Source organism: Marinicauda sp. Alg238-R41 (assembly GCF_947331485.1).
In the GTDB taxonomy this organism is placed as follows: Bacteria; Pseudomonadota; Alphaproteobacteria; order Caulobacterales; family Maricaulaceae; genus Marinicauda; species Marinicauda pacifica.
In genome coordinates, this window is sequence record NZ_CAMZOJ010000003.1 from 168,974 (window position 1) to 226,644 (window position 57,671).

Below are 57,671 nucleotides of genomic sequence, written 5' to 3' on the forward strand. Positions count from 1 at the left end.
GGACCATGAAGATCGAGATGACGTTGACGGCTCCCGGTTGTCCCGTCGCAGGCGAGATGCCGGGCTGGGTTCAGGACGCGGCCCACACAGTAAAAGGTGTCGATAAAGTCGAGGTGACCTTGACCTTCGATCCGCCGTGGTCGCCTGAACAGATGAGCGATGAAGCCCGTTTGCAATTGAACATGCTGTAGGAGGCGATCATGAGCCGTCCAAGACCCAAGGCCGTGCAACTGACCGATGCCGCTGCTGAGCGGGTCAAGGCCCTGATGGAACGCTCGGGCAAGGGGTATTTGCGCGTCGGCGTGAAGAACGGTGGCTGCGCTGGTATGGAATACGTGATGGATTACGTGGAAGCACCGGAACCGCTTGATGAGCGGGTGCAGGACAAAGGCGTAGAAATTGTGATTGAATCCAAAGCCCTGCTTTTCCTCCTCGGATCACAAATTGACTACGAAAAGACGCCGCTTCACGCGAAGTTCGTCTTCCGCAATCCTAACGAAACCGACGCCTGTGGCTGCGGTGAAAGCGTGACACTCGTTCCGGCCGAGCTTGAGGATTAGTCACGGCTCGCAATGAGCCGCCCCTGTAAGACATAATCAAGCACAGGCAATGGGATAGCCAATGCGGCTCTATTACTCTTCAACGTCTCCCTACGCCCGCAAATGCCGGGCGTTGATCATCGAGAAGGGCCTTGAAGGCAAGATAGAGTGCGTGGAAGCGAGCCCGCTCGACAATCCTGCGGAGCTGTACGCAGCCAATCCTCTCGGAAAGGTCCCGACACTCTCGCGTGAGAAGGCTCCGGCGATCATTGGCTCGGCCCATATCTGCGAATTCCTGGACACGCTGAACGACGAATTATGGATTCCGTCCCGCGGGGAAAGCCGCGTACTGGTGATGCGCCAGCAGGCTATTGCCGATGGTTTGCTCGATCTGACAATGGGGCGGCGGATCGAAGTTCAACGTGACGAGGGTTTGCGGTGGGGTTTCTGGCAAGCGCGCTGGGAGGCAGCGATTGCGCGGACCATTGAGACGCTTGAGGCCGAGCGCGGACAGTTCGACCGTTCTGTCGATCTTGGAGCGCTGGCGATAGCGATATCGCTCGGCTATCTGGACCTTCGCTATAGCGAGTTCGATTGGCGCGCACGTGCGCCGGGACTGGCTAAGTTCGCGCAGACTTGGTTTACGCGAGAGAGCTTCGCTGCCACAGCGCCGCCGGCAGGGTGATCACCCGCTCGGCGCCGTGATCCAGGACGCGTTTGCGTGACCCAGTTCGGCTGATTAGCGTCTATCGATCTAGTTTGGCTGGCGACAGCCCTCAAGGGGCGATTTGCCGCTCACCGTTGGGCTCCCCGTCCCGGCAAATGCAAGGGAAGGGATCTGCGGGTCAGGCCGCCGCAGCGCCGTTCCGGGTTTGCGGTTCGGTCTCGATGTCCACGGTGATCCGATTTCGACCAGATTGCTTGGACTTGTAGAGATTGGTGTCACACCGTTCGATGAGGGATTCGATCGACTCGCCCTTGTGATATGCGGCAACGCCGAGCGAGACGGTGATATGACCGAGATCCTCGTTGGTCGATTTGCGCAAGAGGCGCTTGCTTTCGACAGTGGAACGAATCTTCTCGGCAATAGTGCGCGCTTCCTTGATGCTGGTGCGGGGCAGGACGAAGCCGAATTCCTCGCCGCCATAGCGCGCCACCACGTGATAATCTTTCGAGTACCGGCACAAGCATGCGGCAACAAAACGGATGATCTGGTCGCCGGTCTGATGGCCCCAAGTGTCGTTGAAGCGTTTGAAATGGTCGATATCGCAGAGAATGAGCGAGAAGTCCTCGCCCTGCAGTTCGGCGCCGCGGCGGGCCTTGCGCATGGCTTCATCAAACCGCTTGCGGTTCGCCACGCCGGTTAGCGCGTCGGTCATCGCTTCCTCGCGCACCTTTTCAAGGTTATGGCGAAGTTGATCGACTTCCTGAGAGGTTTCCTGGAGGCGCTTCTCCAAGTCTCGCGAACGGCGTTGCATGCGCGCGGTTGCTTGGACCAGGCCTTCAACCATCTGTTTGAATGTGGCTTCGTCGGTCGGCTTGTTTAGCTGGCCGCTCGCGCCGGCGAGGGCCTCCCCGTAGGCGGCGGTATCGCGTTCGGCTGCCTCAAGGGTCTTTACGACTGCTCCAAGCTCGCGGCTCATCGCGCCGCCCGTGTCCAGAACCGCGTCCTGCATGCGCCGGAACGTGAAAAAACGGTCGTAAAGCTCTTCGCTGACGGTTTCATCGATCGGGGCGCCCCGATCAAGATGCGACTTTATGTTCTCGCAAAGCTCTGGAATTGAGTCAGATGCATAAGCGATCCACACCGAGTAATTCTGAGGTGTCGGAGCAATCTTGTGTTCAGACATCATCTCCAGCGCGCGCTGGGCAAGAGTGATGCCTTCCTCGGTGTGCAGCCGTCCGTTCACAAGCCTATCCCCGTTAACTGGCCTCAGACGCTTCTGCCGAGGCGGGTATCTTTCGCTGACACTACGCGGAGATATGGAAAGATGAGGTAAACAGGCTTCGAATTATGTCCCCGGCTAGCGGATTGCAGGGCGTAGCAAGAACTCCGGCACGTGGTCACCAAATCCGACGGCGGCATCCACCGGTTCTGTTTCGTCCCGCCGTGCGGATCGCGCTGGTCGCGGATTGGTCTCGGAACTCGTGCCTTCGTCTCGGCGCGCGGGGCGCGACTGTGTCTCCGATTTGCGGCGGCGGCCACTCGTGCGCTTGCGAGGCTCTCTGGGAGGAGCGGCTTCGGCTTCTTTCGCTCCGCTCTCCTGCTTGGCAGCAGTCTGGGCGTCCTGCTCCTCTGCGGCTTTCTTCGCCGGCTCAGAGGGTTTCTTTTCGGTCTGGGCGGAGCCAGCTCCAAGCTTCAATTCCTCAGGCACGAAGCCGATAAGCTTCGTTACAGCATCAATGGCTTTGCTATCCTCTGGCGTCACGATGGTAATCGCTTCGCCGCTCATTCCTGCACGTCCGGTTCGTCCGATCCGGTGCACATAGTCGTCGGCGCTACGCGGAACGTCGAAATTGAACACATGGCTCACGGCTGGAATGTCCAACCCTCGGGCAGCCACGTCTGATGCCACCAGAAGGCGAACCTTGTCTGACTTGAAATCTGCCAGAGTCTGGGTCCGTTGTGATTGTTCGAGATCGCCATGAATCGGCGCAGCTGAGAATCCGTGCCGCTGGAGCGACCGGGCCACCGTATCCACGTCGCGCTTGCGATTACAGAAGACGATCCCGTTCTTCACGCCCTCGCGCTCGATTGCCTTGCGCAGCGCGTCGCGCTTGGCGGCGGGCGTCTTGTCGCGAATGCGCACGAATAGCTGGTTGATGTTATCGGCCGTCTGGGCCTGACGGGTCACTTCGATGCGGACGGGGTCGTTCAGGAAGGTGTTGACCAGGCGCGTGATTTCGTCAGCCATGGTCGCAGAGAAGAAGAGGGTCTGGCGCCGGGGCGGAACGAGTTTGAAAATCCGCTCGATATCGGGAATGAAGCCCATGTCCAGCATGCGGTCGGCTTCATCGACCACCATAATCTGGACCCCGGTCAGCAGCAGCTTGCCGCGCTCGAACTGGTCTAGCAGGCGTCCGGGCGTTGCGATCAGAACGTCAGCGCCCTGATCCAGAATCTTGTCCTGGGGACCGAAGGCCACGCCGCCGATCAGCAGGGCCATCGTGAGCTTGTGGTTCTTAGCGTAGGTCTCGAAATTCTCCGCCACCTGCGCGGCGAGTTCGCGCGTCGGGCAGATGATGAGAGAGCGCGGCATACGCGCCCGGGCACGGCCACGCGACAGACGCTCGATCAGCGGCAAAGTGAAGGAGGCGGTTTTACCGGTTCCGGTCTGGGCGATGCCCAGCACATCTCTCCCGGTCAGGGCGACCGGGATCGCCTGTTCCTGGATCGGGGTCGGAGTTTCGTAGCCGGCATCCTTGATGGCGGACAACAGTGTGGGGCCGAGCCCCAGTTCTTCGAAGGTCATGCGCCTCGCTTGTACTTGCCCTTGATTTTTCATTGTGGGGCGGAAGAGACCTGATGAATCGGCGACTCTTGAAGCAGGTCCTCGTGCGACGCGAAAATATAGGCCCGGCGCGCGCTGTCAACGCGGCCGGGCCGTAATTAGATGTACTCTCGAGCGAAGCGTTGCCTACTGGTGATAGGCGTATTCGGCGTCGCTCCGGATTTCGGCGTAACGCTGGGCCAACCGGGTCTGGCGCGTTTCCATACTCTGCGCTTCGCCCTCGATGAAGACATGAGTGGGCGCACTCATGACTTCGAGCGGATCTCCATCCCAGACCACGAGGTCGCCCGCATAGCCCGGCGCCAGAGCGCCGAACCGGTCTCCGTAGCCGTAGATCTCAGCCGGGGTCAGCGTGACGGCCCGGAAGGCGTCGGCCCAGTCGGCACCGTGAGCGACCGAGATCGCTGCGTGCTGCGTGAGAAGACGCGTGTTGAAGTAGCTATCCGATGCCGCTGTGGAGAAGGCGACGTCGACACCCGCGTCGAACAGAAGTCCGGCCGCTTCCATGGAAGAGGACAGGACGTCGAAGGAGTCGGGCAGATTGCGCATAGGGTCGAGAACGACCGGAATATCGGCATTCGCCAGTTCCTGCGCCACTGTATGTGCTTCGGCGCCACCCATGATCACGACGCGCAGGCCCGGATTTTCCTCCTTGAACGCAATGAGGCGAAGGATGTCGGCATTGTCGTCCATTGCGAAAATGATGGGCATCTCGCCACGGGCCGCCGCTTCAAACGCCTGTGCATCCGCGCGATTGAGAACAATCCCGGTCTGGCTCGACATGTAGCGCCCCGGATAGGTGCGCGCGTCGTTCAGGGCCGCCCTGAGATAGGCCCATGCCGCGGGTTTGGAGCCGCCGGCGGTGCGTGCGCCTGAGCGCGACAGGTCAACCAGCATGAACTGGTCGTCAGCAAACAGGCTCCCTGCCTCCCCGGAGGAGTCGGCCAGCGCGCCGCGGCCCGCCAGAATGGAGGAGCCAGTGGACGGATAGAGCGCGAAGCGGGTGATCCCGTCGATACGCGACTCGTCGATGTGGCTGCCCTCGTAATTGAAGCCGTCCGAGACGCGGAGCGTGGCATTGAACACGCTCTCGTCTGCCGCGGTATCACGAGTGGAGGATTCCGCTCCTACCTCGATCAGGCCGAGCTGGGTCGCGGGATGGAAAAGACCGGGTGTGATCCAGCCGCCATTCGCGTCGATGACTTCGGCGCCTTGGGGTAGGTCGAGTCCCGTACCGACGGCGACGATATCTCCGTCGCGGATGATGACCGTACCGTTGTTCAGTACGCCTCCATCGGTGTTGGTCACGACGCGGCCATTGGTGACGGCCACGGTCTGAGCGAGCGCGGGCAGGGAAGTGATCGCTGCAACGGCGATCGCGGTGAGAAGACGTTTCATTCTAGTTGTCTCCTTCGCCTGGCTGGCCAAGCATGAAGTCGCGTACCGTCCGACGGGTCTCGTCCTCGGCATCATACATCAACGCGCCATCGATAAAGACCTGATCGGCCGTGGCGTAGCTGGAGAAGGGGTGGTCGGACCACAGCACGATATCGGCGCGCTTGCCGGTCTCGATAGACCCTGTCTCTTCAAATATTCCGAGTGCTTGCGCGGGACGGGAGGTGAACCAGGCAATCGCATCCGCATCGCTGATGTCGAGCCCCATACGGCGACCGTCGGCCAGTGCCTTGGCAACTTCCTGGTTGAGACGTTGAATTCCGAGTTCGCTGTCCGAGTGGATCATCGCACAGGCGCCGCCAGCGTGGGTGAGGGCCAGGTTTTCGCGGATGGAGTCGTAAGCCTCCATCTTGAAACCGCCCCAATCGGCCCACACAGCCGCACACGTGCCGGCTTCGGCCAGGAGGTCAGGAATCTTGTAGGCTTCAACCCCGTGGTGGAAGGCCGAAACCTGGTAACCGAACTCATCGGCCATATCGAGAACTTGGGCCATCTGGTCAGCGCGGTAGCAGTGCATCTGGACCAGTATCTCGCCCTCGAGCACGCCCATGAGCGTGTCCAGCTCCAGGTCACGGTTGGGCGGATCGACATCCTCGCCGTCCTCGGCCTGTTCCCAGTAGTCGTGCCAGCTGTCGCGGTAACGCGAGGCCTCAATCCACGAGCTACGGTAACCGGCCATATTGCCCATGTCGGTCGCGGGCGACCTTCCGCGGCCGCCATAGACGCGTGCGGGGTTCTCGCCGCAGGCCATTTTCACGGTGTAGGGCGCGTCGGGAAACTTCATCGACTGGACAGTCCGACCCGGCACGTTGCGCAGCGTTACACCGCGACCGCCGAACAGGTTCGCCGAACCGGGCAGGATGTGTAGCGTCGTCACGCCGCCGATAAGAGCGGCGTCAAACCCAGGATCCTGGGGCCAGACCGAATGCTCGGCCCAGACTTCAGCGGTCACAGGATCGGTGGCCTCGTTGCCATCGGAGTGCGCATTCGTGGACGGTGACGGGTAGACGCCGAGATGGGAGTGGATATCGACAACGCCGGGCGTGATGAAACGGCCTTCAGCGTCGACCACTTGCGCATCGTCCGGCGCTTCAAGACCTTCCCCGATCTCTGCGATCACACCATCGCGGATCAGCAGGTCGGTATTCTGGAACTCTCCCCCGACGCCGTCAAAGACGGTTGCTCCGCGGATCAGCGTCAGGCCGGATGGCGGAGGCGTGTAGGTGGAAGGATAGGGGTTCGGGTCGACCCTGACGATTTCGCTATCGTCCTGATCGTTTCCGCTCCGGGCTTCGCGGTCGCCGTCACCCGACGCGTCGTCGGCACAGGCCGCCAGCGTCAAGGCAAGAACGGAGGCCAGGCCCAGATACAAGCCGTAGTGTTTCAAAGAATATCTCCCCATTCGTCAGTACCGGGATGCAAGGACTCCCGAATGCGACGTTAGCCTTGCCGGAATCCGCTCGCGATGAAAGGGGCAGGCTCAATTTTCTTGGCTTGAGGCGCATCGCCTACGCCACGTTGCAGGGACCGGCCGGGCTGTGCAGGCCTATACGTCCAACTCCTCGACGAAGGGGGCATGGTCCTGAATGTAACGGAACCTCAACTCGGCCTTCTTGCCCATCAGGGTTTCGACCAGGCTGTCTGCCGTCTCTTTGTAACCGGCTTCAACGGTGACCCGAGCGAGCGATCGCGTGGCCGGGTTCATCGTGGTCGATTTGAGCTGGGCCGGTGTCATCTCGCCCAGACCCTTGAATCGCCCGACCTCGACCTTGGATTTCTTGAACTCGGTCTCGATGAGCCGGTCTTTCTCTGCGTCATCAGCGGCGTATAGCGTCTTGCCGCCCTGGGTCAGTCGATAGAGAGGGGGTTGAGCCATGAAAAGGCGGCCCGATTCGATGAGGCCCGGACAGAATTTGTAAAAGAAGGTCGCCAGCAACGCCGCGATGTGGGCGCCGTCCACGTCTGCGTCGCACATGATGATGACGCGCTCGTAGCGAAGCTCTTCAGGATTGAATTTCTGTCCCGGACGGGATCCGAGCGCCAGCATGAGATCTGAGATCTCCTGGTTCGCCGCGACCTTGTCCATGGAGGCGGATGCAACGTTAAGAATCTTGCCCCGGAGCGGCAGGATTGCCTGGGTGCGCCGGTCGCGGGCCTGCTTGGCGGACCCGCCGGCAGAATCGCCCTCGACCAGGAATATCTCCGAGCCCTCCGGATTGCGCGACGAGCAGTCAGCCAGCTTGCCGGGCAAGCGGAGCTTGCGTGTCGCGGACTGGCGTTTGACTTCCTTTTCCTTGCGCCGCTTGAGGCGTTCGTCGGCGCGCTCGATTGCCCAGTCGAGAAGCAGGGCTGCTTCCTTGGGCCGGGCGGCCAGCCAGTGATCAAACCGATCGCGAACGGCTGCCTCGACAAGGCGTTGGGCCTCTGGCGTGGACAAGCGATCTTTTGTCTGGCCCTGAAATTCGGGATCCTTGAGGAAAATCGACACCAAGGCGCCGGCTCCGCCCATCACGTCATCGCCGGTTACCTGAGCGGCCTTTTTTACGTTGGAGAGCTCACCATAGGCGCGCAATCCCTTGGTTAATGCAGCCCGCAAGCCCTGTTCATGCGTCCCTCCTTGCGGAGTGGGGACGGTGTTACAGAAACTCTGCGTGAATCCGTCATTCTCGCCAAACCCGTTTGCAGAGAAGGCGACAGCCCACTCAACCGCACCCATGCGGCCATCGCGTTCCACCCGGCCGGAGAACGGCTCCGAGGTAACCAACGCGCTCTTGGCGGCGAGTTCACTCATCCGGTCGGCCAGACCACCGGGGAAGGAAAGCACCGCCTCGGAGGGCGTCTCGGTGCCCTCGACCAGTTCCGGGACGCACTTCCAGCGGATTTCCACGCCCCGGCGCAGGAAGGCTTTGGCTCGCGCCATGGCAAAAAGACGCGCAGGGCGGAAATGGACCCGCGGCCCGAAGATGTCGGCATCCGGTTTGAAGCGGACCGAACTGCCTCTACGGTTCGGCGCGGCCCCGACCTTTTCCAGTGGCGAGGTTGCGAGACCGCGGGCATAGCTCTGACGCCAGAGGAGCCTGTCGCGCGCGACTTCAACCACCACTTCCTCTGAAAGGGCATTCACCACCGAAATACCTACGCCATGAAGTCCGCCGGCTGTCTGGTAGGCCTTGTCGGAGAATTTGCCGCCGGAATGGAGTGTGGTCATCACCACTTCCAGCGCCGACTTTTCAGGGAATTTGGGGTGGGGATCGATCGGGATGCCGCGCCCGTTATCGGTCACGGTCACGAACCCATCTGAATCGAGGAGGACCTCGATCCGGTCTGCGTGTCCCGCTACAGCTTCGTCCATCGAATTGTCGAGGATTTCTGCGAACAGGTGATGATAGGCGCGTTCATCCGTGCCGCCGATATACATGCCCGGACGTTTCCGGACCGGCTCGAGCCCTTCAAGGACTTCAATCGAGGACGCGTTGTAACCGGGGTCGGAGGCTGCCGCCTTTGCCGCGGTGGGACGCACGGCGTCCTCCCGGACCACGGCTTTTTGCGTGACAGGCTCCGCAGCCTTGGGTGCTGCAGGCTTTCGCGCAGGGGAGGCGCTGCCGCCAAAGAGGTCGTTTTGCGAATCACTGGACATTGTTCATTCACAGTGCCCGAGGGGCAGGGGTGATGAGAACTCTGCGGCGCAGTTTTGGGTGGAAAACGTCTATTATCGCGACCGGCTAAAGAAACGGGATCCAGCCGCGATCCAGCCGGTTCCGGCAACGCGAAATCTGGGCATCGTAGTTGCGAGCATCGCTTTCGACCTGAGAAGCCGCGCGCAAGAGCCAGCTTTTGCCGTTGTAGCTGCGCCGGTTAAAGCCGCCATGTCCCTCGTGATAGGCGAGGTAAAGCGAACGGGGGTCGTCCAGCGAGATGCTGGACAGGTTCCGACTTTGCATCGAGTACCAGCCGATAAAATCGACTGCGTCACCAAAATCGTCCCGGTCGGCGCCGCCACGACCGGTTTCGTTGCGATACCAGTCCCAGGTGCTGTCGAGGGCTTGTGCGTACCCGTAAGCACTGGAGGGGCGGCTACCGGGAATGAATCCAAGAAGCCGCCGGCGTGCCGGCCGGGCATGTGCGTTGAAGCTGGATTCCCGCTTCAGGATCGCCAATTGGACGCCGGGCGAAATGCCCCAGCGCCGCTCGGTTCGCTGAACCTCGCGCCACCAGGAACGATTATCTTCCAGAATGAGGCAGGCATTTTCCACCTGATCCGGCGGACGGTGCCCGCAGGCGCTCAAGGCCAGGCCGAAGACGAGAAGGGTCAAGAGGTGCCGCATGGCACGATGAAGTCACGTCAAGGTTGATCTTTGGTGAACGAGCCGGCCGGCCAGGATGGCGATGAGGATAAAAAGGAGCCGGTGCGCGATAGAGGGGGGCGCGTCACCGGCTCGCATCTCTGCTCCTGGTAGAGTGAGGGGGCAGGAGCGAGAACAAAAACCACTTTAAGTCGTCATTCTTGGTTTCGCAAGCCGTCACTAGAAGGTCAGACGAATAATCAGGCGCGCCACATGGCGAATGAAATCTTCCCGCACGTCTGCGTCGTAAGCGAATGTAAACGTGGAGTAATTTGACCCGGCAGAAAGGCCGAGGCCGACCAGGCCGCCGGAGCCTGCGAGCTCTGCTCCCTGCAAGGTGAACGGGCTGCCAGATTCGCCGAAGCGGGCGGTCGTTTCTGCATCCCCGTTCAGCAAGTCCCCGCGATAACCGACACGCACCGAAGGTGCCCACCAAGATATGTCGGTACCGAAACGCCGTGCCAATAAAAGCGTAGCCGCTGCAGTCAGCGTCGAGGATTCGCGATCGTCGACGACAAGGCCAAGCGGGTTATTGTCCGAGCTGGTGGTGCTTTCGGTATAACCGCTTTCAAACAGAGACATGTAGGTGAGATTGGCCTCGGGACGCAGGATCCAGTTTTCCGCAATCAGGAAATCGCGTCCGACCGAGCTTGATGCCGTGACATGCCAGCCAGACCATTCGGCTGTACTCGTCGCGCTAAAGCTGCCAACGATGATATTACGTTCAGTTTCAAAGCGATCGTAACCAAGCGCGGCGCTGCCGGAAACGTCCCAGCCGCCCAGATCAAGCGCGGCGTAGGTGCCGAGTTGCCCGGTGAGGGCGACCATCGGATCGTCAAATCCGCCGACAGACTCAATTTCGCTGGCCGCACCGACCACGTTGAAACCGACGGCGTAGAAGGGTCCCATCGGCCGGTCGATACCGAGCGCAAGCCCGATACCCTCGCCGCGATAGCCCGGACCAAGCGCGCTGCCGGACCGGTCTGCGTAATAGCCGAACTCCTGAACCCAAACACCGGCGAGTTCGTCGGGCGACAGACGTGCATTCTGCAACCGCGTACCGAGGGCGCCTTGAGCCGCGTCGTTGGATGCCAGAGCAAACTGGATCGCGCTCGCCGCATACTCAGGCAGCAGCTGGTCATACGCCGCGAAGAAGTCGGTAGAATTGCGCAAGCTTGCAAAGGCGGCTCCCAGCTCCTCGACAGCCAGCACGGCCTGGAAGGCGGGATCATAGGCACGCGCCTGGTTGGCATCCATGCCCAGTTCGCCGGCCGTTTTGCGCTCCAAGGATAGAACGAGCGAGTTCGGGTCGGCTGCCGGCCGCACGACGGAGGCGTTGTAGAGATAGGGCGCATCGGTGGCCGTGAGATTGCCGTCTGCAGTGTCGATCTGAAGATCGCCCGCAGTCAGAATCTGGAAGGTCTGATCTGCAGAAATGAGGTTCTGCAGAGACACGCTCAATTCGGAGCCGGATTCGAAACTGATCGTATCGGACGCGGCCAGGAATGCCGTGTCCGGATCGGCGCCCGTCGAGATGAGCACATCGAGCGCGGCTCCGGTCCCGAAGCGAGCGGAAGTGAGGTTGAGCGCACTGCCTGAGTTTAACGTGAGTGTGGCGTTTTCAGCGTCGATTGTCAGGCGGCCGTCCGTATCGGACAGAGCGCCGCCGAAGTTGGCGTTGCGCAGAACAAAATTGTCGTCACCATCGCCGAAAAAGAGATCGCCATTCAGCGCGCCGGCTTCCAGGCGCACCGTATCGGCGCCGCTTCCAAGGCGAACGTTGCCGGTGATCGAAGGCGTCGCAGTATCGCTGGTGTCGGCATCGTACTGACGCAGTGTCAGCCCGGCTGTTTGCGTGCGCGCATCGAGTGCAAGCGCCTCCACAGAAGCACCCTCGACAAGGCTCTCTGTCGCCATAGCGATGACGCCGGAATTTTCGATCGACTGCAGAGAGTCAGATTGAACCAGGATCGCAGCGCCGCCGTCACCATCTCCGGCCACGATTGCCCCGATCGTCCCGGCGTTTCTGAGCTCCTGTATATCGGCGCCTGAATCAACAACGAGACCGAAAGCGCGCCCTGTCCCAATGCGATTGTCGGCGAAGCCGTCGCCATCATAGCCGCGGCTTGCCCGCGCCGTGATGGTCCCTTCGTTCAACAGGAGCGGGGTGCTGACGCCCTGTCCGAGCCGCACCGCAGTTGCCGTCGCGTCGAACGCATTCACGTCAACGCGGCCTGTGTTGTGGACGCCGCCTTCGATCGTCAAAGACCGCTGACCGTCCTCACTTGCGGAGAGCAGTACGCCCTGCGCGTTCTTCCCGTCAAACATTCCCAGCGCGGTGATATCGCCTTCCTGGACCAGGCCATAGTCCAGCGTGCGGTCTTCAAGGCTCTCACGGGCCGGATCCACACCCTCAGGCAGCACCACCCGGCCGATGGTCACATCGCCCGACCCGGCACCCGGCTGAACGTGGAGAGCGGGAGCCTCGGAGCGTACGATGATCTGACCGGCGGCCGCCTCATCCGAGCCGCCATAGATATAAATGCCGTTCTGGACATTGCCTGCGATCCGAATGGCAGCGCCGGAATTCAGGTCATCGTCGCCCACATCATAAGCCGGCATCAGGATTTCAGAGGGGCGCGAACTGGGGCGGTAGCCGCTCGTGGTCACCGTGCCGGTGAGCTGGAAGCCCTGACCGATATCGCCCTCGATCGCGATACCTTCGCCGGCGGGCGCGCGTGAGTTGACGGCACCACCAATGGTCACATCGCCGGTCACACCGCCGCGAACCAGAACTGCTGTGCTGTTCTCGCCGACAATGGACACGCTGCCGCCAAGATTGAGATTGCCGTCAATCCCGCCGGATTCGACCAGCAGGCCGTAAGAGTTCTGGCCCTCAACCGAAATCGAGGAACCGGCCTGGCTGACGATGTCGCCGATGAACGCCGAGGTGCCGGTGACGTGGACGCCGACCTTGTCGGTCTCCTCGGCAAATGGCCCATCGGCTTCGGCAAGATCTCCGTCAGGCTCGCCGTCACCATCGGTATCGAGCATGTCGTCGTCATCGCCGTCTTCGGCTTGGTAATCGTCGCTGAGCGAGATGGCGCCGCCAATGTCCAGCTCGCCCTCATTGCCGCCCTGGACCTCGATCGCGGTCGCCCCGCTCACATTGTCTACGCGGACGACGCTGCCACTCTCGAGCGTCACCGAGTTGTCGGAGTTCAGCAATACCGCGGGGCCGGTCTGGCCGGTGAGAGTGACGCGGCCATTCTCGCTGATCACGATATTGTCGGCATTGCCTTGGCCATCTGCGTTGGCCGTACTGATCGGAGACGTGCGCTCCTCGGTGACCTCCTCATCGGCCCATGCGGCGGAGGCTGCAAGGACGGTGAGGGAGGCGGCGGCGAGAAGACGGGCGCGCATTCAGCAAACTCCGCGTATACGTAAGAGGACCCGCAGGTGCAGGACACAGGGCTTTGGTTTTCTAGCCGATGCCTCGTGGCGCGTCGACACCCTAATCCCTGCGCAGGACAGGCAGCTCAATACAGAGCGGCCGCCCGTGAAGGGCGGCCGCTTCGCATTCAGTGGCCCGGTGAGCCTAGCACTTGTAATACATGTCGAACTCGACCGGATGCGGGTGGATTTCGAAGCGCTCGACTTCTTCCATCTTCAAATCGATATAGGCATCGATCTGGTCGTCATCCATCACATTGCCCTTCTTCAGGAAGGCACGGTCGTGGTCCAGCGATTCCAGGGCGCCGCGCAGGGTGCGGGCGACGGTGGGAATGTCCTTCAGCTCCTCGGCCGGCAGGTCGTAGAGGTCCTTGTCCATCGGATCGCCCGGGTGGATCTGGTTCTCGATGCCGTCGAGACCGGCCATAAGCAGCGCGGTGAAGGTGAGGTAGGGGTTGCCGGCCGGATCCGGGAAGCGCGCTTCGAGACGCTTGGCCTTGGGCGAGGCGACGTGCGGGATCCGGATCGACGCCGAGCGGTTGCGGGCTGAATAGGCGAGCAGGACCGGAGCCTCGTAGCCGGGAACAAGACGCTTGTAGGAGTTGGTGGTCGAGTTCGCGAAGGCGTTGATGGCCCGCGCATGCTTGATGATGCCGCCGATATAATAGAGGCAGGTGTCTGAAAGACCTGCATATTTATCGCCCGCGAACACCGGCGTGTCGCCGTCCCAGATCGACTGGTGCACGTGCATGCCCGAGCCGTTGTCCTTGTACATGGGTTTGGGCATGAAGGTGGCGCTCTTGCCATAAGCCGCCGCGACCATCTGGACGACATATTTGTAGAGCTGAAGGTTGTCGGCCATCTCCACCAGGGTGGCGAACCGTGTACCGAGCTCATGCTGGGCCGGGGCGACCTCGTGGTGGTGCTTTTCAGGCTTGAGGCCCAGCTCGGTCATAACCGCCAGCATTTCAGAGCGCATGTCCTGGCCCGAATCGACCGGGGGCACCGGGAAGTAGCCGCCCTTGTGGCCCGGGCGGTGGCCCATATTGCCGCCTTCGAAGATCGCACCGGTGTTCCAGGGACCCTCTTCGGAATCAATCGCATAGCCGGTCTGTTCGGCGCCCGTCGTCCAGCGCACGTCGTCAAAGACAAAGAATTCTGCTTCCGGTCCGAAATAGGCCCGGTCTCCGACGCCGATGGTCGAGATGAATTTTTCCGCCTTCTTGGCCGTGGTGCGCGGGTCGCGATTATACGGGTCGCCGGTCGAGGGCTCGAGAATGTCGCAGAACATGAACAGCGTGCTCTGCTGGAAGAACGGGTCCATCCGCACGGTGGATGTGTCCGGCATGAGGATCATGTCGGACTCGTTGATCGCCTTCCAGCCATTGATCGAAGACCCGTCAAACATCTGGCCGTCTTCGAAAAAGTCCTCGTCGACCATCGAAGCATCGAACGTGACATGCTGCATCTTCCCGCGCGGGTCGGTGAAGCGCAGGTCAACGTACTGGATGTTCTCATCCTTCATCTTCTTCATAATGTCGTCGGACATGGGATCCTCGATTCGTTAAAGTGGTTTCGGGCGTGTGCGGCGCACGGCAGGGCGACTAGATCGCCTCTTCGCCGGTTTCTCCGGTCCGGATGCGGATGGCGTTCTCGACGGGCATGACGAAAATCTTCCCGTCGCCGATCCGGCCGGTCTGTGCGGCTGTCTGAATCGCTTCGACCGCCGCTTCGACCCGGGAGTCGGCGACGATCAGTTCAATCTTTATCTTGGGAAGGAAATCAACGACATATTCGGCGCCGCGATAGAGTTCGGTATGGCCTTTCTGACGGCCAAACCCTTTGGCTTCAACGACGGTCATGCCTTGCAGGCCGATGTCTTGAAGCGCTTCCTTCACGTCATCCAGCTTGAACGGTTTGATGATCGCTTCGATTTTTTTCATGAGACGCCTCCGCTTGGGTCGAAACGCTAGAGCTTCGCAGACGTTGCACAATACGAAGCCGCGCCCCAGCCCGGCAAAGACAATCGTTTGCATCATCGTTGGGCAGTGTTGCACAAGAAGCGAGCAAGGAGGCGGCTTCGAATGTTCGATCACGCAATTCTGAGGACCCGGCAGATGGGGCAGGCCGATGCGTTCGCTGCCGACTCAGGGGTGGCGGGCACGACGCTCATGGAGCGCGCCGGGTGCGGCGTGGCGCAGGCGATCATGGCGCGCTACGCGGCCCGTCCGACACTGGTCCTCTGCGGCCCGGGAAACAATGGCGGCGACGGTTTTGTCGCCGCGCGCCACCTGCGTCAGGCAGGTTGGCCCGTCGAGGTGTTCAGTTTCAAGGCGATCGAGGACCTGACCGGCGATGCCGGCTGGGCCGCCTCGCAATGGGAAGGACCCGTCTCGCGGCTGGATGCGGCCGTGCCGGAGGAGGGCGCGCTGATTGTCGATGCCTTGTTCGGTGCGGGCCTGTCGCGCCCGCTGGAGGGGGAGCCGGCAAGGCTGGCTAAGGCCAGCCGTGAGCGTTCCTGCGTCACCGTGGCAGTCGATGTGCCCAGCGGCGTGCAGGGTGACCGCGCCAGGGCCGACGGGCCGAGCTTCCTCGCTGACCTGACCGTGACCTTCCACCGCTACAAGCCGGCCCATCTGTTGCAGCCGGCCGCCGGGCAATGCGGCGACAAGGTGTTGATCGATATCGGTATTCCCGAAGGCTGGCACGGCGAGGCGGGCCATTGCGCGCAGGTGAACGGGCCGGGTCTCTGGACGGTGCCGGGCCTGGAGATCGAGGCGGAGGCGCACAAGCACTCGCGCGGCCGGTTGTGCGTGCTGAGCGGTCCGGCCGGGGCGACGGGCGCGGCGCGGATCGTGGCGCAGGCGGGCCTGGCCGGAGGTGCGGGATTCGTCACGCTTCTGTGTCCGCCCTCGGCGCTCATGGAGGCTTCGACCGCGAGTCTGGCCGTTGTAACTAAAGCACTTTCGCGCGATGGCAGCTTTGCCGAGGCGCTGGAGGAGGCGAAGGCCGATTGCGCGGTGATGGGCCCGGGCGCCGGGCTCGGCGAGACCCTGCGCGAGCGTGTGCTGTCAGCCCTGGGCCGCGAGATGGCGCTGGTGCTGGATGCCGATGCGCTGACCGTCTTCAAGGACGACCCGGAGACGCTGTTCGAGGCCTTGCACGCGCGCTGTGTGCTGACCCCGCACGCCGGGGAATTCGACAGGATTTTCAAAGGCCTGCGCGAGAACTGCGAGAACAGGATCGAAGCGGTGCGCGAGGCGGCGGCGCGCAGCGGGGCGGTGGTCGTCCTGAAGGGGCCCGACACGGTGATCGGCTCGCCGGACGGAGAGGTCCGGGTCAATGTGCATGCGAGCGCGAGGCTTGCCACGGCCGGCACGGGAGATGCGCTCGCCGGCCTGGCTGGAGCCCTGCTGGCACAGGGCGCGAGCGCCTTTGACGCGGCCAGCGCGGCGGTCTGGATTCACGGCGATGCGGGGCGCAGAATGGGCGCGGGCGAGACGGCCGTCGAGCTTCTGACGCGCCTGCCGGGCGCGCTGGAAGCCCTGCGCCGCCAGCGTGCACGCGAAGCGGCCATGTCGAGACTAACGCCATGCACGGCGCCGTCAGCAGACCATTAGGCTTGGCTAAAGCCATGCGGCACGGCATGTTCCCGGCCATTCATCGACATTACCCCGACCGTTGAGAGGCGAACCCGCGACATGTCTGACCGTTCCAGCGACGAAACGCGCAATCTTTCCCAGACCGACGAGGATGCGCTGGCGCTGCACGAGGCTTATCCGGCGGGCAAGATCGCCCTTCTCCCCACAAAGCCGATGGCGACCCAGCGCGACCTCGCGCTCGCCTACTCCCCGGGGGTCGCGGCCCCGGTGCGCGCGATCGCGGAGAACCCCGACGCGGTCTACGACTACACCTCGAAGGGCAACATGGTCGCCGTCGTCTCGAACGGCACGGCGATCCTGGGGCTGGGCAATCTGGGCGCGGCGGCGTCCAAGCCGGTGATGGAAGGCAAGGCGGTCCTGTTCAAGCGCTTTGCCGACATCGACGCCTTCGACCTGGAGATCACCTATACCGACCCGGACAAGTTCGTCGATTGCGTGAAGGGCTTCGGCGACACGTTCGGCGGCATCAATCTGGAAGACATCAAGAGCCCGGAATGCTTCGAGATCGAGGAACGCCTGCGCGAGGCGCTCGACATCCCGGTCTTCCACGACGACCAGCACGGCACCGCGATCATTGCCGCCGCCGGGCTGATGAATGCGCTGCATCTGACGGACCGCAAGTTCGAAGACGTCAGGCTGGTCCTGCTCGGCGCGGGTGCGGCCGGGCTGTCGGTGCTCGAGCTGGTCAAGTCGCTGGGCGTGCGCGACGAGAACGTGACGGTGGTCGATGTCGAGGGCGTGGTCCATACCGGGCGCACCGACCTGCACCCGCGCCTGAAGAAGCATGCGCGCGAAACGACGCTGCGCACGCTGGACGAGGCGCTGGTGGATGCCGACGTGCTGATGGGCCTGTCGGCGGGCGGGATCGTGTCGCAGAACATGGTCAAGTCCATGGCCGCCGACCCGATCATCTTCGCCATGGCCAACCCGACCCCGGAAATCATGCCGGACAAGATCCGCGAGGTGCGTTCCGACGCCATCATCGCCACCGGCCGGTCCGATTTTCCTAACCAGGTCAACAACGTACTGGGCTTTCCTTACATCTTCCGCGGCGCGCTGGACGTGCGCGCCCGCGAGATCAACGAGGAGATGAAGCTCGCCGCCGCGCGCGCCATCGCCGACCTGGCGCGCCAGGACGTGCCCGACGAGGTGTCCACCGCGCGCGCCAGCGGCGGTCAGCTGCGCTTCGGGCGCGACTACATCATCCCGTCGCCCTTCGATCCGCGCCTGATCTCCTTCGTGCCGCCCTATGTGGCCAAGGCCGCGGTCGATAGCGGCGTGGCGCGCAAGCCCATCGAGGACACCCATACCTACCGGCGCGAGCTCGCCCGGCGCCTCGATCCCACCGCCGCGCTGCAACAGCGCGTGACGGCCACCATCCAGTCGGAACCCAAACGCATCGTGTTTGCCGAGGGCGAGGAGCCGAGCGTGATCCGCGCCGCCCATGCCTTCCAGAACCAGGGGCTGGGCACCGCGGTCCTGGTCGCGCGCGAGGATGTGGCGCGCGCCAACATGCGCGAGCTGGGCCTGCCGGAAAACGATCTGGAAATCTGGAATGCGCGCCTGTCCGACCGCAATCCGGAATATGTCGACTTTCTCTACAAGCGCATGCAGCGCTCGGGCTATCTGCGCCGGGACGTGCAGCGCCTGGTCAACAATGACCGCAACGTGTTTTCAGCCTGCATGCTGCGCTTCGACGATGCGGACGGCATGGTCACCGGCGTGACGCGCCACTTCATGAACACGCTGTCCGATGTGCGCATCGTGCTGGACGAAGCGCCCGGCGCGCGCCTGATGGGCATGTCGATCGCCATTGCGCGCGGACGCACGCTGGTGATCGCCGATACCAATGTGACCGAGTTTCCCGACTCCGCCGCGCTCGCCGACATCGCAGAAGGCGCGGCCAAGGCCGCCCGCAAGCTCGGGCTGAACCCGCGCGTCGCCTTCACCTCCTACTCCACCTTCGGCAACCCGCCCGGGGTGCGCACCGAGACGGTCAAGCACGCCGTCCAGCTGCTCGACGCGCGCGCCGCCGACTTCGAGTACGAGGGCGAGATGGCGGTCGATATCGCGCTCAATCCCGATCACCGCGAGGTCTACCCGTTCAGCCGCCTGTCCGATGCCGCCAACGTGCTGGTCATGCCGGCCGTCCACTCCGCCTCTATCTCCACCCGCCTTTTAAAAGCGGCCGGCGGCGCCACGGTGATCGAGGGCCTGCTGGTCGGCCTGGAACGCTCCGTCCAGATCGCACGGCTGGGCTCGAACGTGTCGGATCTGGTCAACCTGGCAGGGATGGCGAGTTTCGATCTGACGCACCGGGAGTAGGGGGGGGCGGCGGGAGCACCCCCTGTAGATCGGAAATAGTTGGAGGTTTATTCGTCAGCCTCAAGGCGTTCGGCGAGCATCTTGATCACAAGACGGTTTTCCGGCTGGTAGAGGCGCCACAACCGTTCTTTGCAACAGTGTCGTATCATCTTTCCACTGTTGCATGGGCACAGCCAATGACCTCTGGGAGGCACCCGCTTTGATAGGCACCCTAAAGTGCGTATCGCTTCGGCCCGTCCGCCTTCCCTTTCAATGATTACACGCGCTGCTTCGAGAATTCCTTGGCGGTAATGGGCACGTTCTTGGCCAGGCCATTTTTTGTGATGCTCGAAATAAATTTGGCTAAGAAAATAAGGTCGAAGACATTTTTCAAAATACGAGCTAATTGACCAATCGCGGTGATTAAATAGCCACTCCTCCCATATGCCGTAACAAATGCTCCCATTTTTATTCACGTGACGGTCCGGGTCACGAGGTATGCGTCCGTCCGTCTCAAAAACGATAGGCTCTTTATTCGGGTATCGATCTTGTAGCTCGATCCTAACCTTAAAGGTGCCGAGTAGCTCTTCAGTAGCGCCCTTGGCTTCGAAACGTCCCTCTAGGATCCAACCCTGAGGAATATCTCTCAACGCTAGGAGCGGCTGAAAGTCGTCGATGGCATTAACAATTTGGGCGCGGTCGATACGTGACCTTGTGCCTACTCGACCCACGGCCGGGATTCCTCGGCGATGGCTTTCGTTTCGGGCGCTGCGATTGCCGCTGCAACTGACGCTTTGGTAATTGTTTCACCGAGGGATTTCTTGGCGTCGTCACTATCAAAATAGCTGTGACGAAAAACCTTCTTCCACGACGCCCGAATTTTAGCTGCGTCGGTTTGATTATCTATCCCCTCAAGCCACTCCTCAGCCTTCGCACAAGCGTCCTTGAAACGTTCAAGGCGAGGTCCGTCTTTGGTGTCGGTAATGAGGAAGCCGTCTGCATACACGTTGGATGATCGTTCAAGCATCTTGGCAATCGCTGCAACGGTAGCCCTAAAGGATTCATCATCCTTTCCTTCCGCGGGCACGTAATTTTCTACCGTGAGCGCGGAGGCCAACAAGCCACTTGGCATTTTTCCTGATACCAAGGATCGGACCTTAGAGAAGTATTTCACCATCCGAACAATGCGCCTCAGCTGGAGCCCTGATTCTTCGGGGCTAAGAGCGCTTACTCGTTCTTCGAACCACTGATTTACCGCGGCGGGATCAGATTGTACCCAGTCGTCGCCAATTGAGACATAGTACCCACCGGATGAAGCTTTATAAAAAGTAGGAAAATCAACTTGGTACCCGTCGGAATATGCTACGCGTACACACTTGTTCTTTATTTCTGGTGCCTTCGCTAAGGCTCCCGATTTATGAGTTAAGGCATCGCAGACCCGTTGGCGCGTTCGCCGAGCGCCGATAACGTCGTCCTCGTCGAAAACGATCCCCATATCGATATCCCAGCGGAAGTCGTTTTCTGCTTCCGGCTGTTGTGTCATCGTACGCATCGCGTAGCCGCCCTGATTAATTGTCTCACAAAACTCAGGGTAACCCTCGGCTTCCAAGCCCGACTTGAGACGCTTTAGGTTCGCATCACGTTTGCTACGAATGTCGGCAAGTTGCGTTTGGGTTAGATTTATATGCGTGACGCGAAACTGATCTATTAGCGCAGAGATGCTCATTTGGGGGCTCCATTGCCGGCGGGCACAACATGTTGAGTTGGGGGCCGCCTTCAGCGTTCGCAACCCCTAGGATTATGATTCGGATGATTGCTCCTCTTAACGCTCAGAATGCCAAGATATTATTTGGCCTTTTCTTCTTCCTGACGTTCGCGATTCTGGCGCTTTGGGTCTTTCTCGGCCCCTCAGACCCAAGCAAACCATTCGCATGGCTCCGCGCCGCTCCGAAAACGTTCACTGTCGCCACGATTGTTTTCGGGTTTTCGGTTGGAACCAGCTTCTATCTTTCCCCTTGGCGGGTTCTTTCCCGTGGCTTTCCAGTTTTAAGGAAGACCCTCCTCCCAGACCTCAACGGAATATGGGAGGGCGAAATATCATCCAACTATTCAAGAATTGAGGCTGCGCATCAGGGTAAGGCGGCTGATGGCGTGGCGCTAAAGGTTGTGCCAATACGTCTCAGAATAAAGCACTCGCTATTGGCATTTTCGATGAGCGGCAAGACGCCAGACACTGACGGTGACACGGTCTCTAGTATAGCCGGATTGTATAAGAATGCCGCAGGTGAGTGGTCGATTGATTATATTTATGATCAAACCGTTGCCAGTCCGAAACAAACGGACGAGAATTGGCACAAGGGCGCGGCTAGCCTTAAGCTCTCCGAAGACGGGTCTAGATTAGAGGGTGTGTTTTGGACGCGGCGGCAATGGCACTTGGCCAAGAATACGGCCGGGACCGTTAAACTGAACCGCAGCAACGAATTTCGTTGAGTCGCGTTCCTACCCCCCTTACCCCCATCGCCGCCCCCCGCCTATAAACTGCCCCGCGTCACCCGGCCGCGCAGGGCTTTGGTTGCCGGCTCCTGAAGACGGGAAAGTGGGGACATACACCCGCTTCCCAAACGCAGGCGCCGCCGTCGTCGATCTTTCGAGGCTCCGGGCTGCGCCCCGCATCGGCTGCGCCGAACGGGCCTCACCGTCAAGAGGAGGGGGAGGGTGACGGGGAGCGGTGGTGCCGGGGGCGCTCGCTCGATCCGGCTCTGTTTCGCTTTTGCCTCAAGGCGGGGCCGGTAGCGGGCGGAGCGCCGGCCTCGTGCGGCTCTGTTCCACGCTCTCTGGATCCCGGATCGGGTCCGGGATGACGGCGGGATGACGGCGGGTGGGGGTTAGGAGGTTTTTTCTGTTTCCTGATGCGGGTCGGGCGCCGGGGAGGGCGTGCGCTGCGCTTCGATCTTCTGGGTCCCAGCTTTCGCTGGGAAAGAGGGGGTGTTGGTTTAGCGAATAGAAGAGTGTCATCTGAGGCCGCCGCAGGCGAGCCGGGGTCTCGGGAGGGTGGGCGGTGCGCGCGGGCATCCCTTGCGAGGTCCCGGCTCTCGTTTCACTCGGCCGGGATGACAGGGTTTGGTGACGGGCGGGCCTACTTCATGCGGTCCCGGCGCTCGTTTCACTCGGCCGGGATGACAGGGTTTGGGGTTGGCTGGGTCTGGAGAGACAACACCCTCTTTCCTGACGCAAGTCAGGACCCAGAGAGGGCGCGCGGTGCCCTTCGCTCTTCTGGGTCCCAGCTTTTGCTGGGAAAGAGGTGAGGGGGTGGCGGCGCGCTCACGAAAACGTTTTTTGCCGTCGCGGCGATGGCGGCGGGCGGGGTGGGGGCCTATGTAGGGGCGTCCTGCCATCCCAGCGAAGAGTCGTCTCATGGCCGCTACCCGCAAATCGCGAGACCTGACCCAGGGCGATGTGTTCGCGCACATGGCCCGCATGGTCATTCCGATGTGCCTCGGCATCGTGGCGATGATGGCGGTGGGCGTGGTCGACGCCTACTGGGTCGGCCAGCTGGGCACGGCCCAGCAGGCGGCGGTGCAGTTCGTGTTCCCGGTCAACATGGCGGTGATGAGCATCGCCATCGGGCTCGGCGCCGGGGCGGCCTCGGTCGTGGCGCGCGCGGCCGGGCGGGGCAGTCATGACCGCACGCGGCGGCTGGCGACCGATTCAGTGGTGCTGAGCTTTGCGCTCGTGATCGTGACCTCCGCGGTGGGGATCACGATCATCGATCCGCTCTTCACCCTGATGGGCGCGACCGACGCGATGATGCCGCATGTGCGCGATTTCATGCAGATCTGGTTTGCCGGCATCGTCTTCATCGTCGGGCCGATGATCGCGAGCAATATCCTGCGCGCGCTGGGCGATGCGATCGTGCCCTCGGTCATCATGGTGCTGGCGGCGATTTTGAACATGGCGCTCGATCCGCTGATGATTTTCGGCTGGGGGCCGGTGCCGGCGCTCGGCGTGCAGGGCGCGGCGGCCGCGACGCTGATCTCCAACATGGTGGTCTTCGTGATCGCCATGGCGATCCTGATCTTCCGCGAGAAGATCATGGACCTGTCCTGGCCGGGCTGGAACGAGCTGTTGTGGAACTGGCGCGAGATTGCGCGCGTGGGCATCCCGGCCTCGGGCTCGAACATGATCAGCCCGATCGCGATGAGCATCGCCTTTGCGTCCATGGCCCGCTTCGGCGAGGGCGCGGTGGGCGGCCTGGGCGTCGCGATGCGCGTGGAGGCGTTCGCGATCATTCCCTTCTTTGCGATGTCGGCCTGCATCGGTCCGATTGCGGGCCAGAATGGCGGCGCAGGGATGACGGACCGCGTGCGCGAGGCCTTCTTCAAGTCCTTCCTGTTCTGCGCCGGGTGGGGGCTGGCCATGGCCGTGCTTCTGTTCGCGTTCGGCGGGATGCTGGCCGGGCTGTTCCTGCCCTCGGCGGAAGGCCGCGCGGTGGCCGAGCTCTACTGGAGGATCGTGCCCTTCACCGTGATGGGCTACGGCATCGCGATGGTGGCGAGCGCCGGGTTTAACGGGCTGGGCCGGCCGCTGCAGGGTATCTCGCTCAACGCCATTCGCGGCTTCGTGCTGCTGGCGCCTCTAAGCTGGGTGATCGGCAGCCTGTACGGCTCGACCGGGGTGATTGCCGGCATCGCCGCGGCCAACGGGCTGATGGCGGTACTCGGCGTGATCTACACGCTGAGATTCGCGCCCCTGACGGCCGATAACGGCAAGCAGCGCCCGGTCGCGCCGAAGCCGGCCTCGGCCGAGTAGACTTCTAGCTTTCGCCAGCCTGGGCGCGCCGTTCCAGCACGGCGGCGAGTTCTGCCTTGCCGCCGAGGCTGGGGTGGGGCCAGGCGACGGGCTCGGCCTGCGGCCAGATCCAGCGCGTGGCGGGAAACAGGGCGGTCATGGCTTCCAGGCTGCAGCCATAGGGCGGGCCGCCGCGCTCGGCCTTCTGCATGAACAGCGCCAGCAGCAGGCCGCCGGGACGAAGCTGCTCGAAGGCGGCCTGCTCATAGGTTTCGCGCTGGCGCGGGGCTATCGCGCACAGGAAGGTCTGCTCGTAATAGAGGTCGAAGGGCGTTTGCGGCCGCCAGGCGAGGGCGTCCTCCACCAGGAAGCGGCCCTCGAGCCCGGCTTCGGCGAATCGCTGCCTCTGCCAGGCGATGGCGCTCTCACTGACATCGAGACCGGTCACCTCCAGGCCAAGCCGCGCGAAGGCTTCCAGTTCGCGGGCGCGTCCGCATCCGGGAATGAAGACGCGCTGGCCGGGCTTAAACAGGCCGGCTTTCGCCCAGTCGTGGAAGGCGGGATGAAGCGCGCCGCGCTCCCACGGCGTGTCGTTCTGCCGGAAGCGGGCCTCCCAGTCGAAGGGCGTGCGGTCTGTGTTGTCGATCGTTGTCATTTAACTGCCACGATTGAGGATCACCGGGTGCAAATTCGAGGTTGAGTTGGCGCGCATCTCCCGTTTGGGTGGTCGTGTCGGCGGACCGGGCAATGGCCACGAAGATAGAACGCGAGGGCGTGTCCGGACACCGCATTTTGACAGGGGGCTGAGCATGGGTTCTGAGACCAAGGGCGGCATGGCGATCGATTATGACGAATCGCTCGATGCGCTCGTCGCCATTGTGAGCGGGCCGAGGGATGTGGAAAAGGCGAAAGCGGACTGGGTCCGGCTGTTCGCCGCCTTCGAGAGCTACGACACCAACAAGCTGCTGCTCGATGCGCGCCTGGGCGAGTTCAATTACGAGCTGGAAGACTGGATCGCCTTCACGCGCGAACTGGCCGAGCCGATCACCGGCAAGTGCATCTCGCTCGTGATCCGTCCCGACTTGCGCGATTTCGGCGTGGTGGCGCGCCTGTCGGCCGAGGGTGGCTGGAACGAGTTGCGCTTCTTCTACGAGGTGGAGGAGGCGCGCGCCTGGCTGGACCTGGATTCACACGGCGAGGCCGAAAGCTGACGCGGCGAGGGCGCTGCATAATCGCAGTTTATAAATCGCGCCGCGAAGGCTAGAAACGCCGCGTGCTGCGGCTGTGGCGGAACTGGTAGACGCGCGTGGTTTAGGTCCACGTTCCTAACAGAGTGGGGGTTCGAGTCCCTCCAGCCGCACCATCTTTCCTGGTCTCTTTCGCATCCGCTCAGTCGATCCTCGCTTCGCTGCGGGCGGACGGTCGTCCTTGCGAACCCGTTCGGGTTCGGTTTTTCCTGATGCTCAGCCCCGTGCCGGGGCTTCGATCCTCGCTTCGCTGCGGGCGGACGGTCGTCCTTGCGGACCCGTTCGGGTCCGGGGTTGGGGGTACGGCGATGCGAGGCTTGCGTCACGCCAGGATGCGCCCGGCTTTTGCCCCAACCGCCGCGGCCCGTTGCGTCCGTAAATCCTCCGTGACATAACGCGCGCTCATTTTTCACGCACAGGCGCGCACGAGGAAGATCACTGGCTCGCCTGGCCCGTGGTCTACCCGTCGTCTCACGCCGCCTCTCCGGCCCCTAAAGAAGCAAGGCCTTGCCAATATGAACGTCGCAGAAAAATCCGCCAAAGGTCTCTCCCGCGTCTTTGAAGTGACCGTTCCTGCCAGTGACCTCGATGAGCGCCTGTCTCAGAAGATCGAGGAAATCCGTCCGCAGGTCCGCTTGAAAGGCTTCCGCCCCGGCAAGGTGCCCACCGCGCACATCCGCAAGATGTTCGGGACCTCCATCATGGGCGACATCCTTCAGGAGCTGGTGCCGCAGACGACGCAGGAAGTGCTCTCCGAGCGCGAGATCCGTCCGGCCAACCAGCCCAATATCGACGTGAAATCGGACGCCGACGACGTGCTGAAGGGCGGCAAGGATTTCCAGTTCGAGATCAGCCTGGAAATCATGCCCGAGTTCGAGACCGTCGATCCCAAGACGCTCAAGCTTGAAAAGCCGGTCGCGCCGGTCGCCGACGAGCAGGTCGACGAAGCGCTGAGCGAGCTGGCCGAGCAGACCAAGTCCTACGACAAGAAAGCCAAGACGGCCAAGGCCGCCGAAGGCGACAAGGTCGTCATCGACTTCATCGGCCGCATCGACGGCGAAGCCTTCGACGGCGGCACGGCCGAGGATGCCGAGCTGGTCATCGGGTCCGGCCAGTTCATTCCGGGCTTTGAAGAGCAGCTGATCGGCGCCAAGGCCGGCGACGATGTCGAGGTCAAGGTCAGCTTCCCCGATGACTACCAGGCCAAGCACCTGGCCGGCAAGGAAGCCGCGTTCGAGACCAAGGTGAAGGAAGTCCAGGGTCCGGCCGAGACCAAGATCGACGACGATCTGGCCAAGAATTTCGGCCTGTCCGATCTCGCCGCCCTGAAAGACGCCCTGAAGGGCCGCTTCGAGACCGAGCACAATCAGGCCTCGCGCATGAAGGTGAAGCGCCAGATCCTCGATCAGCTCGACGAAGCCCACGCCGACGTCGAGCTGCCGACCGGCATGGTCGAGCAGGAATTTGCCCAGATCTGGATGCAGGTCGAAGACGCGATCAAGAAGGGCGAGCTTGAAGACGAGGACAAGGACAAGTCCGAGGACGAGCTCAAGTCGGAATACCGCGCCATTGCCGAGCGCCGCGTGCGCCTGGGCCTGGTGCTCGCCGAGATGGGCCGCAAGGCCAATGTCGAGGTCAGCCAGGAAGAACTCGCCCGCGCCGTGAACCAGGAAGCCCAGCGCTTCCCGGGCCAGGAGCGCCAGGTCGTCGACTATTTCCAGAAGAACCCGCAGGCGATCCAGTCGCTGCGCGCCCCGATCTATGAAGAAAAGGTCGTGGACTACATCCTGGAACTGGCCGACGTGAGCGAAAAGAAAGTCGATCGCGAAACCCTCTTCGAGGAAGAAGAGGACGAGGTCGAGGCGGCCAAGAAGACCGCGAAGAAAAAGCCGGCAGCCAAGAAGAAGGCCGCGGCCAAGAAAGATGACGCCAAGAAGGACGAGGCCAAGAAGGACGGGGACGACGCCAAGAAAGCCCCGGCCAAGAAGGCAGCGGCCAAGAAGGGCGAGGAGTCCAAGGGCACCGAGTCCAAGGACTCTGCAGCCAAGAAGCCGGCGGCGAAGAAGGCCCCGGCCAAGAAAAAAGCTGCGCCCAAGAAAGACTAGGGCCCAAGGCCCGGCAGGGCCGTGTGGAGGTGTGCGCGCTTGCGTGCACCTCCAGCCCTTGCCAAAGTCGTTGAACAACCCGATTTTTCTGTCACCTGCCGGGCCCGGCAGGTGTTCCTGTTTCGATGTGGAGTGCGCGCCTATGAAGGATCCTCAGGACATGATGAGCAGCCTCGTTCCGATGGTCGTCGAACAGACGAGCCGCGGCGAGCGCGCCTTCGACATCTATTCGCGCCTCCTGAAGGAACGCATCGTCTTCGTGACGGGGCCGATCGAGGATCACATGGCCAGCCTGATGGTGGCCCAGCTCCTGTATCTTGAATCGGAAAACCCGAAAAAAGAGATCGCGATGTACATCAACTCGCCCGGCGGCGTCGTGACCAGCGGCCTGGCGATCTACGACACGATGCAATACATCCGCTGCCCGGTGGCCACGGCCTGTATCGGCATGGCGGCCTCGATGGGCTCCATGCTGCTGGCCGGCGGCGAGAAGGGCATGCGCTTTGCCACGCCGAATGCGCGCATCATGCTGCACCAGCCCTCCGGCGGGTTCCGCGGTACCGCGGCCGATATCGAGCGCCACGGCGAAGACATCCTGAAAATGAAGCGCCGCATGAACGAGATTTACGTCAAGCACACCGGCCAGGAGCTGGAAACGGTGGAAAAGACACTTGATCGCGACTTCTTCATGAACGCGCACGAGGCCCGCGACTTCGGAATCGTGGACACCGTCTACGAGACCCGCGAAGGCGAGGACACCAAGTCCTGAAGGCGCTCGCGCCGTTGAATGCACGCGGACGTATCGGGCGCCGGACGGCACAAGCCGCATCCGGTGCTTGATCGTATGCGCAACCCTGTGATCGAATAAGACTCAGGCTTGGCAACGTTTCGCTAAGGTCCGGCCCTGATCTTGCTTGGTAGGGAATCACGTCCCGTCAGGTGGATCGTTCGGACCACGGCGGGACACCCAGGCGGCAGAGCAGCCCTGTTGGCTGCACCACGGAGCGACCATGACCAAGGCAACCGAAGGCGACGGAAAGAGCACGCTGTATTGCTCGTTCTGCGGCAAGAGCCAGCACGAGGTTCGCAAACTCATCGCGGGACCCACAGTCTTCATCTGCGATGAATGCGTCGAGCTCTGCATGGACATCATCCGCGAGGAGAACAAATCCTCGCTGGTCAAATCGAAAGAGGGCGTGCCCAGCCCGCAGGAGATTTTCCAGGTCCTGCAGGATTACGTGATCGGTCAGGCGCACGCCAAACGCGTGCTCGCGGTCGCGGTGCACAACCACTACAAGCGCCTCAACCACACCACCGCGCACCAGGATGTGGAGCTGTCCAAATCCAACATCCTGCTGGTCGGCCCGACCGGTTGCGGCAAGACGCTGCTGGCCCAGACCCTGGCGCGCATCCTGGATGTGCCGTTCACCATGGCCGACGCCACGACGCTGACCGAAGCCGGTTATGTGGGCGAGGATGTCGAGAACATCATCCTGAAACTGCTCCAGGCCTCCGACTACAACGTCGAACGCGCCCAGCGCGGCATCGTCTATATTGACGAGATCGACAAGATTTCGCGCAAGTCGGACAATCCGTCCATCACGCGCGACGTGTCGGGCGAGGGCGTCCAGCAGGCGCTGCTGAAGATCATGGAAGGCACGACCGCCTCGGTGCCGCCCCAGGGCGGGCGCAAGCATCCCCAGCAGGAATTCCTGCAGGTGGATACGACGAACATCCTGTTCATCGTCGGCGGCGCGTTTGCCGGTCTTGAGAAGATCATTTCGCTGCGCGGCAAGGGCAGTGCGGTCGGCTTCGGCGCCGATGTGCGCGACCCCGACGAACGCCGCCAGGGCGATGTGCTGCGCGAGGTGGAGCCGGACGATCTGACCAAGTTCGGCCTGATCCCGGAATTCGTCGGCCGTCTTCCCGTCATCGCGACGCTGGAGGACCTGGACGAGCAGGCCCTGGTGCAGATTCTGACCGCGCCGAAGAATGCGCTGGTCAAGCAGTATCAGCGTCTCTTCGAGATGGAGAATGTCGGCCTGTCCTTCACCGAGGACGCGCTGATCGCCATTGCCCGCAAGGCCATCCTGCGCAAGACGGGCGCACGCGGCCTGCGTTCCATCATGGAAGGCATCCTGCTGGAGACGATGTTCGACCTGCCCTCCATGGAGGGGATCGAAGAGGTCGTGGTCAATGCCGAAGTCGTCGATGGCAATGCCAAGCCGCTCTACATCTATGCCGAGCGCAAGAAGGGCGAAGAAGCCGCGAGCGCCGGCCAGAAAGGCGCCTGATGACGGGTGCCTTCCGCCTAGCGTGACAACACGACGCCGGCGCCCCTGTGCGCCGGCGTTTTTGTCTGCACAGGCAGTGGGACGGGGCGCAGAACCCGCAGCCAGACCGGTTGAACCGCCGGGGATGAGCTTCCACTTGTTAGGAGACGCAAAGCGGGGGAGGTTTGTCCCCCGCACGGTCTCTTAACGCTGCCGGTGCCGGAACGGGCCGGCCGCTTCGGGCCCGATCCGGGACGGAGCGCATGAGGAGAGAATTTATGAGTGAAGTAAAAACGCTTCCGTTGCTGCCGCTGCGCGACATCGTGGTGTTTCCCCACCAGATCGTGCCGCTTTTTGTGGGACGGGAGAAATCGGTGCGCGCCCTGGAAGAGGTGATGCGCACCGACAAGCAGATCCTGCTTGCGACCCAGAAGAGCGCGGCGGACGACGAACCGTCCGCGGATGCGATCTACGAGCACGGCGTGATGGCGTCGATCCTGCAGCTCCTGAAGCTTCCCGACGGCACGGTGAAGGTGCTGGTCGAAGGCGGCCGGCGCATGCGCGTGACGCGCTTCGTCGACAACGAGGCCTTTTTCGAAGCCGAAGCCGAGCTGCTCGACGAAGAAGTGGTCGAACCCTCCGAGGTCGAGGCGCTGATGCGCACGGCGGCGGAGAAGTTCGAAGACTACGTCAAGCTGAACAAGAAGGTGCCGCCGGAGGTTCTCTCCGCGATTGCCGAGATTTCCGAGCCGGCCAAGATGGCCGACACGATCGCGGCTCATCTTGCGGTGAAGATCGCCGAGAAGCAGGACTTGCTGAGCAATCCGAATGTCGCGGCGCGCCTGGAGAAGGTCTTCGGCCTGATGGAGGGAGAAATCTCCGTCCTGCAGGTGGAAAAGAAAATCCGCAGCCGCGTGAAGCGCCAGATGGAGAAGACCCAGCGCGAATATTACCTCAACGAGCAGATGAAGGCGATCCAGCGCGAGCTGGGTGAGACCGATGATGGCCGTGAGGAAATGGCCGAGCTGGAAGACCGCATCGAGGCCGCCAAGCTTCCCAAGGAAGCGCGCAAGAAGGTCGATGCCGAATTCAAGAAGCTCAAGAATATGAGCCCGATGTCGGCCGAAGCCACGGTCGTGCGCAATTATCTCGACTGGATGCTGACCATCCCGTGGAGCAAGAAGAAGCGCGTCAAGATCGACCTGGAAAAGGCGGAAAACCAGCTGGATACCGACCATTTCGGTCTGGAGAAGGTGAAGGAACGCATCATCGAGCACCTGGCCGTGCAGAGCCGGACCAAGAAGATGAAAGGTCCGATCCTGTGCCTGGTGGGACCGCCGGGCGTGGGCAAGACCTCGCTCGGGCGCTCGATCGCGCAGGCAACCGGACGCGAGTTCATCCGCATGTCGCTCGGCGGTGTGCGTGACGAAGCGGAAATCCGCGGTCACCGGCGCACCTATATCGGCTCCATGCCGGGCAAGATCATCCAGTCGATGAAGAAGGCGAAGTATTCCAACCCGCTCTTCCTGCTCGACGAGATCGACAAGCTGGGCGCCGACTATCGCGGCGATCCTTCGTCCGCGCTGCTCGAGGTGCTGGATCCGGAACAGAATAACAGCTTCGGCGACCACTATCTGGAGGTCGATTACGACCTGTCCGACGTGATGTTCATCACCACGGCGAACACGCTGAACATGCCGCAGCCGCTTCTCGACCGGATGGAGATCATCCGCATCGCCGGGTATACCGAGGATGAAAAGGTCGAGATCGCCAAGCGTCACCTGCTGCCCAAGCAGGTCAAGAACCACGCCATCAAGGACGGCGAGTGGGAGGTGAGCGAGTCCGCTATCCGCGATCTTATCCGCTACTACACCCGCGAGTCGGGGGTACGGAACCTGGAACGCGAACTGGCGCGCCTGGCCCGCAAGTCGGTGGTCCAGATCGAAAGCGGCAAATGCACGTCGGTGTCGATCGACTCCGATAATCTCGGCGACTTTGCCGGGGTGCGCAAATATCGCTTCGGCGAAACCGAGACCGAGGATCAGGTCGGCCTGGTGACGGGTCTGGCGTGGACCGAAGTGGGCGGCGATCTTCTGACGATCGAGGCGGTTTCCATGCCCGGCCGCGGCAATATGCGGGTCACGGGCAATCTGCGCGATGTGATGAAGGAGTCCATCCAGGCTGCCAACGCCTTCGTCCAGAGCCGGGCACCCTCGCTCGGCATCAAGCCGACCGTGTTCCGCACCAGCGACATTCACGTGCACGTCCCCGAAGGCGCAACGCCCAAGGACGGACCGTCGGCGGGTATCGCCATGGTGACGGCGATCATCTCGGCGCTGTCGAAGAACCCGGTGCGCAAGGATGTCGCCATGACCGGCGAGATCACGCTGCGTGGCCGTGTGCTGCCGATCGGCGGTCTGAAGGAGAAGCTGCTGGCTGCGCTGCGCGGCGGCGTGAAGACGGTGCTGATCCCGCAGGAGAATGAGAAGGACCTCGCCGAGGTCCCCGACAACGTCAAGGCGGGCCTGGAGATCGTCCCGGTCGAACGCCTGGACGAGGTGCTGGCGCGGGCCCTGATCCATCCGGTCGAGCCGGTGGAGTGGACCGAAGCCGATGCCGCGGCGATGGCTTCCATGCCCCAGCCGGGTCAGGCAGGCGACGAAGCGCGCCCGCACTAGACGGGCACACTCGTCCGGCGCACAAGGCTGCGGCGGCATCCGGTTCGGGTGCGATCGCTTGTGTCTTGAGAACCCCGGGGCTAAATGCCCCGGGGTTTTCTTATGCCAGCGCATCCTTTGCCCGGCATCGATACGACGATTAGGCTTTTGAGCATGCAAGACGATCAGCCCGACTCCACCACCAAGCGCCCGCGCGGGCGCCCGCGCCTTGGCCCGGAGCACCGCGACCGGGTGATTGCCGCGACACTGGAGCTGCTTGAAGAGCAGGGCTCGCAAGGGCTGCAGGCGCGTCTCATCGCCCGGCGGACCGGATTGTCCGTGGGATCGCTCTACAAGCTGGTCGGCGACGTGGAGGAGATCGCCCGGGAGGCCAATCTGCGCACCTTCCGCGAACTCTTCGACATTCTGGTGGCGGCCTTGCGGGCCGCAGAAGGAGCGAGCCTGCATCGCCAGCTCATGGCGCTGTCGCGGGCCTATCTCGACTTCGTCCAGGCTCACCCACGACGCATGGAAGCGGTGATCACCTTCCGCCACACGACCGGCGAGCCGCCGGACTGGTACCAGAAGGCGGAAGACGATCTGTTCGCCATCCTGGAAGACAGGCTGAGCGAGCTGCCCGGCGCGCGCGACCGCGAGCAGCGCTTCGTCGCCGCGCGTGCGGTCTGGGCCGCGGTTCACGGCATCGTCACGGTGACACCGCTGGGCAGCCGGGCAGAAGACCCGCTGGAGGATGCCGTGCGTCAGCTCGAACTCATCCTCAAAGGCGTCGAGCGCGAGCTGGCCGTCGGAAATTGAAAGACCGGCTATTGACGCCTTTGCTGCGCCGCCGCACAGTCAGCCCATGATCACGCGCAACGCATTCTATCTCGGCTTTTATTTTACGCCCCCGCGGGGTGGCTGAGAATCGCGTGCGCGTAAGCGAGTGACGAGTTTCAGCGGCCCCTCCACCGGAGGGGCCGTTTTTCTTTTTGGGCGTGAGGGGAAAGGCAGCAATCATGGCTCACTCAATGGAAGACGAACGCGCGCAGCTTCGCCGGGCGATCGATGCGGCGGACCACAAGCTGGTGCAGCTTCTGGCGGAGCGGCGCGAGCTGAGCGAGGCGCTCGGCGCGATCAAGGCGGGCGGCGGCCAGGCCGTGCGCGATGTCGAACGCGAACGCGCCGTGCTGGACCGCGTGGTGGAGGCCGGCGCGACGCACGGGCTCGACGCCGCGTTCGTCGAGCGGCTCTTCCAGCTCATCATCGACGAGAGCCTGCGCCGCCAGCGCGCCGGGCTGGATGCCCGGGTCGCCTCGGGCACGCTGAAGGAGGCACGCGTCTCTTATCTTGGCGGGCCGGGCACCTACAGCCATTTTGCCGCCCATGCCCATTTCGAGGGCCGGTATTCCGGACTGGAGCCGGTCATCAAGCGCGACTTTGCCGGGATTTTCCGCGCGGTCGAGGCCGGGGAGGCCGATTACGGCTTCGTGCCCATCGAGAACACGACGACGGGCGGCATCGTGGAGGTCTACGACCTGATGCGCGATAGCGACCTGAAGATCACCGGCGAGCACCATTACAAGGTCGAGCACTGCCTGGTCGGCAAGGCCAGCGGCGTGTCCCAGGTGCGCACCGTGTACGGCCATCCCCAGGCGCTGCGCCAGTCGCAGCGATTTTTCGCGCGCAATCGCGACCTGAAGCCGGTGCCGGTCTCTTCCTCCACGCGCGCGCTGGAGCGGGCGATGGACGAGGGGGCGGAAGCTGCCGCCATCGCGGGCGCCGATGCGGCACGCCTGTTCGGGCTGAACGTGATCGAGTCCGGCGCGTCCGACCACCCGGAGAACTACACACGCTTCGTCGCGCTGGCCAAGAACCCGGTGGCGGCCTCGCCCCTGCTGCCGTGCAAGACCTCGCTGGTCTTCGTGACCTCGGACGCCTCGGGCTCGCTGGTCAACGCGCTGGAAGGCTTCCGCCGCGAAGGGGTCAACCTGACCCGGCTGGAGAGCCGGCCGATTGCCGGCGAGCCCTGGTCGCAAATGTTCTTCCTGGACGTGGACGGCCACGAGGAAGACGCCGCCGTGGCGCGGGCGCTCGCGAGCCTGGGCGAGTTCGCCAAGTCGATTCGCAGCTTCGGCAGCTACGGCGCCGACCGGCTGCCTCCCGCCTCGCGCAGTCCCGCGCCGGCCGCATAAGGGGCGTTGTCATGACGGGCAGGGTCGGCTAAATCGCCGGGCTCCGGGCGGTTAGCTCAGTTGGTAGAGCATCTCGTTTACACCGAGCAGGTCGGCGGTTCGAGCCCGTCACCGCCCACCACCGGCCTCCTACTATTACGAGTATCACCTGTCTCTGGCCCGGCCCCGGAGCCCGCCGGCGCGCGCGATGCACGCGCGTGTGCAAATGTATGCGAAGAACCGCATCAACCCGCTTGACCCTGAGAAAGGTCGGCTTTAGGAAACGCCTCCTGCCGCACGGGAAACCGACGCGGCGGACACGAAGTGTGCGGGTGTAGCTCAGTTGGTTAGAGCGCCGGCCTGTCACGCCGGAGGTCGCCGGTTCGAGCCCGGTCACTCGCGCCACTTCGTTTCAGCGTGCAGACGCCGCATCAAAGCCCCGCCGTCAGGCGGGGCTTTTGCGTTTCCGGGTCCCGGCGACCATGCCAGGGCGCGCCTATTCGTGGCGCAAGGCGTCGATGGGGTTGAGGCGGCTCGCCCGGTGGGCCGGGTAGAAGCCGAACAGCACGCCGATGACGGTCGAGGCGCCGATGGCGATCAGGATGACCGAGGGTTTGACCGCGATGGCCAGCGTCTCCACGCCGAGCATGGGCCCAAGCCGTTCGACCCCCATGGCCATGAGCACGCCGAGCCCGAGGCCGAGCACGCCGCCGGCCGAGCACAGCAGGATCGATTCGATCAGGAATTGATTGCGGATATCGCGCCGGCGCGCGCCGATGGCCAGGCGCAGGCCGATCTCGCGCGTACGCTCGGTCACAGAGACCAGCATGACGTTCATGATGCCGATCCCGCCGACCACGAGCGTGATGGTGCCCGCCGCGGCGAGCAGAAGGCCCATCACGACTTCGGTGGCCCGGAAGGCGGTGATGAAGGCGGCAAAGTTCGCGACGCGGAAATCGTCGGTTTCGCCCGGACCGATGCCGCGCCGGTCGCGCAGATACAGCTCCAGCTCCTCGGCCGCGTAGTCCATGTCTTCGCCCGCCGCGATCTTGACCCAGACCGACTGGACCGGATCGCGCACGCCGGGCCTGCTATAGCCGAGGACGCGCTGGCGTACGGTGGAAATGGGCGCGAGGACGATGTCGTCCTGGTCCTGACCGAAGCTGGACTGGCCCTGCGCGGCGAGCAGGCCGATCACCTCGAAAGGCTGTCCGTTCAGGCGCACGCTCTGGCCTACCGCGCTGCCATAGGGGAAAAGCTCTTCCGCGACGGTCTGGCCCAGCACCGCCACGCGGTCGGACCGCTGGTTTTCCATCACGGTGAAGACGCGGCCCTCGGCGATCTGCCAGTCGCGCACGTCGAGATAATCGGGGTGCGCGCCCAGGATCTGGCTCGGCCAGTTCGTCCCGTCGCTCACCGCGGTGACCGACCCCTGAACCGTGCCGGACGCGGCGACCACGACGGGAACATCGCGCCGGATCGCTTCGACATCTTCAGACGAGAAGGGCGTGCCCGACCCGGCGCCGCCCCGGCGTCCGCCGCGATTTTCCGAGCCGGCGCGGATATTGAGCGTGTTTGTGCCCAGGCTTGCGATCTGGTCGTTGACCGCTTCCTGCGCGCCTTCGGCCAGCGAGACCGTCGTGATGACGGCGGCGACACCGAAGATGACGCCGAGAATGGCGAGAAGGCTTCGCAGCGCATTGATCCGCAGGGCGATAAGCGCGACCTGGATGGCGGCCAGCAGGGTCATGACCGGTCCTCCAGTATGCGGCCGTCGCGGAAGATGACGCGCCGGCGGGCGTGCGCGCCGACATCCTCCTCGTGGGTCACCAGCATGATCGTGATGCCCGATGCGTTGAGCGAGTCGAAGATGGCCATGACGTCTTCGGAGGTCCGGCTGTCGAGCGCGCCGGTCGGCTCGTCGGCCAGAAGAAGCCTCGGTTCGTTGGCCAGCGCGCGCGCGATGGCGACGCGCTGCTGCTGACCGCCGGAGAGCTGGGAGGGGTGGTGATCCATGCGGTCGCCCAGCCCGACCATCTCCAGGCATTCGCGGGCGCGCGCCTGGCGCCTGGCAGCCGGCGTACCGCGATAGAGCAGGGGCAGGGCGACATTGTCGAGCGCGGTGGTGCGCGGCAGAAGATTGAATTGCTGGAAGACGAAGCCGACCACCCGGTTTCGGAAGGCGGCGAGCTGGTCCGGGCTGCGGTCGGCCAGGCGCTCGCCGGCAATCGTCAGCTCGCCCGAGGTCGGCGTGTCGAGCGCGCCGACCAGATTCATGAAGGTGGACTTGCCCGAGCCGGACGCGCCCATGACGGCGACGTATTCACCTTCCTCAATGTCGATATCGATGCCGCGCAGCGCGTGAACGTCGCCGCCGCCGAGCCGGTAGACGCGCGACAGGTTGCGCGCCTGAATGAGGGGCAGGGCCATCAGCCCGCCTCGCGCACGCGCACCACGACCGGCGAGCCCGCCTCCAGCGTGTCGCCCATGATCTGCGTGTACTGGCCGTCGGAGAGGCCCAAGAGGACGGGCTGGTTGCGCAGACGGCCCTGCGCGGTCTCGACCCAGAGCGTGCCGCGCGCGGGCCGCTCGCCGCCGCGCGCGCCGCGTTCGGATTGAAGCTGCTGGAAGCGGGCCATCTGGTCGGCGCTGAGCACATCGCGCAGGGCGCGCTGCATCATCGCCTGCATGTCCGGGCGCCCTGCGCCGGGCCCGCCCGGGGCGCGCATCTGCTGACGCAATCCGGCAAACGCCTCCTCCAGCGCGCGGCGCACGTCGCCGGCCTGGTCCTCGTCAAGCTCGAGCTCTTCTGTCAGACGCTCCACCGTGGCGTCCAGCATGGCGCCGCCACTGCCCGCGCGGTCCGGCGAGGCGCCGCCTGTCTCCACGAGCGCTTCAGCGGCCCCGCGGGGCGCAAAGCGCAGGGCCGCATTGGGCGCGGCCAGAACGCCGGTCACGGCACCGGTGACGATGTCGACATTGGCGGTCATGCCTGGAAGCAGGCGCTGGCCGGGATTGTCGGCCTCGATCACCACCGTATAGGTCACGACATTCTGCTCGTTGAGGGCGGCGAGACGCACCTGGGAGACCGTCCCGGCAAAGTCGCGGCCCGGATAGGCGTCCACGTCGAAGCTGACCGGCTGGTCCGTGGCGATCTGGCCGATATCGGCCTCGTCCACCTGGGCCTCGATCTGAATGCGCGAGAGATCCTGCGCGATGATGAACAGGACCGGGGCGTTCAGGCTGGCGGCCACCGTCTGGCCGACATCGATCTGGCGGTCGATCACGATGCCGTCGATGGGGGCGCGGATCGAGGTGCGTTCCAGATCGACCTCGGCATTGTCCAGATTGGCCTGGCGCTGGGCGAGGGTGGCCTGGGCATTGCGCAGATTGGCGCGCGCGACGGCCAGTCCCGCCTGCGCGGAGGTATAGGCGCTCTCGAACGTATCGAACTGGGCTTCGGCATAGGTGCCGCGTGCGAGCAATTCCTGCGCCCTGTTGAAGGCCCGCTCCGCTTCGCGCAGCTCGGCCTGGGCGCGGGTGACCCCGGCCCGGTTGACCTCCACCTGGGCCTGGGCGACCTCCAGGCTGGCACGGGCCTCATTGACCCGGCTTTCATAGGTCTGCGGATCGAGCCGGGCCAGGAGATCGCCTTCCGCCACGGTATCGTTGAAATCCTTTGTGATTTCCAGGATCTGGCCGGAAAGCTGGGAGCCGACCTCGACCGTGACGAGCGGTGCGATCTCGCCGGTGGCCGAGACGATGCGCGACAAATCGCGCCGCTCCAGTTGCGCGGTCTCGATCTCGAGCCCGCCGGGGGCACCGGCACCGCCCCGCAGGAAGATCGCCCAGACCGCGAGCAGAAGAGCGAGGAAGGCGATTGCGGCAAGACCGAGTCGTTTCATCAGACAGGCTCCAGGCGGACGCGCCGGCAGGTCCGCCCGGCAGGAAGAAGCACTCTCTTGAACGGATAACGGGCCGGGTAACCGTCGCCAAGACCAAATGGAATTGCAGTCTTTATCGAAGCTTGTCTGCTGTCTTGAGAATGGTTCTCAAGTCCTTGCAATTGCGCTGCAATACAGGCTGCGCGCGACCGGCTTTTCGGCTTGCGACCGGTGAGGGGTCGCTCTAGTTTCCGGCGCAATCGCAGCCGAGAGAGTCAGGCTGTGTCCGTTTGCCGCCCCCTCCTGGCCGTAGACGGACATATATACGGCCCTGAGACACGAAAGGCATGAGAGCGGATGGACGCGCTTCTCCTCGAATACCTGCCGATCCTCATCTTCTTTGGCATTGCTGCCGCGATGGGTGTCGGTTTCATACTGGCCGCGTTCGTGCTCGCGCCCTCCGATCCCGACCCTGAAAAGGTGTCGACCTATGAGTGCGGGTTCAACGCGTTCGACGATGCGCGCATGAAGTTCGACGTGCGTTTCTATCTCGTCGCGATTCTCTTCATCATCTTCGACCTGGAGGTTGCCTTCCTCTTCCCGTGGCTGTTCCCGGTGTTCGAGGGCAACCTCTTTGCCTTCTGGTCGATGATCTGCTTTCTCGGGGTGCTGACCATCGGCTTCCTCTACGAATGGCGCAAAGGCGCGCTGGACTGGGAGTGATCGCATATGGCTGACACGACCCTTCCTGCCGGATCCGCGGGGCGCGCAAGCACGCCGCTCTACGATCCCCAGAAGCACGACCCGTATTTTGACGGCATGTCCGACCAGCTGGCCGACAAGGGCTTTCTGGTGGCGCGCGCCGACGATCTCATCACCTGGGCGCGCACCGGCTCGCTGATGTGGATGACGTTCGGCCTGGCGTGCTGCGCGGTCGAGATGATGCAGGCATCCATGCCGCGCTACGACATCGAGCGCTTCGGCGCCGCGCCGCGCGGCTCACCGCGTCAGTCCGACGTGATGATCGTGGCCGGCACGCTCACTAACAAGATGGCTCCGGCCCTGCGCAAGGTCTACGACCAGATGCCCGAGCCGCGCTACGTCATCTCGATGGGCAGCTGCGCCAATGGCGGGGGCTATTACCATTACTCCTACTCGGTGGTGCGCGGCTGCGACCGCATCGTGCCGGTGGACATCTACGTTCCCGGCTGCCCGCCAACCGCCGAAGCGCTGGTTTACGGTATTCTGCAGCTTCAAAAGAAGATCCGCCGCGAAGGCTCGATCGAGCGATAGACAGGACGGGCGCGGTTGCGCGCCCGGTCAGGGAAGAGCAAGGCCATGTCCGAGGCACTTCAGGAACTGGGCGAACATATCGGCGAGGCGCTGGAAAGCGACGTTCGCGGGTGGGAGATCGAACACGGCGAGCTGACCGTGACGATCCACCGCGACCGCGTGCACAAGGTTGTCCGCTTCCTGCGCGAGGACCAGACCTGCCGGTTCACCACGCTGATCGATATCTGCGGAGTCGACTGGCCGGGGCGGACCGACCGGTTCGACGTGGTCTACCACCTCCTGTCCATGCACAAGAATCACCGCGTCCGCGTGAAGCTGACGACCGATGAGGACACGCCGGTGGAGTCCATCGTCGACCTGTTCCCGGCGGCCAACTGGTTCGAGCGCGAAGCCTTCGACATGTACGGCATCCTGTTCGACGACCATCCGGATCTGCGCCGGATTCTTACCGATTACGGCTTCCACGGCTATCCGCTCAGGAAGGACTTCCCGCTGACCGGCTTTGTCCAGGTCCGCTATGACGAGGAGCAGAAGCGCGTCGTCCACGAGCCGGTCGAGCTGGTGCAGGACTATCGCGATTTCGATTTCCTCAGCCCCTGGGAAGGCGCGAAATACGTGCTGCCCGGCGACGAGAAGGCGGAGGGGAAGGCTTAAGAGATGGCTGAAACAGACATCCGCAATTTCACGATCAATTTCGGACCGGTTCACCCGGCCGCGCACGGCGTGCTGCGCCTGATCCTGGAGCTGGACGGGGAGGTGATCGAGCGGGTCGATCCCCATATCGGCTTGCTTCACCGCGGCACCGAGAAGCTGCTCGAACACAAGACCTATCTGCAGGGCATCGGCTATTTCGACCGGCTCGACTACGTCGCGCCGATGAACCAGGAGCATGCCTTCTGCCTGGCCATCGAGCGCCTGGCGGAGATTCCGGTGTCGAAACGCGCCTCCTATGTGCGCGTGCTGTACTGCGAGATCGGGCGGATCCTCAATCACCTGCTGAACATCACCACGCAGGCGATGGATGTCGGCGCGCTCACCCCGCCGCTGTGGGGGTTTGAAGAGCGCGAGAAGCTGATGATCTTCTACGAGCGTGCGTCCGGCGCGCGCCTGCACGCGCACTATTTCCGTCCGGGCGGGGTTCACCAGGACCTGCCCCAGCCGCTGATCGACGATATTGCGGAGTGGGCGCAGACCTTCCCCAAATTCGTCGACGAGCTGGACACGCTGCTCACCGACAACCGCATCTTCAAGCAGCGCAATGTCGATATCGGCGTGGTCAGCAAGGACGAGGCGCTCGACTGGGGCTTTTCCGGCGTGATGGTGCGCGGATCGGGCATGGCCTGGGATCTGCGCCGCGCGCAGCCCTACGAGGTCTATGACGAGCTGGAGTTCAAGGTCCCGCTCGGCAAGAATGGCGACAATTACGACCGGTATCTGTGCCGCATGGAAGAGATGCGGGAATCTTGCAAGATCATGCTGCAATGCTGCGAGTGGCTGTCGAAGGACGAGAACCAGGGTGAGGTGCTGCCCACCGACACCAAGTTCGCGCCGCCGCGCCGCGCGGAGATGAAGCGCTCGATGGAAGCGCTCATCCACCACTTCAAGCTCTATACCGAAGGCATACACGTGCCCGAGGGCGAGACCTATGCCGCCGTGGAAGCGCCCAAGGGCGAGTTCGGCGTCTACCTGGTCGCCGACGGCACGAACAAGCCCTATCGCCTGAAGATCCGCGCGCCGGGCTTTGCCCACCTCGCGGCCATGGATCATCTCAACAAGGGTCACATGCTGGCGGACGTCTCCGCCATCCTGGGCTCGTTGGACATCGTGTTCGGGGAAGTCGACCGATGAGCGTACGCCGTCTCGCCGAAGTGCAGCCTGAAAGCTTTGCCTTTTCAAAGGCAAGCGAGGAAAAGGTTGCGTTCTGGCTGAACAAGTATCCCGATGACCGCAAGGCGTCGGCCGTGATCCCGCTGCTGTGGCTGGCCCAGAAGCAGGACGGGTGGGTGTGCGAGCCGGCGATCCGCGAGATCGCGACGCGCCTCGATATGCCGTTCATCCGGGTCTACGAGGTCGCGACCTTCTACACCATGTTCAACCTGGAGCCGGTCGGCGAGCACCTGATCCAGGTGTGCGGCACGACGCCGTGCTGGCTGCGCGGGGCGGACGACCTGAAAGCCGTGTGCGAGACGCGCATTGGCAAGAAGGGCCGCGGCAATGTCTCCGCCGACGGCAAGTTCAGCTGGGAAGAAGTCGAGTGCCTGGGCGCGTGCTCGAACGCGCCGATGGTCCAGATCGCGAATGCGGACGGCGATTACTATTACGAGGACCTGACGGCCGAAGCGCTGGAAAAGATCCTCGACGACCTGGCCGCCGGCAAACAGGTCGAGACCGGTCCGGTGACCGGGCGCAAGGCGTCCGAACCCACCAAGGCCAAGCAGAAAGTGCTGGTCGAGGAGAGCCTGTTCGACGGCTCCCGCGCCGAAAAGATCACGCTGCCGAACGCCGTGTCCTCGGGCGAGGGCGAAACCCCGGAGCCCAAGGCCAAGCGCGTGACCAGCGAGCGCGAGAAGACGCAGGCCCAGAGCGGCAAGGCGACCGCCAAGCCCGCGCCCAGGAACAAGAAAGAGGCCGACAAGCCCGCCGGGTCTCCCAAGGCGCCGAAGAAGTCCGATCCGGCCGGCAAGGAGAAGGACGAGGCGGTCAAGAAGACCTCGTCCAAGAAACCCGCGCCGAGCCGTCAGCGCCCGGTCAATCCCGCCCCGAAAAAGCCTGCGCCGAAGAGATCCGCGCCCAAGAAGAAGGACGAGTAGGTCATGACCCAGCTTCTTCAGGACAAGGACCGCATCTTCACCAACCTGTTTGGCCACCATGACTGGCGGCTGGAGGGCGCGAAGCAGCGCGGCTGCTGGAACGCGACGAAGGACATGCTGGACCAGGGCCGCGACTGGATCATCGACGAGGTCAAGGGCTCGGGCCTGCGCGGCCGCGGGGGCGCCGGTTTCCCGACCGGGCTGAAATGGTCCTTCATGCCCAAGGAAGTGGGGGCGCGTCCCCATTACCTGGTGGTCAATGCCGACGAGTCCGAGCCGGGCACGTGCAAGGACCGCGAGATCATGCGGCACGACCCCCATCACCTGATCGAGGGCTGCCTGATCGCGTCCTACTCGATGCGCGCGCATGCCTGCTACATCTATCTGCGCGGCGAATACGTGCTGGAGCGCGAGCGCCTGGAAGCGGCGGTTAAGGAGGCCTACGAGGCCAGGCTGATCGGGGACGACAACGTCCATGGATGGGACTTCCACGTCTATATCCACCACGGAGCGGGCGCCTATATCTGCGGCGAAGAGACTGCGCTTCTGGAAAGCCTGGAAGGCAAGAAGGGCCAGCCGCGCCTGAAACCGCCATTCCCGGCAAATGCCGGGCTTTATGGCTGCCCGACCACGGTCAACAACGTGGAATCCATTGCGGTTGTCCCGACCATCCTGCGCCGCGGCAAGGAATGGTTTGCCGGCTTCGGCCGCGAGGGCAATACGGGTACGAAAATCTTCTCGATCTCCGGCCATGTGAACGCGCCGTGCAATATCGAGGAGGCGATGAGCATCCCGCTGCGCACCCTCATCGACAGTTATGCGGGCGGTGTGCGGGGCGGCTGGGACAATCTCAAGGCCGTCATTCCCGGCGGGTCCTCGGTGCCGCTGCTGCCGAAAGAAATCTGCGACGACGTGCTGATGGATTTCGATGCGCTGAAAGAGCACAAGTCGGGCCTTGGCACCGCGGCGGTCATCGTCATGGACAAGTCGACCGACGTGGTCAAAGCGATCGCGCGCATCAGCTATTTCTACAAACACGAGAGCTGCGGTCAGTGCACGCCCTGCCGTGAAGGCACGGGCTGGATGTGGCGCGTGCTGGAACGCATGGCGCGCGGCGAGGCGGACATTTCCGAGATCGACGATCTCCTGGACGTGGCCGGCCAGGTGGAAGGCCATACGATCTGCGCGCTCGGCGATGCGGCGGCGTGGCCGGTCCAGGGCCTGATCCGGCATTTCCGCCATGAGATCGAAGAGCGTATCGAGAATTACCGCAAGGGCCGTCCGGTCTTCGTGCAAGCACCGGTGGCGGCGGAGTAGGGCGATGATGGGCTGGAGCTATGACAGCGACGCAGATGCGGCTTACCTGGCGCTTGCCAGTGAGCGCACGGCTGCGCGTAGCGACTCTGCCCATGACGTGGTCGTCGATTATGACGCCGACGATCGCATCGTCGGCATCGAGATTCTTCACGCCTCCCGGCGCCTGCCGGACGCGGTGATCCACCCCGAGGCGGCGGAGTAGAGAGATATTGGTATGACCGACAACATGCGCACCATCGTGATCGACGGGGACGAAATCGAAGTCCCGAACGATTACAATCTTCTGCAGGCGGCCGAGGCGGCGGGGCGGGAAATTCCGCGCTTCTGCTATCACGAGCGCCTGTCGGTCGCCGGCAATTGCCGCATGTGCCTTGTCGAGCTGGTCGGGGCGCCGAAGCCGGTGGCCTCGTGCGCCTTCCTGGTCAAGGACATGCGCGGCGGGCCGAATGGCGAGCCACCGGCCATGCGCACGCTCAGCCCGCTGGTGAAGAAGGCGCGCGAGGGGGTGATGGAGTTCCTGCTCATCAACCACCCGCTCGACTGCCCGATCTGCGACCAGGGCGGGGAGTGCGACCTACAGGACCAGTCCATGGCCTATGGCCGGTCCGGTTCGCGCTATGCGGAAAACAAGCGCGCGGTCGAAGACAAGTATATGGGCCCGCTGATCAAGACGATCATGACCCGCTGCATCCAGTGCACACGCTGCGTGCGCTTTGCGACCGAGGTCGCGGGCGTATCCGAGCTCGGCGCCATCGGGCGCGGCGAGGACATGGAGATCACGACCTATCTGGAAAAATCGATGACGTCGGAGCTGTCCGGCAATGTCATCGACCTGTGCCCGGTCGGCGCGCTGACCTCCAAGCCGTACGCCTTCAATGCGCGCCCGTGGGAGCTGAACAAGACCGAGAGCATCGACGTGATGGACGCGATCGGGTCCAATATCCGCGTCGACAGCCGCAGCGGCGCCGTGCTGCGCATCCTGCCGCGCATCCATGAGGACGTGAACGAGGAGTGGATCTCCGACAAGTCGCGCTTCGTGTGGGACGGGTTGGGCCGCCAGCGCCTGGACCGGCCCTATGTGCGCGAGAACGGCAAGCTGAAGCCGGTCGACTGGGGCACTGCGCTAGGCGTAGCTGCGGAACGCCTCGGCGGCAATCCGGAAACGGTCGGCGTGATTGCGGGCGATCTCAATGAAGTCGAAGGCCTGAAAGCGGCGAAGGATCTGTTCGACAGCCTGGGCGTGAAGAATATCGATTGCCGCCAGGACGGATCGCCGATCGGAACCGGACCTCGCGAAAGCTATCTGTTCAATTCCACGATTGCCGGGGTGAACCAGGCCGATGCGATCCTTCTCGTCGGTGTGAATCCGCGCGTGGAAGCGGCTGTGCTGAACGCGCGCATCCGTCAGCGCTGGCTGAATTCCGACATGACGGTCGGCGTGATCGGCGAAGCGGCCGACCTGACCTATGACTACGAGCATCTGGGCGACAAGCCGGCCGATATCGAAGCCCTCGGGCGCAAGCGCACCGGCTTCATCCAGACCTTGAAAGAGGCCAAGCGCCCGATGATCATCGTCGGCGCAGGGGCGCTGGCGCGTGAAGACGGCGCGCAGGTCCTGCGCGCGGCCGGCGCGCTGGCCGACAAGATCGGCGCGGTGAGCGCGGACTGGAACGGCTTCAACGTGCTGCATACGGCCGCGAGCCGCGTCGGCGCGCTCGATCTCGGCTTCCTGCCGGGCGAGGGCGGCAAGTCCACGCGCGACATCCTGGCCGGAGCCGAGAGCGGCGATATCCAGACCGTCGTTCTGCTCGGCGCGGACGAGGGGGATACCGCCCGGCTGGAGAAGGCGTTTGTCATCTATGTGGGAAGCCACGGGGACAAGGGCGCGCACGGGGCCGACCTCATCCTGCCGTCAGCGGCCTATACCGAGAAGCCGGGCCTGTACGTGAACACCGAAGGGCGCGCCCAGCTGGGCGACCGGGCGGTGTTCCCGAAGGGCGAGGCGAAAGAGGACTGGGCCATCTTCCGCGCCCTGTCGGCCCGCCTGAACAAGACCTTGCCCTATAACGATCTGAACGCGTTGCGCGCCAAGCTGATCGAGGACAATCCGGTCTTCGGCGAGATCGATCACGCCCCCGGTTCGGCGAGCGCCGGCGAGTTCAAGGTCGCCGAGATCGGCGCCGAGGGAAGTGTATCCGATGCGCCGTTCACCGCACCGATCGCCGACTTCTATCTGACCAATCCCATCGCGCGGGCCTCGAAGACCATGGCGGAATGCTCCGCCCGGGTGCATCAGGCGCGCAGCGATCTGCAGGCGGCGGAGTAGGGCCGATGAACGATTTCGTCACAGAGTTCGGTCCGGTTGGCGGCGCGCTCATGTCCGTGGCCCAGATCCTGGGCTTCATGGTCGTGCTGCTGGTTTCGCTGGCCTTCCTGCTGCTGCTCGACCGCAAGGTCTGGGCGGCGGTGCAGCTGCGCAAGGGACCCAATGTCGTCGGCCCGTTCGGCATGCTTCAGTCCTTTGCCGACTTCGGCAAGTTCGTGCTGAAGGAAATCATCGTGCCGGCCGGGGCGGACCGTCCGCTCTTCCTGCTGGCGCCGCTGATGACCTTCGTGCTGGCCTTCATTTCCTGGGCCGTGATCCCGGTCGCTCCGGGCTGGGTGATTGCCGACCTGAATGTCGGGATACTCTACGTCTTCGCGATTTCCTCGCTCGGCGTGTACGGCATCATCATCGGGGGCTGGGCGTCGAACTCGAAATACCCCTTCCTCGGCTCGCTGCGTTCGGCGGCTCAGATGGTCTCCTACGAGGTGTCCATCGGCTTCGCGATCGTTGCTATCCTCGTCATGGCCGGCACGCTGAACCTGTCCGAGATTGTCGAGGCGCAGGGCGGCGGATTCTGGAACTGGCACGTCCTGTCTCTGGACATGCTGCCGTGGCCGGCGGTGCTGATCACCATTCCGATGTTCGTGATCTTCTTCGTCTCCGCGCTGGCCGAGACCAACCGGCCGCCCTTCGACCTGCCGGAAGCTGAATCCGAACTCGTGGCCGGGTACCAGGTGGAGTACTCCTCCACGCCGTACCTGCTGTTCATGATCGGGGAATATCTCAACATCGTCCTGATGTGCGCCCTGATGACGGTGCTCTTCCTGGGTGGCTGGCACGCGCCGATCGATGTGCCCCCGCTGACCTGGGTCCCGCCGGTCATCTGGTTCGCGCTGAAGGTCTTCTTGATGTTCTTCATGATCGCGATGGTGAAGGCGCTCGTGCCCCGCTACCGCTACGACCAGCTGATGCGGCTGGGCTGGAAGGTCTTCCTGCCCACCTCGCTGGCCGCGGTGGCGCTGATGGCCGGCTTCGTCGTCTACTCCAACGCTGGCGCTTGATAGGAGCGGTTTCACCCATGAACCGGATTACCCAGACCTTGCGCGGTGCGGCCCTGATGGACTTCTGGGGCGCCTTCTTTCTCGGAATGAACTATTTCTTCCGCAAGAAGCCGACCGTGAACTATCCCTTTGAAAAGGGCTATCTCTCCCCACGCTTCCGCGGCCAGCACGCGCTGCGCCGCTACGCAAACGGGGAAGAGCGTTGCATCGCCTGCAAGCTGTGCGAGGCGGTGTGCCCGGCTCAGGCCATCACCATCGAGGCCGAACCGCGCGCCGACGGCTCGCGGCGTACGACCCGCTACGACATCGACATGGTCAAATGCATCTATTGCGGCTACTGCCAGGAAGCCTGCCCGGTGGATGCCATTGTCGAAGGTCCCAACTTCGAATATGCCACCGAGACCCGCGAGGAGCTCTTCTACGACAAGGAGAAGCTTCTGGAGAACGGCGACCGGTGGGAGCGCGAGATCGCGCGGAACCTCGAACTCGACGCACGTTACCGCTAGCGCTATTACGGCGCCCGACTCATCCCTGACGGAGCACACGCGCTCCGCCGTTCAGACCCAACGCTTTGCCCACTGGGGGGCTTCATGCTTCAGGCAGCGGCCTTTTACGTCCTTTCCGCGGTAGCGATCCTGTCCGCCTTCATGGTGGTGTCCGCGCGCAACCCGGTCCGGTCGGTTCTTTTCCTGATCCTGGCCTTCTTCTCCGCGGCGGGGCTGTTCGTCCTGCTGGGCGCCGAGTTTCTCGCGATGATCCTGGTGATCGTCTATGTCGGCGCGGTCGCGGTGCTCTTCCTGTTCGTCGTCATGATGCTGGACATCGACTTTGCCGCGCTGCGCCAGGGCTTTCTGAGCTATCTGCCGCTGGGCGGGCTGGTCGCGCTGATCATGGCGATCGAGCTGGCGATGATCGGCAGCCTGTGGGTGAGTGCGGAGACCGCGCAGTTCGCGCTGCGCTCGCCGACGCCGGAAGGGGTCAGCAATATCGAGGCGCTCGGCGCCATTCTGTATGACGACTACGTGCTGTTCTTCCAGCTGGCCGGCCTCGTGCTGCTGGTCGCCATGGTGGGCGCGATCGTGCTCACGCTGCGCCACCGCCAGGGCACCAAGCGCCAGGATGTGGGCCGCCAGGTGCGCCGCACGCGCGAAGAGTCGGTCGAAGTCGTCGACATCAAATCGGGCGAGGGGATCGGCTAATGCTTGAGATCGGTCTGGGACACTATCTGGCCGTTGCGGCGATCCTGTTCACGCTCGGCGTGTTCGGCATCTTCGTGAACCGCAAGAACGTCATCATCCTCTTGATGTCGATCGAGCTGCTGCTGCTGGCGGTCAACATCAACTTCGTCGCCTTCTCCGCTCATCTCGGCGACCTGTCCGGCCAGGTCTTCGCCATGTTCATCCTGACCGTGGCCGCCGCCGAGGCAGCCGTCGGTCTCGCCATTCTGGTGGTCTTCTTCCGCAATCGCGGAGATATCAGCGTCGACCACGTCAACATGATGAAGGGCTAGGGGCAGCTATGGCCTATCTGATTGTCTTCGGTCCGCTTCTGGCCGCCATCGTTGCAGGGCTCCTGCAAAAGCAGATCGGCGACCGCGCGGCACAGATCATCACGACGGGTCTGTTGATCCTGTCGGCGATCCTGTCGATCGTGACCTTCTTCGACGTGGCTGTCGGCGGCAATGTTCGCACGCTGGAGATTGCCCGCTGGATGGCGGTGGGCGATTTCGAAGTCAGCTGGGCGATCAAGCTGGACACGCTGTCGGCGGTGATGCTGGTGGTGGTGACGAGCGTTTCCTCGCTCGTCCACGTCTATTCGTGGGGCTACATGTCCCATGACCCGCACCGCGCGCGCTTCTTTGCCTACCTGTCGCTGTTCACCTTTGCGATGCTGGCCCTGGTGACGGCGGACAACTTCATCCAGATGTTCTTCGGCTGGGAAGGCGTCGGGCTCGCCTCCTACCTGCTGATCGGATTCTGGTACAAGAAGGAGAGCGCGAACGCGGCGGCGATCAAGGCCTTCGTGACCAACCGGGTCGGCGATTTCGGCCTCGCGCTGGGCATCATGGCCATCTTCTTCGTGTTCGGCTCGGTCCAGTTCGACGAGGTGTTTGCCCAAGCCGCCGGCGAGACCGGACGCCAGCTGCGCTTCCTGGGCCTGCAGTTCGGCGCGCTCGAGCTGATCGCCTTCCTGCTGTTCATCGGCGCGATGGGCAAGTCGGCCCAGTTCTTCCTCCATGTCTGGCTGCCCGACGCGATGGAAGGCCCGACGCCGGTCTCCGCGCTCATCCACGCCGCGACCATGGTGACCGCGGGCGTCTTCCTGGTGTGCCGCGCGCACCCGATCTTCGAGCTGGCGCCGGCGACCTCGGCCTTCGTCACCGTCATCGGCGCGACCACGGCGCTGTTTGCCGCCACGGTCGGCCTGGCGCAGAACGACATCAAGCGCGTGATCGCGTATTCGACGTGTTCGCAGCTCGGCTACATGTTCTTTGCCGCGGGCCTGGGGCTCTATTCGGCGGCGATGTTCCACCTGTTCACGCACGCCTTCTTCAAGGCCTTGCTCTTCCTGTGCGCCGGCTCGGTCATTCACGGGCTGCACGAGGAGCAGGACATGCGCAAGATGGGCGGGACCTATCAGGTGCTGCCCTGGACCTGGATTCTGATGATCATCGGCACGCTGGCGCTGACCGGCGTGGGCCTGCCCATCCTGGGCATCGGCTTTGCCGGCTTCTATTCGAAAGACATGATCATCGAGGAAGCCTTCATGATGGGCGCCGCCGGCGTGCCGTTCGGAACGATGGCGTTCTGGGTCGGCATCATCGCGGCGGGCCTGACGAGCTTCTATTCCTGGCGCCTGATCTTCATGACGTTCCACGGCAAGTATCGCGGCGATCCTGAAGTGCTCAAGCACGCGCACGATTCCCCGCCGGTCATGCTGGTGCCGCTGGTGCTGCTCGCCATCGGCGCGCTGTTTGCCGGGGCCGCCTTCAAGTCCGACTTCGTGGGCAAGGGCGCGCTGACCTTCTGGGGCGACAGCCTGCCAGCCGGTCCGTACGCCGAATACAATTACGGCGCGGGCGATGCCGGCGATCCGCTGGTCTCCAATGCGGCAGGTGAAGCAGAGCATGTCGACGACGCCGCGGTCGAAGCGGTGGCGGGTGATTCCGGCGAAGCGGCGACGACCGGGTCTGCGACAGCGGGCGAGGCCGCGGCGGAGCACGGCGAGGCGGAAGAGCATGGCGATGGCCATGGCGGACACCATCCGCCGACCTGGGTGCTGTTCATGCCGCTGATCGTGACAATCCTGGGCTTCCTGGGCGCTGTCTGGTTCTACCTGATGCGGCCCGAGCTGCCTGGCCGCATCGCGGCGCGCGGCGGACCGATCCACGCCTTCCTGTCGAACAAGTGGTATTTCGACGAGATCTATCATTTCGTCTTCGTGCGCGGGGCGCGCGGCCTGGGCGATCTGTTCTGGAAGATCGGCGATGTCCGGATCATCGACGGGCTGGGCCCGAACGGGGTGGCCGGAACGGTCATGGCCGGAGCCAGGCGCATTGCGCGCATGCAGACCGGTTATCTCTACCACTATGCCTTCATCATGCTGATCGGGGTCCTCGGACTGACCCTGTGGCTTGTTCTGCGCGCCGGGGTGTAAGACAAAAATGCTGGGTCAGCTTCCAATCCTTACCACCATCACCTTCCTGCCGGGCCTTGGCGCGATCGCCATCCTGGTGCTGCGCGCGCTGATGCGCAAAGAGGACGGGGCCTCGATGGAGCGCAATGCCAAGGGCGTGGCGCTGTTCGTGACGCTCTTCGTGCTCGCGCTGACCGCGCTGCTCATGGTCGAGTTCGACCCGAGCGTCGCCGGGTTCCAGTTCGTCGAGGAAGCGGCGTGGCTCGCCGAGGTGGGAATCTCCTACCGGATGGGCGTGGACGGCCTGTCGGTGCTGTTCGTCCTGCTGACGGCCATGTTGATGCCGATCTGCATCCTGGCGAGCTGGAAACTCGAAAAGCGCGTCGCCGAGTACATGGCCGCCTTCCTCCTGCTGGAAATGCTGGTCATCGGCCTGTTCTGCGCACTCGACCTGATCTTGTTCTACATCCTGTTCGAGGGCTCGCTCATCCCGATGTTCCTGATCATCGGGGTGTGGGGCGGCCAGAACCGGATCTATGCCGCGTTCAAGTTCTTCCTGTTCACGTTTGCCGGCTCGGTGCTGATGCTGATCGCGATGATCACCATGTATGCCCAGGCAGGGACGACGGACATCACGCAGCTGCTGACCTACGAGTTCGGGCGCACGGCGCAGATGTGGATGTGGCTCGCCTTCTTCGCGTCCTTCGCGGTGAAGATGCCGATGTGGCCGGTCCACACCTGGCTGCCCGACGCGCACGTCCAGGCGCCGACGGCCGGGTCGGTCATCCTGGCCGGTATCCTGCTGAAGCTGGGCGGCTACGGCTTCCTGCGCTTCTCCCTGCCGATGTTCCCGCAGGCCAGCGAGTTCTTCGCGCCGATGGTCTTCGCGCTTTCGGTGATCGCCATCGTCTACACCTCGCTCGTGGCGTTCCGGCAGACCGACATCAAGAAGCTGATTGCGTATTCCTCCATCGCCCACATGGGCTATGTGACGATCGGCGTGTTCACGATGACCGAGCTCGGCGTGCAGGGCGCGATCTACCAGATGTTCTCCCACGGGCTGGTGTCGGGTGCGCTCTTCCTGTGCGTCGGCGTCATCTATGACCGCTTCCACACCCGCGATATCGGCTTCTACGGCGGTCTCGTGCACAAGATGCCGGTCTTTGCCGTCTTCTTCGGCCTGTTCGCGATGGCCAATGTGGGTCTTCCCGGCACATCCGGCTTCATCGGCGAGATCATGGTCATGACCGGCGCCTTCCAGGTCGCTCCGTGGGTGGCGGCCGGCGCAGCCCTGGGCGTGATCGGCTCCGCGATGTACATGCTGACCATGTACAAGAAGGTCGTGTTCGGCGAACTGACCAACACCAAGCTGGAAGTGGCCACGGACCTGAATGCCCGCGAATGGATCAATCTCGGCGTGCTCGCCGTGCTGGCGATCTATCTCGGCTTCTTCTCCACGCCGATCACCGAGATGACCGAAGCCTCGGTCAACGCCCTCATCAATCAGTACCAGGGCGCGCTCGCCGCGCCGGTTCAGTAAGCTCGAAGCAAGGCTCCCGTCATGACCGTGCAAACCCTTCTGGCCGATCTCAGTCTGATGACGCCGGAACTGATCCTTGCGATCGGCGCCATGGTGCTGTTGATGGTCGGCGTCTTCGCGGGCAAGGACGAGCTGAAGGTCGCCCGTCTGGTAAGCTGGCTTGCGATCGGGCTGCTGGCGGCGGCGGCCATCGCGTCGATGCTGCTGTCGACCGGCGTTTCGACCACGGCCTTCGAAGGTGCGTTCATCCACGACACCTTCTCGCTCTATGCCAAGTCGGCGATCTATCTGGCGGCCATCGTCGCTATGATCCTGGCTATCAACTATCTGGAGACCGAAAAGCTCGCGCGGTTCGAATACCCGGTCCTGATCGTTCTGGCCGTGACCGGCATGTCGCTGATGGTGTCGTCCAACGACCTGATGACGCTCTATCTCGGCCTCGAGATGCAGTCGCTCGCGCTCTACATCCTGGCCGCCTTCAACCGTGACAGCCAGCGCGCGTCCGAAGCCGGGCTGAAGTATTTCGTGCTGGGCGCACTCTCGTCGGGGCTGCTGCTGTACGGCGCATCGCTGGTCTACGGCTTTGCCGGCGGAACGAGTTTTGCGGCTATCGCCGCGGCGGCCGAGAGCGATCCGGACTCGCTTGGCTTGCTCTTCGGTCTGGTCTTCCTGCTCTCCGGCCTCGCATTCAAGGTTTCCGCAGCGCCGTTCCATATGTGGACCCCGGACGTCTATGAGGGGGCGCCGACGCCGGTGGCAGCCTTCTTCGCCACCGCGCCAAAGCTCGCCGCGATGGTGCTGATCGCGCGCGTCCTGACCGAGCCCTTCGCCGCGATGGCCGATCAGTGGCAGCAGATCGTGATCGTGCTGGCCATCCTGTCCATGGGGATTGGCGCGTTCGGCGCACTCATGCAGTCCAACATCAAGCGCCTGATGGCCTATTCCTCGATTGCCAACATGGGCTACGTGCTCGTCGGCCTGGCCTCGGGGACGCAGATCGGCGTCTGGGCTGTGCTGCTCTACATGACGCTCTACATCGTCGGCGTCGCCGGGACGTTCGGCGTGATCCTCTCGATGCGCCGGTCGGAAGGCATGGTCGAGCGCGTCGAAGACCTGTCCGGCCTGGCCCAGACCAATCCGGGCCTCGGTCTGGCGATCACCGGCCTGCTGCTGTCGATCGGCGGCATGCCCTTCCTGGTCGGCTTCTTCGGCAAGCTGTTCGTGTTCTACGCCGCGGTCGAGGCCGGGCTGATCTGGCTCGCGGTCGTCGGCGCGCTCTTCTCGATTGTGTCGATCTCCTACTATCTCGCCATCCTGAAGCGGGTCTGGTTCGACGAGCCGCGCGGGGAATTCCTGCCGGCCCCGGCAGGGGTGGCGGCGGTGACCCGCATTGCCGGCCTGTCCACCGTCGTGCTTCTGCCCTTCGTGGCGCTGCTGTTTGCTCAGGTCATCCGGGCCGGGGGCGGGATTGGCGGCTGATCTGCGCTTCGCGCACCTCAGCGAGGTCGATTCCACCAATGAAGAGGCCCGCCGCCGGGCGCTGGCCGGCGAGCGCGGCCCGATCTGGATCCACGCGGACCGGCAGAGCGCGGGGCGGGGACGCCGCGGGCGGGCCTGGAGTGATGCGGGCGGCAATCTGTTCTCCACCGGGCTCTATACGCTCGACACCGGGACCGAGCGCGCGGCGCAGCTCTCCTTTGCAGCGGCCCTGGCCGTCGGCGAGGTTGCACTTGCGGCCGGAGTCGATCCGGCGCTCGTGACTCTGAAATGGCCCAATGATGTGTTGATCGGCGGAGCGAAATGCGCCGGCATTCTTCTGGAGTCCGGCTCGCTGCCCGACCGCAGGCTCTGGCTCGCCGTCGGCATCGGGATCAACCTGGCCAGTCACCCGGAAGGCACAGAGCGGCCCGCGACCGACCTGTCGGTGCATGCAGACACGCTGTCGCCCGAGGCGGCGGTACAGATTCTGGCCGCTCGATTTCAGACCTGGTTCGAACGGTGGCGCGATCACGGCTTCGCCCCGTTGCGCGATGCCTGGCTGGCGCGGGTGCACGGGCTGGGCGAACGGTGCGAGGTCCGCCTGGATCAGGAGACGCTGACCGGCGTCTTCGCCGATCTCACGCCCGATGGCCGGCTCAGACTTGATTTGGCCGATGGCACGAGACGCTATATTGCGGCCGGTGACGTGTTTTTCCCGATGGCGGGCCGATCATAAGGATGTAGCGTCATGCTGCTGGCAATCGACGAGGGTAATACCAATACGCTGTTTGCCGTGCATGACGGCGAACGCTGGATCGCCGAATGGCGCTCGGCCACGCACACGACGCGGACCGCTGACGAATACGCGGTCTGGCTGTCGGCACTTCTGGAGATGAAGGGCCTGACGGTCAGCGACCTGACCGACTGCATCATCTCCTCGGTCGTACCCCAGTCCCTGTTCAACCTGCGCAACCTGTCGCGGCGCTATATCGGCGTGGCGCCGATGGTCATCGGCACGCCCGAAGTCGATCTCGGCGTGGAGGTGCGCATCGACAAGCCCTCCGAGGCGGGTGCGGACCGGCTGGTGAACGCCGTGGGCTGCCGGGCGAAATATGACGGAGCGCTGATCATCGTGGACTCCGGGACTGCGACCACGCTCGATGTCGTTTCGGCCGACGGGGCCTTCGAAGGCGGGGTCATCGCGCCCGGGATCAACCTGTCCATGCAGGCGCTTCACAGCGCGGCGGCGCGCCTGCCGCGCATCGCGATCGAGCGCCCCGACCGCGTGATCGGAAAAAACACAGTGGGCGCCATGCAATCGGGGGTCTTCTGGGGCTATATCGACCTCATCGACGGTCTGATCGCGCGGGTTCGTGACGAGTACGGCGAACCGATGACGGTGATCGGGACTGGCGGGGTCGCGTCTCTCTTCGAAGGCGCCTCGACCTCGATCGAGCATTACGACCCGGACGTGACGATCCGGGGACTTTACCAAATCTGGCAGCGTAACAAAGGCAAGGTGACGTGACGGCGGACAAGGACGCGCTTTATTTCGTACCGCTTGGCGGGTCCGGAGAAATCGGGATGAACCTGAACCTCTACGGCTACGGGCCGGAAGAGGATCGCAAATGGCTCATCGTCGACTTCGGGGTCACCTTCGGCGATCTGTCGACACCGGGCATCGACGTGATCCTGCCCGATCCGAAATTCATCGAGGAGCGCAGCGAAGACCTGCTCGGCATCGTGCTGACGCACGGCCACGAGGATCATATGGGCGCAGTCGCCCATATGTGGGAGCGCCTGCGCTGCCCGATCTACGCGACCCCGTTTACCGCCTGGTTGATGCGCGACCGGCTGGCGGAGCGGGGCCTGCTGAAGAAGGCCGAGGTTCACGAGATCGGGCTCTCCAGCCGGTTCGAGATCGGGCCGTTCGACCTGCAGATGATCACGCTGACCCACTCCATTCCCGAGCCGAATGGGCTCGCCATCCGCACGCCCGCCGGGCTGGTGCTGCATACCGGCGACTGGAAGATCGATGCCGACCCGCTGCTGGGCGAGTCCACCGACGTGGCGGCAATCGAGGCCCTGGCCGACGAAGGCGTGATGGCGATGGTGTGCGACAGCACCAATGTCTTCACGCCCGGCGAGGCCGGGTCGGAGCTGGGCGTACGCGACAGCCTGATCGAGCTGGTCGGAGAACAGACCGGCCGGGTCGCGATCGCCGCCTTCGCGTCGAATGTCGCGCGTCTGCAGACCGCCATCGAGGCCGCCGAGGCCAATGGCCGCCGGGTCTGCCTGGTGGGCCGGTCGATGCACCGCATGACCGCCGCCGCGAAGGCAGTGGGCATGCTGTCTGCGACCCAGCCCTTCGTGGAGGAAGAGGAGGCGGGCTATTTCCCGCACGACAAGATCCTCTATCTGTGCACCGGCAGCCAGGGCGAACCGCGCGCGGCGTTGTCGCGCATTGCGACCAACAGCCACCGCAACGTCACCCTGAATGACGGCGATGCCGTGATCTTCTCCTCGCGGATCATCCCGGGCAATGAGAAGGGGATTTTCGAGCTGATGAACCAGCTGGCGTCGCGCGGCGTGAAGATCATCACCGAGAAGGACCGCCACGTGCACGTCTCCGGCCATCCGTGCCGGGACGAGCTGCGCCAGATGTATGAATGGGCGCGGCCGAATGTGGCGATCCCCGTGCATGGCGAGCGCCGCCACCTGATCGAGCACGCTGCGCTGGCCAGCTCGCTGGGCGTGCCCCACACGCTGACGCCGCACAATGGTGCGATCATCCGCATCACGCGGGACGGAGCGGAGATCGTCGACGAGGCGCCGGCCGGGCGTCTGCACCTGGACGGTAAATTCCTGGTCGATGCCCAGGCGGAGTCGATCCGTGAACGCCGCAAGCTGTCTCATGCCGGCATCGTGACGCTGGCGGTATCCGTAGACCCGCGCGGTCAACTGATTGCCGGCCCGGACGTGCGCGGCATCGGCCTGCCCGACAGCAGTGAATTCGACCTGGACGATTTCCTGGATGCCCTTGCCGATGCGGCCGAGCGGGCGTTCGATGGTCTCGGCAAGAAGGAGCGCCGCGATCTGGAAACGATCGAGGAAGCGCTGCGCCGGGCGGTGCGCCGGGAAGCCGACCGGATCTGGGGCAAGAAGCCCATCGTTGAAATCATGGCGCTGAGCGCCTGAGGGAGAGCGAGCATGAAGATCGGACGACTGAACCATGTCGGTGTGGCCACGCCGGATGTCGAGGCGGCGGCCAGGACCTATCGCGAGCTGTACGGCGCGGACGAGGCGAGCGACCCGATCGAGCTGCCCAAGCTTGGCGTGAAGGTCATCTTCGTGCGCATCCCCAATATGCAGATCGAATTGATCGAGCCGCTGGGCGCCGCCAGCCCGATCCACAAATTCCTCGAGAAGAACCCCAAGGGCGGCCAGCACCATATGTGCTTCGAGGTGCCCGACATCATTGCCGCTCGCGACGCGATGCGCGAGCGCGGCGCGACCATTCTGGGTACCGGCGAACCCTATACCGGGGCGCATGGCGTGCCGGTCATCTTCGTCCACCCCAAGAATACGGGCGGCGTCCTGGTCGAGCTGATGCAAGAGCCGGAAGGCGAACACGCGTGACCCGCGCCCTGCAAATCCTGGTCGTGGCCCTTGCTGCCGCGATTCTGGTCTCCCAGCTCTTCATCCGCAATGGCGGGGTCGGCTTCGTCAACGGCCTGGTTGTCTACCTGATCGGCTGGTGGACGGTGCTGTTCGCCGTCCTGCCGCTGCAGATCACCGGGCAGCACGAGACCGGAG

At 63.6% G+C, this 57,671-nt stretch carries 46 protein-coding genes, 3 tRNA genes and 2 pseudogenes (2 of these 51 running past the window's edge); 37 read left to right on the forward strand and 14 right to left on the reverse strand.

The genetic code is table 11. The annotated features are described in order from the left end of the window. From PGP17_RS12825 to PGP17_RS12835, 3 genes are all read left to right on the forward strand, one after another. On the forward strand, positions 1-191 hold the final stretch of the coding sequence (locus tag PGP17_RS12825; protein ID WP_370372436.1) for an SUF system Fe-S cluster assembly protein. It extends 211 nt beyond the left edge of the window; 191 of the gene's 402 nt are visible here — the last part of the coding sequence; its start codon lies off the left edge, out of view; its stop codon occupies positions 189-191. Positions 192-197: 6 nt separating this feature from the next. After that, positions 198-560, forward strand: coding sequence for a HesB/IscA family protein (locus PGP17_RS12830; protein WP_174234989.1), 363 nt, complete (start codon positions 198-200; stop codon positions 558-560). A gap of 61 nt (positions 561-621) precedes the next feature. Next, positions 622-1,224 (forward strand): glutathione S-transferase, encoded by a 603-nt coding sequence (locus tag PGP17_RS12835; protein ID WP_270375750.1) that lies wholly within the window; start codon positions 622-624, stop codon positions 1,222-1,224. 160 nt (positions 1,225-1,384) lie between these two features. Here PGP17_RS12835 and PGP17_RS12840 read toward each other — a convergent pair whose 3' ends face one another. The 9 genes from PGP17_RS12840 to PGP17_RS12880 all read right to left on the reverse strand — a co-directional run bounded on the left by PGP17_RS12840 (position 1,385) and on the right by PGP17_RS12880 (position 15,245). After that, entirely contained in the window at positions 1,385-2,449 is a 1,065-nt protein-coding gene (locus tag PGP17_RS12840) for a GGDEF domain-containing protein (RefSeq protein WP_233342136.1), read from the reverse strand. A gap of 114 nt (positions 2,450-2,563) precedes the next feature. After that, a complete protein-coding gene (locus PGP17_RS12845; RefSeq protein ID WP_270375751.1) occupies positions 2,564-4,012 on the reverse strand; it encodes a DEAD/DEAH box helicase in 1,449 nt (482 codons plus the stop codon). Between the two features lie 165 nt (positions 4,013-4,177). Next, positions 4,178-5,449: an amidohydrolase family protein gene (locus PGP17_RS12850; protein ID WP_270375753.1), complete on the reverse strand. Its 1,272-nt coding sequence runs from the start codon at positions 5,447-5,449 to the stop codon at positions 4,178-4,180. A 1-nt stretch (position 5,450) separates the two neighbouring features. After that, on the reverse strand, positions 5,451-6,893 hold the full coding sequence (locus PGP17_RS12855; protein ID WP_233342137.1) for an amidohydrolase: 1,443 nt from the start codon (positions 6,891-6,893) through the stop codon (positions 5,451-5,453). A gap of 159 nt (positions 6,894-7,052) precedes the next feature. Beyond that, a complete protein-coding gene (gene parE, locus PGP17_RS12860) occupies positions 7,053-9,143 on the reverse strand; it encodes a DNA topoisomerase IV subunit B (protein WP_375285263.1) in 2,091 nt (696 codons plus the stop codon). An 85-nt stretch (positions 9,144-9,228) separates the two neighbouring features. Further along, positions 9,229-9,819, reverse strand: a complete 591-nt coding sequence (locus PGP17_RS12865; RefSeq protein WP_270375756.1) for a transglycosylase SLT domain-containing protein — start codon at positions 9,817-9,819, stop codon at positions 9,229-9,231. A gap of 210 nt (positions 9,820-10,029) precedes the next feature. After that, positions 10,030-13,272, reverse strand: coding sequence for an autotransporter family protein (locus PGP17_RS12870; protein ID WP_270375758.1), 3,243 nt, complete (start codon positions 13,270-13,272; stop codon positions 10,030-10,032). A gap of 175 nt (positions 13,273-13,447) precedes the next feature. Next, a complete protein-coding gene (glnA, locus tag PGP17_RS12875; RefSeq protein WP_270375759.1) occupies positions 13,448-14,851 on the reverse strand; it encodes a type I glutamate--ammonia ligase in 1,404 nt (467 codons plus the stop codon). 55 nt (positions 14,852-14,906) lie between these two features. After that, a complete protein-coding gene (locus PGP17_RS12880; RefSeq protein ID WP_135943604.1) occupies positions 14,907-15,245 on the reverse strand; it encodes a P-II family nitrogen regulator in 339 nt (112 codons plus the stop codon). 141 nt (positions 15,246-15,386) lie between these two features. On the opposite strand from PGP17_RS12880, the gene PGP17_RS12885 reads away from it, so the two are divergent. Together PGP17_RS12885 and PGP17_RS12890 are read left to right on the forward strand one after the other, a co-directional pair. Further along, positions 15,387-16,922: an NAD(P)H-hydrate dehydratase gene (locus PGP17_RS12885; protein ID WP_270375761.1), complete on the forward strand. Its 1,536-nt coding sequence runs from the start codon at positions 15,387-15,389 to the stop codon at positions 16,920-16,922. Between the two features lie 81 nt (positions 16,923-17,003). Then, on the forward strand, positions 17,004-19,289 hold the full coding sequence (locus PGP17_RS12890) for an NADP-dependent malic enzyme (RefSeq protein ID WP_270375762.1): 2,286 nt from the start codon (positions 17,004-17,006) through the stop codon (positions 19,287-19,289). Positions 19,290-19,986: 697 nt separating this feature from the next. Here the strand turns inward: PGP17_RS12890 and PGP17_RS12895 are convergent. Further along, on the reverse strand, positions 19,987-20,994 hold the full coding sequence (locus PGP17_RS12895; RefSeq protein WP_270375763.1) for a cyclic GMP-AMP synthase DncV-like nucleotidyltransferase: 1,008 nt from the start codon (positions 20,992-20,994) through the stop codon (positions 19,987-19,989). A gap of 83 nt (positions 20,995-21,077) precedes the next feature. Between PGP17_RS12895 and PGP17_RS12900 the strand changes: the two genes are divergently transcribed. After that, a complete protein-coding gene (locus PGP17_RS12900; RefSeq protein ID WP_270375765.1) occupies positions 21,078-21,758 on the forward strand; it encodes a hypothetical protein in 681 nt (226 codons plus the stop codon). A gap of 924 nt (positions 21,759-22,682) precedes the next feature. Beyond that, complete coding sequence (locus PGP17_RS12905; protein WP_270375766.1) at positions 22,683-24,077, forward strand: MATE family efflux transporter; 1,395 nt, start codon at positions 22,683-22,685, stop codon at positions 24,075-24,077. A gap of 4 nt (positions 24,078-24,081) precedes the next feature. Here the strand turns inward: PGP17_RS12905 and PGP17_RS12910 are convergent, their stop codons facing one another. Beyond that, positions 24,082-24,711: a methyltransferase domain-containing protein gene (locus PGP17_RS12910; protein WP_270375767.1), complete on the reverse strand. Its 630-nt coding sequence runs from the start codon at positions 24,709-24,711 to the stop codon at positions 24,082-24,084. A gap of 154 nt (positions 24,712-24,865) precedes the next feature. Between PGP17_RS12910 and PGP17_RS12915 the strand changes: the two genes are divergently transcribed. The 10 genes from PGP17_RS12915 (at position 24,866) to PGP17_RS12960 (ending at position 34,914) form a co-directional block, all read left to right on the forward strand. Then, on the forward strand, positions 24,866-25,267 hold the full coding sequence (locus PGP17_RS12915; protein WP_270375768.1) for a hypothetical protein: 402 nt from the start codon (positions 24,866-24,868) through the stop codon (positions 25,265-25,267). 67 nt (positions 25,268-25,334) lie between these two features. Further along, positions 25,335-25,419: transfer RNA gene (locus PGP17_RS12920), tRNA-Leu, on the forward strand. 399 nt (positions 25,420-25,818) lie between these two features. Continuing rightward, positions 25,819-27,408 carry a trigger factor gene (tig, locus tag PGP17_RS12925; protein WP_270375770.1) on the forward strand — a complete coding sequence of 530 codons (1,590 nt, stop codon included), beginning with the start codon at positions 25,819-25,821 and terminating at the stop codon, positions 27,406-27,408. Between the two features lie 142 nt (positions 27,409-27,550). Further along, on the forward strand, positions 27,551-28,177 hold the full coding sequence (locus PGP17_RS12930; RefSeq protein ID WP_270375771.1) for an ATP-dependent Clp protease proteolytic subunit: 627 nt from the start codon (positions 27,551-27,553) through the stop codon (positions 28,175-28,177). Positions 28,178-28,418: 241 nt separating this feature from the next. After that, a complete protein-coding gene (clpX, locus tag PGP17_RS12935) occupies positions 28,419-29,702 on the forward strand; it encodes an ATP-dependent Clp protease ATP-binding subunit ClpX (protein WP_135943613.1) in 1,284 nt (427 codons plus the stop codon). A 257-nt stretch (positions 29,703-29,959) separates the two neighbouring features. Next, positions 29,960-32,359 carry an endopeptidase La gene (lon, locus tag PGP17_RS12940; protein WP_270375772.1) on the forward strand — a complete coding sequence of 800 codons (2,400 nt, stop codon included), beginning with the start codon at positions 29,960-29,962 and terminating at the stop codon, positions 32,357-32,359. A 153-nt stretch (positions 32,360-32,512) separates the two neighbouring features. Next, positions 32,513-33,154, forward strand: coding sequence for a TetR/AcrR family transcriptional regulator (locus tag PGP17_RS12945; protein WP_270375774.1), 642 nt, complete (start codon positions 32,513-32,515; stop codon positions 33,152-33,154). A 200-nt stretch (positions 33,155-33,354) separates the two neighbouring features. Further along, a complete protein-coding gene (locus PGP17_RS12950; RefSeq protein ID WP_135943616.1) occupies positions 33,355-34,530 on the forward strand; it encodes a bifunctional chorismate mutase/prephenate dehydratase in 1,176 nt (391 codons plus the stop codon). A 45-nt stretch (positions 34,531-34,575) separates the two neighbouring features. Then, positions 34,576-34,651: transfer RNA gene (locus tag PGP17_RS12955), tRNA-Val, on the forward strand. A gap of 186 nt (positions 34,652-34,837) precedes the next feature. Then, positions 34,838-34,914 (forward strand) — tRNA-Asp (locus tag PGP17_RS12960). Between the two features lie 91 nt (positions 34,915-35,005). Here the strand turns inward: PGP17_RS12960 and PGP17_RS12965 are convergent. Genes PGP17_RS12965 through PGP17_RS12975 form a run of 3 tightly spaced genes read right to left on the reverse strand, consistent with a single transcriptional unit; the run spans position 35,006 to position 38,414 of the window. Continuing rightward, positions 35,006-36,259 carry an ABC transporter permease gene (locus tag PGP17_RS12965; RefSeq protein WP_270375776.1) on the reverse strand — a complete coding sequence of 418 codons (1,254 nt, stop codon included), beginning with the start codon at positions 36,257-36,259 and terminating at the stop codon, positions 35,006-35,008. Further along, positions 36,256-36,939, reverse strand: a complete 684-nt coding sequence (locus PGP17_RS12970) for an ABC transporter ATP-binding protein (protein WP_270375777.1) — start codon at positions 36,937-36,939, stop codon at positions 36,256-36,258. The genes PGP17_RS12965 and PGP17_RS12970 overlap by 4 nt, the downstream gene beginning before the upstream one ends. Beyond that, a complete protein-coding gene (locus PGP17_RS12975; protein WP_270375778.1) occupies positions 36,939-38,414 on the reverse strand; it encodes an efflux RND transporter periplasmic adaptor subunit in 1,476 nt (491 codons plus the stop codon). The genes PGP17_RS12970 and PGP17_RS12975 overlap by 1 nt, the downstream gene beginning before the upstream one ends. Before the next feature lie 336 nt (positions 38,415-38,750). On the opposite strand from PGP17_RS12975, the gene PGP17_RS12980 reads away from it, so the two are divergent. From PGP17_RS12980 to PGP17_RS13075, 20 genes and pseudogenes are all read left to right on the forward strand, one after another. Further along, complete coding sequence (locus PGP17_RS12980) at positions 38,751-39,116, forward strand: NADH-quinone oxidoreductase subunit A (RefSeq protein ID WP_135943620.1); 366 nt, start codon at positions 38,751-38,753, stop codon at positions 39,114-39,116. After that, positions 39,086-39,686, forward strand: a pseudogene (locus tag PGP17_RS12985) (NuoB/complex I 20 kDa subunit family protein). Before PGP17_RS12980 ends, PGP17_RS12985 begins: the two are co-directional and overlap by 31 nt. Positions 39,687-39,731: 45 nt before the next feature. Continuing rightward, positions 39,732-40,340: an NADH-quinone oxidoreductase subunit C gene (locus tag PGP17_RS12990; RefSeq protein WP_135943622.1), complete on the forward strand. Its 609-nt coding sequence runs from the start codon at positions 39,732-39,734 to the stop codon at positions 40,338-40,340. Positions 40,341-40,343: 3 nt separating this feature from the next. Then, on the forward strand, positions 40,344-41,534 hold the full coding sequence (locus PGP17_RS12995; protein ID WP_135943623.1) for an NADH-quinone oxidoreductase subunit D: 1,191 nt from the start codon (positions 40,344-40,346) through the stop codon (positions 41,532-41,534). Next, a pseudogene (nuoE, locus tag PGP17_RS13000) lies at positions 41,531-42,187 on the forward strand (NADH-quinone oxidoreductase subunit NuoE); the annotation flags it as partial. The gene PGP17_RS12995 and the pseudogene nuoE, both read left to right, overlap by 4 nt. Before the next feature lie 312 nt (positions 42,188-42,499). Further along, positions 42,500-43,813: an NADH-quinone oxidoreductase subunit NuoF gene (nuoF, locus tag PGP17_RS13005; protein ID WP_270375782.1), complete on the forward strand. Its 1,314-nt coding sequence runs from the start codon at positions 42,500-42,502 to the stop codon at positions 43,811-43,813. 4 nt (positions 43,814-43,817) lie between these two features. Then, the gene (locus PGP17_RS13010; protein WP_270375783.1) at positions 43,818-44,015 is read left to right on the forward strand and encodes a DUF2283 domain-containing protein; all 198 of its coding nucleotides are present in this window, start codon (positions 43,818-43,820) and stop codon (positions 44,013-44,015) included. A 12-nt stretch (positions 44,016-44,027) separates the two neighbouring features. After that, positions 44,028-46,139 (forward strand): NADH-quinone oxidoreductase subunit NuoG, encoded by a 2,112-nt coding sequence (nuoG, locus tag PGP17_RS13015; RefSeq protein ID WP_270375785.1) that lies wholly within the window; start codon positions 44,028-44,030, stop codon positions 46,137-46,139. A 5-nt stretch (positions 46,140-46,144) separates the two neighbouring features. Beyond that, on the forward strand, positions 46,145-47,200 hold the full coding sequence (gene nuoH / locus PGP17_RS13020) for an NADH-quinone oxidoreductase subunit NuoH (RefSeq protein ID WP_270375786.1): 1,056 nt from the start codon (positions 46,145-46,147) through the stop codon (positions 47,198-47,200). A gap of 17 nt (positions 47,201-47,217) precedes the next feature. After that, positions 47,218-47,706: an NADH-quinone oxidoreductase subunit NuoI gene (nuoI, locus tag PGP17_RS13025; protein ID WP_135943627.1), complete on the forward strand. Its 489-nt coding sequence runs from the start codon at positions 47,218-47,220 to the stop codon at positions 47,704-47,706. An 84-nt stretch (positions 47,707-47,790) separates the two neighbouring features. Beyond that, on the forward strand, positions 47,791-48,399 hold the full coding sequence (locus PGP17_RS13030) for an NADH-quinone oxidoreductase subunit J (protein WP_135943628.1): 609 nt from the start codon (positions 47,791-47,793) through the stop codon (positions 48,397-48,399). Beyond that, positions 48,399-48,710 carry an NADH-quinone oxidoreductase subunit NuoK gene (gene nuoK / locus PGP17_RS13035; RefSeq protein ID WP_270375787.1) on the forward strand — a complete coding sequence of 104 codons (312 nt, stop codon included), beginning with the start codon at positions 48,399-48,401 and terminating at the stop codon, positions 48,708-48,710. Before PGP17_RS13030 ends, nuoK begins: the two co-directional genes overlap by 1 nt. An 8-nt stretch (positions 48,711-48,718) precedes the next feature. Continuing rightward, on the forward strand, positions 48,719-50,857 hold the full coding sequence (nuoL, locus tag PGP17_RS13040) for an NADH-quinone oxidoreductase subunit L (RefSeq protein ID WP_270375788.1): 2,139 nt from the start codon (positions 48,719-48,721) through the stop codon (positions 50,855-50,857). A gap of 10 nt (positions 50,858-50,867) precedes the next feature. Further along, entirely contained in the window at positions 50,868-52,376 is a 1,509-nt protein-coding gene (locus PGP17_RS13045) for an NADH-quinone oxidoreductase subunit M (RefSeq protein WP_375283739.1), read from the forward strand. Positions 52,377-52,397: 21 nt separating this feature from the next. Continuing rightward, a complete protein-coding gene (nuoN, locus tag PGP17_RS13050; protein WP_135943632.1) occupies positions 52,398-53,855 on the forward strand; it encodes an NADH-quinone oxidoreductase subunit NuoN in 1,458 nt (485 codons plus the stop codon). Continuing rightward, positions 53,845-54,591, forward strand: coding sequence for a biotin--[acetyl-CoA-carboxylase] ligase (locus tag PGP17_RS13055; RefSeq protein ID WP_270375791.1), 747 nt, complete (start codon positions 53,845-53,847; stop codon positions 54,589-54,591). Before nuoN ends, PGP17_RS13055 begins: the two co-directional genes overlap by 11 nt. A 12-nt stretch (positions 54,592-54,603) precedes the next feature. Further along, complete coding sequence (locus PGP17_RS13060; protein ID WP_270375792.1) at positions 54,604-55,383, forward strand: type III pantothenate kinase; 780 nt, start codon at positions 54,604-54,606, stop codon at positions 55,381-55,383. A gap of 56 nt (positions 55,384-55,439) precedes the next feature. Next, entirely contained in the window at positions 55,440-57,053 is a 1,614-nt protein-coding gene (locus PGP17_RS13065; protein WP_442915168.1) for a ribonuclease J, read from the forward strand. A gap of 12 nt (positions 57,054-57,065) precedes the next feature. Then, a complete protein-coding gene (gene mce / locus PGP17_RS13070; RefSeq protein WP_270375795.1) occupies positions 57,066-57,494 on the forward strand; it encodes a methylmalonyl-CoA epimerase in 429 nt (142 codons plus the stop codon). Continuing rightward, a protein-coding gene (locus tag PGP17_RS13075; protein ID WP_135943636.1) for a DUF1467 family protein crosses the window boundary here: on the forward strand, positions 57,491-57,671 show its 5' portion. The gene runs 170 nt beyond the window's last position; the window shows 181 of its 351 coding nt (coding positions 1-181); the start codon lies at positions 57,491-57,493; the stop codon falls past the right edge of the window. Before mce ends, PGP17_RS13075 begins: the two co-directional genes overlap by 4 nt.

Bases quoted from the DNA above. Each gene is read 5' to 3' on its own strand.
- PGP17_RS12835 (WP_270375750.1), top strand. From the start codon at position 622: ATGCGGCTCTATTACTCTTCAACGTCTCCCTACGCCCGCAAATGCCGG.
- PGP17_RS12845 (WP_270375751.1), bottom strand. From the start codon at position 4,012: ATGACCTTCGAAGAACTGGGGCTCGGCCCCACACTGTTGTCCGCCATC.
- PGP17_RS12850 (WP_270375753.1), bottom strand. From the start codon at position 5,449: ATGAAACGTCTTCTCACCGCGATCGCCGTTGCAGCGATCACTTCCCTG.
- parE (WP_375285263.1), bottom strand. From the start codon at position 9,143: ATGTCCAGTGATTCGCAAAACGACCTCTTTGGCGGCAGCGCCTCCCCT.
- PGP17_RS12870 (WP_270375758.1), bottom strand. From the start codon at position 13,272: ATGCGCGCCCGTCTTCTCGCCGCCGCCTCCCTCACCGTCCTTGCAGCC.
- glnA (WP_270375759.1), bottom strand. From the start codon at position 14,851: ATGTCCGACGACATTATGAAGAAGATGAAGGATGAGAACATCCAGTAC.
- PGP17_RS12880 (WP_135943604.1), bottom strand. From the start codon at position 15,245: ATGAAAAAAATCGAAGCGATCATCAAACCGTTCAAGCTGGATGACGTG.
- PGP17_RS12885 (WP_270375761.1), top strand. From the start codon at position 15,387: ATGTTCGATCACGCAATTCTGAGGACCCGGCAGATGGGGCAGGCCGAT.
- PGP17_RS12890 (WP_270375762.1), top strand. From the start codon at position 17,004: ATGTCTGACCGTTCCAGCGACGAAACGCGCAATCTTTCCCAGACCGAC.
- PGP17_RS12895 (WP_270375763.1), bottom strand. From the start codon at position 20,994: ATGAGCATCTCTGCGCTAATAGATCAGTTTCGCGTCACGCATATAAAT.
- PGP17_RS12900 (WP_270375765.1), top strand. From the start codon at position 21,078: ATGATTGCTCCTCTTAACGCTCAGAATGCCAAGATATTATTTGGCCTT.
- PGP17_RS12905 (WP_270375766.1), top strand. From the start codon at position 22,683: ATGGCCGCTACCCGCAAATCGCGAGACCTGACCCAGGGCGATGTGTTC.
- PGP17_RS12910 (WP_270375767.1), bottom strand. From the start codon at position 24,711: ATGACAACGATCGACAACACAGACCGCACGCCCTTCGACTGGGAGGCC.
- PGP17_RS12915 (WP_270375768.1), top strand. From the start codon at position 24,866: ATGGGTTCTGAGACCAAGGGCGGCATGGCGATCGATTATGACGAATCG.
- tig (WP_270375770.1), top strand. From the start codon at position 25,819: ATGAACGTCGCAGAAAAATCCGCCAAAGGTCTCTCCCGCGTCTTTGAA.
- PGP17_RS12930 (WP_270375771.1), top strand. From the start codon at position 27,551: ATGAAGGATCCTCAGGACATGATGAGCAGCCTCGTTCCGATGGTCGTC.
- clpX (WP_135943613.1), top strand. From the start codon at position 28,419: ATGACCAAGGCAACCGAAGGCGACGGAAAGAGCACGCTGTATTGCTCG.
- lon (WP_270375772.1), top strand. From the start codon at position 29,960: ATGAGTGAAGTAAAAACGCTTCCGTTGCTGCCGCTGCGCGACATCGTG.
- PGP17_RS12945 (WP_270375774.1), top strand. From the start codon at position 32,513: ATGCAAGACGATCAGCCCGACTCCACCACCAAGCGCCCGCGCGGGCGC.
- PGP17_RS12950 (WP_135943616.1), top strand. From the start codon at position 33,355: ATGGCTCACTCAATGGAAGACGAACGCGCGCAGCTTCGCCGGGCGATC.
- PGP17_RS12965 (WP_270375776.1), bottom strand. From the start codon at position 36,259: ATGACCCTGCTGGCCGCCATCCAGGTCGCGCTTATCGCCCTGCGGATC.
- PGP17_RS12970 (WP_270375777.1), bottom strand. From the start codon at position 36,939: ATGGCCCTGCCCCTCATTCAGGCGCGCAACCTGTCGCGCGTCTACCGG.
- PGP17_RS12975 (WP_270375778.1), bottom strand. From the start codon at position 38,414: ATGAAACGACTCGGTCTTGCCGCAATCGCCTTCCTCGCTCTTCTGCTC.
- PGP17_RS12980 (WP_135943620.1), top strand. From the start codon at position 38,751: ATGGACGCGCTTCTCCTCGAATACCTGCCGATCCTCATCTTCTTTGGC.
- PGP17_RS12990 (WP_135943622.1), top strand. From the start codon at position 39,732: ATGTCCGAGGCACTTCAGGAACTGGGCGAACATATCGGCGAGGCGCTG.
- PGP17_RS12995 (WP_135943623.1), top strand. From the start codon at position 40,344: ATGGCTGAAACAGACATCCGCAATTTCACGATCAATTTCGGACCGGTT.
- nuoF (WP_270375782.1), top strand. From the start codon at position 42,500: ATGACCCAGCTTCTTCAGGACAAGGACCGCATCTTCACCAACCTGTTT.
- PGP17_RS13010 (WP_270375783.1), top strand. From the start codon at position 43,818: ATGATGGGCTGGAGCTATGACAGCGACGCAGATGCGGCTTACCTGGCG.
- nuoG (WP_270375785.1), top strand. From the start codon at position 44,028: ATGACCGACAACATGCGCACCATCGTGATCGACGGGGACGAAATCGAA.
- nuoH (WP_270375786.1), top strand. From the start codon at position 46,145: ATGAACGATTTCGTCACAGAGTTCGGTCCGGTTGGCGGCGCGCTCATG.
- nuoI (WP_135943627.1), top strand. From the start codon at position 47,218: ATGAACCGGATTACCCAGACCTTGCGCGGTGCGGCCCTGATGGACTTC.
- PGP17_RS13030 (WP_135943628.1), top strand. From the start codon at position 47,791: ATGCTTCAGGCAGCGGCCTTTTACGTCCTTTCCGCGGTAGCGATCCTG.
- nuoK (WP_270375787.1), top strand. From the start codon at position 48,399: ATGCTTGAGATCGGTCTGGGACACTATCTGGCCGTTGCGGCGATCCTG.
- nuoL (WP_270375788.1), top strand. From the start codon at position 48,719: ATGGCCTATCTGATTGTCTTCGGTCCGCTTCTGGCCGCCATCGTTGCA.
- nuoN (WP_135943632.1), top strand. From the start codon at position 52,398: ATGACCGTGCAAACCCTTCTGGCCGATCTCAGTCTGATGACGCCGGAA.
- PGP17_RS13060 (WP_270375792.1), top strand. From the start codon at position 54,604: ATGCTGCTGGCAATCGACGAGGGTAATACCAATACGCTGTTTGCCGTG.
- PGP17_RS13065 (WP_442915168.1), top strand. From the start codon at position 55,440: ATGAACCTGAACCTCTACGGCTACGGGCCGGAAGAGGATCGCAAATGG.
- mce (WP_270375795.1), top strand. From the start codon at position 57,066: ATGAAGATCGGACGACTGAACCATGTCGGTGTGGCCACGCCGGATGTC.